This window comes from Stenotrophomonas sp. 62841_Sma (assembly GCF_056482945.1).
This window is the reverse complement of record NZ_CM151224.1, coordinates 367,501-423,348: the sequence shown is the minus strand read 5'-3', so window position 1 is coordinate 423,348 and position 55,848 is coordinate 367,501. Positions and strand designations below refer to the sequence as shown.

The 55,848-nt window shown below is 66.1% G+C and carries 50 protein-coding genes and 3 rRNA genes (2 of these 53 cut by a window edge); 19 read left to right on the top strand and 34 right to left on the bottom strand.

What is annotated here, in order from left to right; all coding sequences use genetic code 11:
• From ACZK5G_RS01920 to ACZK5G_RS01890, 7 genes are all read right to left on the bottom strand, one after another.
• Positions 1-729, bottom strand: partial view of an HAD family hydrolase gene (locus tag ACZK5G_RS01920; RefSeq protein ID WP_125895882.1) — the 5' portion only. 24 nt of this gene lie to the left of the window's left edge; 729 of the gene's 753 nt are visible here — the first part of the coding sequence; the start codon lies at positions 727-729; its stop codon lies beyond the left edge, outside the window.
• A gap of 95 nt (positions 730-824) precedes the next feature.
• Complete coding sequence (locus tag ACZK5G_RS01915; protein ID WP_004139214.1) at positions 825-1,235, bottom strand: EF-hand domain-containing protein; 411 nt, start codon at positions 1,233-1,235, stop codon at positions 825-827.
• Positions 1,236-1,467: 232 nt separating this feature from the next.
• Positions 1,468-1,839 carry a hypothetical protein gene (locus ACZK5G_RS01910; protein ID WP_032968343.1) on the bottom strand — a complete coding sequence of 124 codons (372 nt, stop codon included), beginning with the start codon at positions 1,837-1,839 and terminating at the stop codon, positions 1,468-1,470.
• Positions 1,840-2,049: 210 nt separating this feature from the next.
• Positions 2,050-2,763 carry a M15 family metallopeptidase gene (locus ACZK5G_RS01905; protein ID WP_164079975.1) on the bottom strand — a complete coding sequence of 238 codons (714 nt, stop codon included), beginning with the start codon at positions 2,761-2,763 and terminating at the stop codon, positions 2,050-2,052.
• Positions 2,696-4,249 (bottom strand): serine hydrolase domain-containing protein, encoded by a 1,554-nt coding sequence (locus ACZK5G_RS01900; RefSeq protein WP_478465139.1) that lies wholly within the window; start codon positions 4,247-4,249, stop codon positions 2,696-2,698. The genes ACZK5G_RS01905 and ACZK5G_RS01900 overlap by 68 nt, the downstream gene beginning before the upstream one ends.
• Before the next feature lie 55 nt (positions 4,250-4,304).
• Positions 4,305-7,328 (bottom strand): TonB-dependent receptor, encoded by a 3,024-nt coding sequence (locus ACZK5G_RS01895; RefSeq protein ID WP_478465138.1) that lies wholly within the window; start codon positions 7,326-7,328, stop codon positions 4,305-4,307.
• 51 nt (positions 7,329-7,379) lie between these two features.
• Positions 7,380-8,870 carry a transglutaminase-like domain-containing protein gene (locus tag ACZK5G_RS01890; RefSeq protein WP_478465137.1) on the bottom strand — a complete coding sequence of 497 codons (1,491 nt, stop codon included), beginning with the start codon at positions 8,868-8,870 and terminating at the stop codon, positions 7,380-7,382.
• Positions 8,871-9,002: 132 nt separating this feature from the next.
• On the opposite strand from ACZK5G_RS01890, the gene ACZK5G_RS01885 reads away from it, so the two are divergent.
• The 6 genes from ACZK5G_RS01885 to ACZK5G_RS01860 all read left to right on the top strand — a co-directional run bounded on the left by ACZK5G_RS01885 (position 9,003) and on the right by ACZK5G_RS01860 (position 15,499).
• A complete protein-coding gene (locus ACZK5G_RS01885; protein WP_478465135.1) occupies positions 9,003-10,439 on the top strand; it encodes a C40 family peptidase in 1,437 nt (478 codons plus the stop codon).
• Positions 10,440-11,534 (top strand): dipeptide epimerase, encoded by a 1,095-nt coding sequence (locus ACZK5G_RS01880; RefSeq protein WP_478465133.1) that lies wholly within the window; start codon positions 10,440-10,442, stop codon positions 11,532-11,534.
• A 601-nt stretch (positions 11,535-12,135) separates the two neighbouring features.
• Positions 12,136-12,984, top strand: a complete 849-nt coding sequence (locus ACZK5G_RS01875; RefSeq protein WP_478465131.1) for a MurR/RpiR family transcriptional regulator — start codon at positions 12,136-12,138, stop codon at positions 12,982-12,984.
• Positions 12,985-12,999: 15 nt separating this feature from the next.
• Positions 13,000-13,761 (top strand): L,D-transpeptidase family protein, encoded by a 762-nt coding sequence (locus ACZK5G_RS01870; RefSeq protein WP_478465130.1) that lies wholly within the window; start codon positions 13,000-13,002, stop codon positions 13,759-13,761.
• A complete protein-coding gene (locus tag ACZK5G_RS01865) occupies positions 13,758-15,059 on the top strand; it encodes an APC family permease (protein ID WP_121504728.1) in 1,302 nt (433 codons plus the stop codon). The genes ACZK5G_RS01870 and ACZK5G_RS01865 overlap by 4 nt, the downstream gene beginning before the upstream one ends.
• Before the next feature lie 110 nt (positions 15,060-15,169).
• Positions 15,170-15,499, top strand: coding sequence for a hypothetical protein (locus tag ACZK5G_RS01860; protein ID WP_478465128.1), 330 nt, complete (start codon positions 15,170-15,172; stop codon positions 15,497-15,499).
• Between the two features lie 52 nt (positions 15,500-15,551).
• Here the strand turns inward: ACZK5G_RS01860 and yiaA are convergent, their stop codons facing one another.
• On the bottom strand, positions 15,552-16,004 hold the full coding sequence (gene yiaA / locus ACZK5G_RS01855; RefSeq protein WP_478465127.1) for an inner membrane protein YiaA: 453 nt from the start codon (positions 16,002-16,004) through the stop codon (positions 15,552-15,554).
• A 170-nt stretch (positions 16,005-16,174) separates the two neighbouring features.
• Here yiaA and ACZK5G_RS01850 point away from each other — a divergent pair, with 170 nt between their 5' ends.
• Positions 16,175-17,341 carry a PQQ-dependent sugar dehydrogenase gene (locus ACZK5G_RS01850; RefSeq protein ID WP_478465126.1) on the top strand — a complete coding sequence of 389 codons (1,167 nt, stop codon included), beginning with the start codon at positions 16,175-16,177 and terminating at the stop codon, positions 17,339-17,341.
• A 70-nt stretch (positions 17,342-17,411) separates the two neighbouring features.
• Here the strand turns inward: ACZK5G_RS01850 and ACZK5G_RS01845 are convergent, their stop codons facing one another.
• From ACZK5G_RS01845 to folB, 4 genes are all read right to left on the bottom strand, one after another.
• A complete protein-coding gene (locus ACZK5G_RS01845) occupies positions 17,412-17,954 on the bottom strand; it encodes a hypothetical protein (RefSeq protein WP_121504725.1) in 543 nt (180 codons plus the stop codon).
• Positions 17,955-18,085: 131 nt separating this feature from the next.
• The gene (locus ACZK5G_RS01840; protein WP_478465125.1) at positions 18,086-20,260 is read right to left on the bottom strand and encodes a glycoside hydrolase family 3 N-terminal domain-containing protein; all 2,175 of its coding nucleotides are present in this window, start codon (positions 20,258-20,260) and stop codon (positions 18,086-18,088) included.
• A gap of 128 nt (positions 20,261-20,388) precedes the next feature.
• Positions 20,389-21,660, bottom strand: coding sequence for a mechanosensitive ion channel family protein (locus tag ACZK5G_RS01835; RefSeq protein ID WP_423164355.1), 1,272 nt, complete (start codon positions 21,658-21,660; stop codon positions 20,389-20,391).
• 62 nt (positions 21,661-21,722) lie between these two features.
• Positions 21,723-22,076, bottom strand: coding sequence for a dihydroneopterin aldolase (gene folB, locus ACZK5G_RS01830; protein WP_025878255.1), 354 nt, complete (start codon positions 22,074-22,076; stop codon positions 21,723-21,725).
• Positions 22,077-22,384: 308 nt separating this feature from the next.
• Here folB and ACZK5G_RS01825 point away from each other — a divergent pair, with 308 nt between their 5' ends.
• The gene (locus ACZK5G_RS01825; protein WP_478465124.1) at positions 22,385-23,095 is read left to right on the top strand and encodes a hypothetical protein; all 711 of its coding nucleotides are present in this window, start codon (positions 22,385-22,387) and stop codon (positions 23,093-23,095) included.
• Between the two features lie 66 nt (positions 23,096-23,161).
• Here ACZK5G_RS01825 and ACZK5G_RS01820 read toward each other — a convergent pair whose 3' ends face one another.
• A complete protein-coding gene (locus tag ACZK5G_RS01820) occupies positions 23,162-24,124 on the bottom strand; it encodes an IS110 family transposase (protein WP_132808894.1) in 963 nt (320 codons plus the stop codon).
• Positions 24,125-24,441: 317 nt separating this feature from the next.
• Positions 24,442-25,467, bottom strand: coding sequence for a tRNA (adenosine(37)-N6)-threonylcarbamoyltransferase complex transferase subunit TsaD (gene tsaD / locus ACZK5G_RS01815; protein ID WP_164079966.1), 1,026 nt, complete (start codon positions 25,465-25,467; stop codon positions 24,442-24,444).
• Between the two features lie 166 nt (positions 25,468-25,633).
• Between tsaD and rpsU the strand changes: the two genes are divergently transcribed.
• From rpsU to ACZK5G_RS01785, 6 genes are all read left to right on the top strand, one after another.
• Positions 25,634-25,849 carry a 30S ribosomal protein S21 gene (rpsU, locus tag ACZK5G_RS01810; RefSeq protein ID WP_002808376.1) on the top strand — a complete coding sequence of 72 codons (216 nt, stop codon included), beginning with the start codon at positions 25,634-25,636 and terminating at the stop codon, positions 25,847-25,849.
• 133 nt (positions 25,850-25,982) lie between these two features.
• Positions 25,983-26,426, top strand: coding sequence for a GatB/YqeY domain-containing protein (locus tag ACZK5G_RS01805; protein WP_004153909.1), 444 nt, complete (start codon positions 25,983-25,985; stop codon positions 26,424-26,426).
• A 103-nt stretch (positions 26,427-26,529) separates the two neighbouring features.
• Positions 26,530-27,474 (top strand): YihY/virulence factor BrkB family protein, encoded by a 945-nt coding sequence (locus tag ACZK5G_RS01800; RefSeq protein ID WP_050509858.1) that lies wholly within the window; start codon positions 26,530-26,532, stop codon positions 27,472-27,474.
• Between the two features lie 59 nt (positions 27,475-27,533).
• Positions 27,534-29,273: a DNA primase gene (gene dnaG, locus ACZK5G_RS01795; protein WP_478465123.1), complete on the top strand. Its 1,740-nt coding sequence runs from the start codon at positions 27,534-27,536 to the stop codon at positions 29,271-29,273.
• 28 nt (positions 29,274-29,301) lie between these two features.
• Positions 29,302-29,802, top strand: coding sequence for a protein tyrosine phosphatase family protein (locus tag ACZK5G_RS01790; protein WP_478465122.1), 501 nt, complete (start codon positions 29,302-29,304; stop codon positions 29,800-29,802).
• A 28-nt stretch (positions 29,803-29,830) separates the two neighbouring features.
• Positions 29,831-30,802, top strand: coding sequence for a bile acid:sodium symporter family protein (locus ACZK5G_RS01785; RefSeq protein ID WP_293796594.1), 972 nt, complete (start codon positions 29,831-29,833; stop codon positions 30,800-30,802).
• A 119-nt stretch (positions 30,803-30,921) separates the two neighbouring features.
• On the opposite strand, the gene ACZK5G_RS01780 is transcribed toward ACZK5G_RS01785, so the two are convergent.
• The 5 genes from ACZK5G_RS01780 to ACZK5G_RS01760 form a co-directional block, all read right to left on the bottom strand.
• Positions 30,922-31,743 (bottom strand): TraB/GumN family protein, encoded by an 822-nt coding sequence (locus ACZK5G_RS01780; RefSeq protein ID WP_478465120.1) that lies wholly within the window; start codon positions 31,741-31,743, stop codon positions 30,922-30,924.
• Positions 31,744-31,897: 154 nt separating this feature from the next.
• On the bottom strand, positions 31,898-32,791 hold the full coding sequence (cyoE, locus tag ACZK5G_RS01775; protein ID WP_478465119.1) for a heme o synthase: 894 nt from the start codon (positions 32,789-32,791) through the stop codon (positions 31,898-31,900).
• 4 nt (positions 32,792-32,795) lie between these two features.
• Positions 32,796-33,959 (bottom strand): COX15/CtaA family protein, encoded by a 1,164-nt coding sequence (locus tag ACZK5G_RS01770; RefSeq protein ID WP_049421194.1) that lies wholly within the window; start codon positions 33,957-33,959, stop codon positions 32,796-32,798.
• A gap of 10 nt (positions 33,960-33,969) precedes the next feature.
• Positions 33,970-34,539: a hypothetical protein gene (locus ACZK5G_RS01765; RefSeq protein ID WP_032129724.1), complete on the bottom strand. Its 570-nt coding sequence runs from the start codon at positions 34,537-34,539 to the stop codon at positions 33,970-33,972.
• Between the two features lie 109 nt (positions 34,540-34,648).
• Positions 34,649-35,365: an SURF1 family protein gene (locus ACZK5G_RS01760; protein ID WP_478465118.1), complete on the bottom strand. Its 717-nt coding sequence runs from the start codon at positions 35,363-35,365 to the stop codon at positions 34,649-34,651.
• A gap of 57 nt (positions 35,366-35,422) precedes the next feature.
• Here ACZK5G_RS01760 and ACZK5G_RS01755 point away from each other — a divergent pair, with 57 nt between their 5' ends.
• The gene (locus ACZK5G_RS01755) at positions 35,423-35,641 is read left to right on the top strand and encodes a twin transmembrane helix small protein (RefSeq protein ID WP_005412025.1); all 219 of its coding nucleotides are present in this window, start codon (positions 35,423-35,425) and stop codon (positions 35,639-35,641) included.
• A gap of 20 nt (positions 35,642-35,661) precedes the next feature.
• Here ACZK5G_RS01755 and ACZK5G_RS01750 read toward each other — a convergent pair whose 3' ends face one another.
• The 6 genes from ACZK5G_RS01750 to ACZK5G_RS01725 are packed head-to-tail and all read right to left on the bottom strand — an operon-like array spanning position 35,662 to position 40,501.
• The gene (locus ACZK5G_RS01750; protein WP_005412024.1) at positions 35,662-36,537 is read right to left on the bottom strand and encodes a cytochrome c oxidase subunit 3; all 876 of its coding nucleotides are present in this window, start codon (positions 36,535-36,537) and stop codon (positions 35,662-35,664) included.
• A 14-nt stretch (positions 36,538-36,551) separates the two neighbouring features.
• Entirely contained in the window at positions 36,552-37,142 is a 591-nt protein-coding gene (locus ACZK5G_RS01745; RefSeq protein ID WP_149909064.1) for a cytochrome c oxidase assembly protein, read from the bottom strand.
• On the bottom strand, positions 37,139-37,375 hold the full coding sequence (locus ACZK5G_RS01740; protein WP_285302888.1) for a hypothetical protein: 237 nt from the start codon (positions 37,373-37,375) through the stop codon (positions 37,139-37,141). Before ACZK5G_RS01740 ends, ACZK5G_RS01745 begins: the two co-directional genes overlap by 4 nt.
• A gap of 8 nt (positions 37,376-37,383) precedes the next feature.
• Complete coding sequence (gene ctaD / locus ACZK5G_RS01735; RefSeq protein WP_004153896.1) at positions 37,384-38,991, bottom strand: cytochrome c oxidase subunit I; 1,608 nt, start codon at positions 38,989-38,991, stop codon at positions 37,384-37,386.
• A 59-nt stretch (positions 38,992-39,050) separates the two neighbouring features.
• Entirely contained in the window at positions 39,051-40,013 is a 963-nt protein-coding gene (gene coxB / locus ACZK5G_RS01730; protein WP_478465116.1) for a cytochrome c oxidase subunit II, read from the bottom strand.
• A gap of 11 nt (positions 40,014-40,024) precedes the next feature.
• Positions 40,025-40,501 carry a DUF2244 domain-containing protein gene (locus tag ACZK5G_RS01725; RefSeq protein ID WP_004153894.1) on the bottom strand — a complete coding sequence of 159 codons (477 nt, stop codon included), beginning with the start codon at positions 40,499-40,501 and terminating at the stop codon, positions 40,025-40,027.
• A gap of 274 nt (positions 40,502-40,775) precedes the next feature.
• Between ACZK5G_RS01725 and putA the strand changes: the two genes are divergently transcribed.
• Positions 40,776-43,994, top strand: coding sequence for a bifunctional proline dehydrogenase/L-glutamate gamma-semialdehyde dehydrogenase PutA (putA, locus tag ACZK5G_RS01720; RefSeq protein ID WP_317218318.1), 3,219 nt, complete (start codon positions 40,776-40,778; stop codon positions 43,992-43,994).
• A 118-nt stretch (positions 43,995-44,112) separates the two neighbouring features.
• Here putA and ACZK5G_RS01715 read toward each other — a convergent pair whose 3' ends face one another.
• The 3 genes from ACZK5G_RS01715 to ACZK5G_RS01705 all read right to left on the bottom strand — a co-directional run bounded on the left by ACZK5G_RS01715 (position 44,113) and on the right by ACZK5G_RS01705 (position 47,264).
• Positions 44,113-45,186 (bottom strand): AAA family ATPase, encoded by a 1,074-nt coding sequence (locus ACZK5G_RS01715; protein WP_423174685.1) that lies wholly within the window; start codon positions 45,184-45,186, stop codon positions 44,113-44,115.
• Positions 45,173-45,772, bottom strand: a complete 600-nt coding sequence (gene pnuC / locus ACZK5G_RS01710; protein ID WP_478465114.1) for a nicotinamide riboside transporter PnuC — start codon at positions 45,770-45,772, stop codon at positions 45,173-45,175. The genes ACZK5G_RS01715 and pnuC overlap by 14 nt, the downstream gene beginning before the upstream one ends.
• Positions 45,773-45,914: 142 nt before the next feature.
• Positions 45,915-47,264 carry an outer membrane protein transport protein gene (locus ACZK5G_RS01705; protein ID WP_336686076.1) on the bottom strand — a complete coding sequence of 450 codons (1,350 nt, stop codon included), beginning with the start codon at positions 47,262-47,264 and terminating at the stop codon, positions 45,915-45,917.
• Positions 47,265-47,490: 226 nt separating this feature from the next.
• On the opposite strand from ACZK5G_RS01705, the gene ACZK5G_RS01700 reads away from it, so the two are divergent.
• The gene (locus tag ACZK5G_RS01700; RefSeq protein WP_019662230.1) at positions 47,491-48,183 is read left to right on the top strand and encodes a rhomboid family intramembrane serine protease; all 693 of its coding nucleotides are present in this window, start codon (positions 47,491-47,493) and stop codon (positions 48,181-48,183) included.
• A gap of 117 nt (positions 48,184-48,300) precedes the next feature.
• Here the strand turns inward: ACZK5G_RS01700 and ACZK5G_RS01695 are convergent, their stop codons facing one another.
• From ACZK5G_RS01695 to ACZK5G_RS01685, 3 genes are all read right to left on the bottom strand, one after another.
• Positions 48,301-48,711 (bottom strand): hypothetical protein, encoded by a 411-nt coding sequence (locus tag ACZK5G_RS01695; protein ID WP_032129716.1) that lies wholly within the window; start codon positions 48,709-48,711, stop codon positions 48,301-48,303.
• A gap of 80 nt (positions 48,712-48,791) precedes the next feature.
• Complete coding sequence (locus ACZK5G_RS01690; RefSeq protein ID WP_478465112.1) at positions 48,792-50,240, bottom strand: S41 family peptidase; 1,449 nt, start codon at positions 50,238-50,240, stop codon at positions 48,792-48,794.
• Between the two features lie 108 nt (positions 50,241-50,348).
• Positions 50,349-51,647: a murein hydrolase activator EnvC family protein gene (locus ACZK5G_RS01685; protein ID WP_100437697.1), complete on the bottom strand. Its 1,299-nt coding sequence runs from the start codon at positions 51,645-51,647 to the stop codon at positions 50,349-50,351.
• 95 nt (positions 51,648-51,742) lie between these two features.
• Between ACZK5G_RS01685 and ACZK5G_RS01680 the strand changes: the two genes are divergently transcribed.
• Together ACZK5G_RS01680 and ACZK5G_RS01675 are read left to right on the top strand one after the other, a co-directional pair.
• Positions 51,743-52,405, top strand: coding sequence for a DUF4097 family beta strand repeat-containing protein (locus ACZK5G_RS01680; RefSeq protein WP_032129713.1), 663 nt, complete (start codon positions 51,743-51,745; stop codon positions 52,403-52,405).
• An 86-nt stretch (positions 52,406-52,491) separates the two neighbouring features.
• A complete protein-coding gene (locus tag ACZK5G_RS01675) occupies positions 52,492-54,207 on the top strand; it encodes a M28 family metallopeptidase (protein WP_049421206.1) in 1,716 nt (571 codons plus the stop codon).
• A gap of 496 nt (positions 54,208-54,703) precedes the next feature.
• On the opposite strand, the gene rrf (ACZK5G_RS01670) is transcribed toward ACZK5G_RS01675, so the two are convergent.
• From rrf (ACZK5G_RS01670) to ACZK5G_RS01660, 3 genes are all read right to left on the bottom strand, one after another.
• A 5S ribosomal RNA gene (rrf, locus tag ACZK5G_RS01670) occupies positions 54,704-54,818 on the bottom strand.
• A 134-nt stretch (positions 54,819-54,952) separates the two neighbouring features.
• Positions 54,953-55,067, bottom strand: a 5S ribosomal RNA gene (gene rrf, locus ACZK5G_RS01665).
• A 127-nt stretch (positions 55,068-55,194) separates the two neighbouring features.
• Positions 55,195-55,848 (bottom strand): 23S ribosomal RNA (locus tag ACZK5G_RS01660); it runs 2,226 nt beyond the window's last position.

Sequence of the window (55,848 nt, the reverse complement as noted above, 5' to 3'; positions counted from 1 at the left end):
CTCGATCGCCGCCAGTGCGGCCGGCCAATCGTGGGCGGTGTCGGCGGTGACCATGCGCGGTTCGTCGTCGGCCACGCCGTGCTGGGTCTCGTGTGCCCAGGTCACTGCATACGGGGTATGCACGCCCCAGCCGCCCAGGGTCACCACCGGCTCGATGTCCGAGCGCAGTGAGTTGCCGACCATCACGAAGCGCTGCATCGGCAGGTCGAACTCGGCCAGCACACGGGCGTAGGTCTCCGGGTCCTTCTCGGAGACGATCTCGATGCGCGGGAACAACTCGGCCAGGTTGGCGACCTTGATCTTGGCTTCCTGGTGGAACAGGTCGCCCTTGGTGATCAGCACCACCGGGTAGTGCTCGGCGATGGCCGCCACCGCTTCGCGCACACCGTCGATCAGTTCGACCGGGTGGCGCAGGGTGTCGTGGCCGATCTCCAGGATGCGCTGGATGTCCTTGGCCTCGATGCGCTGGCCGGTGATGTCGATGGCCGCTTCGATCATCGACAGCGTCATGCTCTTCACGCCGTAACCGAAGGTGCCCAGGTGGCGCTGCTGCACTTCCAGCAGGTGGCGCGCGGTCTGCGTGTCATGCACGTCGACGTAGCGCGACAGCAGGTCAAGATAATCCTGCTCGGCCTTGCGGTAGTAGTCCTCGCTCTTCCACAGCGTATCGTCACCGTCAAAACCGACCAGGCCGATGGCGCGCGACGGCGCAGGCGTGGGGGTGTTCATCGCACAAGGATACAGGGGTGCTGGTGACGATAAAAACCCGGGCGGCCGCAGCCGCCCGGGTCCCCATGCACCGGTCTTCCCGAATCAGGCGTGGATCAGCGGCCCTGCGCCGCGCCGGCACCTGCACCAGCCTGCTGGGCGGCCACGTAGGCCTTGTACTCATCGGCGCTCAGCTCGCCGTCCTTGTTGGTATCGGCCTGGTCGAACACCTGGGCCAGGCCTGCGTTCACCTGCGCCTCGGTCTTGCTGATGGTGCCGTTGCCATCGGTATCGATGCTGGCCCAGGTCTGGCCACCGCCATTGGCCTGTGCCGAAGCCGCTGCGGCCGCGTTGGTCGCCTGGTCAGCCGCCTGCCCTGCCTGTGCCGCCGACTGCTGCGCCTGCGCGGCCTCGTTCTGTGCCTGCGCGGCCTGCTGCTTGGCCGACTGGGCCATCGCCGGAATGGCCAGCACGCTGCCGGCGGCGACGATCAGGGCGATCAGGGGCTTGCGGTTGCGAATAGTCATCAGGGGTGTCTCCTACCAATTGGGTGGTGTTGCGCGGCGTGTTGTCTCCGCACGGCACCTACCCTGCCACCGCTTTTCTGAATCGATTTTGCCCCGCGACCGGCGTCAACACGCACGATTAACCACTCACCTCCACGCATGCTTTAGCGCGGTGGTTAGCACGAAGTGAGTGGCTCATAAGCTGCGCATTCAGCGCTGCCTGATTTAACCGGCAGCGAACGAAAAACCTGCGTCAGTCGACGTTCTGAGCCGATGACCGCGAACTGAACACCACCCAGCCGAGGGCAACACCGGCGAGCGCACCGGCGATTTCCAGCACTACGCGGCTGCCGAGTTCGTTCGGATCGTGGATGGTGGCGAGGAAAAGGCGCGCATACAGGGGCGACTCCAGACGCACGATGCCCATGTAGAACAGCTTCCAGGCATCGATGCCGGCAGAGATGATCACGGCGATGACGCAGGACCAGCCGATCGCGTGGCCGACCGTCCAGTGCAGGAGCCGGCACAGCTGCGACCACAGGAAGTACACCAGCAGCCCGACCAGCAGGGCAATGGCGCCCGCTTCCAGGGTGCCGAGCAGGCCGAAGTGCAGGGGAAGGTTCATCGGGTGGGCAACGGTGGGATGGCGGCCAGTGTAAGGGATCTGCCTCGGACCCAATCCGGTAGCCCCGGTAGATCCACGCCATGCGTGGATGAATCCCCATCGAAATCGAATACTCCGATGATTGAACGAAGAGCATCCACGCATGGTGTGGATCTACCGTGTCGACCAAGGTCGACACCTACCAACAGCAGCGCCCCTCTGCCGATGTCCCTACCGCACGGGGACGTCGTATGCGGTGCCCGGGTCCGGTTCGGGCTGCAGGGTGTAGTGCCACCACTCCTGCGGATAGTTGACGAAACCACGGCGCGCCATCGCCTGCACCAGCTGCTTGCGGTTCGCCTGCTGCGCAGCGCTCAGCCCGCTCGTCTGCGTATGCGCGCGTGGCCCGAAGAAATCGAAGTCGGTACCCATGTCCATCGGCCTACATGCACCACTGCCGCAATCCAGCAGCCCCAGATCCACCGTGGCACCGCGACTGTGGCCGGAGCGCTCGGCGATGTAGCCGTCGGCCAGCAGCCGTGGCTTGTCCAGATCCGGGTACTGCAAAGCCTTGCGCGAGCGCTCGCGCGGATCGTTCACCCAGGCCATGAAGGCCTGCACCGAACGCACCGGCCGGTAGCAGTCGTAGAGGCGCAGGCCAAAGCCATCCGCGCGCAGGTCCTGTTCCACCTGTGCCAGTGCCTTCGCCACCGGCGCCAGCAGGTAACAGGACGGCGCCTCGTAACCCGGCACGCGCGCGCCGGTGAAGTTGTTGGCGCCGGCGTAGCGGATGTCCATCTCGATGCCTGGCGACAACGTGCGGATCTCCACGAATCCGGCGCTGGCGGCATCGGTGGCCGGCGAAACACGCGGCGGCTCAGCGGCGCTGGCGCTCGCTGCCAGGGCAGTCGCCAGTACGAGTGAAATGCAGGTCCTGGAAGTCATAGCTGAAGTCGATGTCCGGGTCGATGGCACGCAGGTCCAGTGTGGGCGGCGCACCGTCACCGGGCTGCAGCCAGGCCTGTGCGTCTTCGCCCAGCGTATCCCAGCGCAGCAGCCAACGCCCCTGCAACTGCAGCACCGTGGCCTGCAGCCGGGGCGACTTGTCCACGCTGAAGCGCAGGCCATCCGCGCCCGGGCACAGTGAGGCCGGGCCCAGCCACGGATCGCGGTAACGGCCCTGCCAGTGCGGCAGATCTGTGCGGCTCGTCTCCTGCGCCGCAACAGTGGACGGCCGCAAATGGCCGGTCGCCGCCCGCGTTGCCTGGTCTGCCCTCAGCTCGGCCAGGTACGCCATCGCCGGGCGCGCATCGTCGGGTGTGGTGAAGCGCTTCAGCGTGGCCTGCATCAGGGCCGTGCGCGCGTCCTCGCCTTCGCCATTGATCAGCATCACCGCGCCCACCTTGCGGTCGGGCAGCAGCGCCAGCGACGAGTACATGCCCGACAGCGTGCCGGTGTGCGCCACCTTCCACTGCCCGTCCATGTCCGACACACGCCACCCATAGCCATAGCCGTAGAAATGCGCGTTGTCCCAGCGCCGCTGGCGTTCACCCAACGGCATCGGCATGTGCAGGGTCCACAGCGTGCGCCGCTGCTCGCTGCCCAGCCAGTCCGGCACCAGCGCAGGATCCAGCAGCACCTGCATCCAGCGCGTCATGTCGCGCAGTGAACAGCGGATGCCGCCTGCCGCCATCGAGGTCAGGTTCGGGCTGATCGCACCGTCAGCGTTCACCACCTCATTGCGATCACGACGCCAGGCATGTGGCTGCGCGACGTTGCCTACGCGCTTCACCGACCAGGCCCCCACCTGGCAGCGCGTCATGCCGAGTGGTTCAAACACCTGCTCGCGCATCAACTGGTCGTACGATTTGCCACCCGCCGCAGCGGCCACTTCGCCGGCCACCACGTACATCAGGTTGTCGTAGGCATAGTGGCTGCGGAAGCTGCTGACCGGCTTCAAGTGCGCCAGTCCGGCAATGATGTCGGCGCGGGTGAACGTGTTCGGTTCCGGCCACAGCATCAGGTCGCCAGCGCCCAGGCCGAGACCGCTGTTGTGGATCAGCAGGTCGCGCACCTGCATCTGCCGGCCCACCCATGCGTCATGCATGCGGAAACCGGGCAGGTGCCGCTGCACTGGATCGTCCCAGCGCAGCTTGCCCTGTTGCACCAGCCTCGCCAGCAGCGCCGCGGTCATCGCCTTGCTGTTGGAGGCGATCTTGAACAGCGTGTCCTCGTCAATGCGGGCGCCATCGCCACGCGCGCCCTCGGCATGGCGATAGACAACCTGTCCGTTCTCGACCACCGCCATCGCCAGCCCGGGGAGATGCTCGGCCCGGACCACGGCGGCGACATCGGCATCGATGGATGCGGTATCGACCGCCGAAGGGGAGGGTGCGGCCAGTGCCGCCGCGAGGATCAGCAGATGATGCATGCACGCTTCCCTTCCAATGCCCGCGCCGCCCACACGGACGGCACGGGATGCAGCCTCAGAAATTCCAGGTCACCACCAACTGTGTATAGCGCGGAGCCTGCCAGCGCGTCCCGGTGGCGAACGTCGCCTCGCGGTACTGGCCGGGCTGCGCTTCATAGCGCTGGTGCACGTTGATGGTCTTCTGATTGTTGAACAGGTTGTAGACCGACAGCCGTGCGCTGAGGTCGATGCCTTCCACCGGCAAACGCCACGTCACATTGGCGCCCATGGTCCACGTCCATGGCAGGCGACCGAACGCGCCGCGCGGACTGTACTCGAACTGTCGCTGGTTGTATGGGCCGGAGCAGTTGGCCACGCACAGCCAACCGGTGCCACCGCCACTACCTTCACTGGAGGTACTGCCACCGGCGATGGAGTCGTTTGGCCACATCACGCCATACGCAGTGATCGGGCCACCGGACTGCACCTGCAACGTGGTGCCGAAGGACCATTGCTTGTTCAGTGCGTACGCAGCTCGCAGCTTGAACTGGTGGCGGAAGTCGTTGAACAGTACGCCGTAGCGCTCGTTGGTGGCGGGGTGGTCCCAGAACTGGACCATGCCGGTATCACCGTAGTTGGTATCGGAGTTCACTGGTCCTTCGAAGTTGCCTTCACTCTTCGACCACAGGTAGGACGCGTTGAACATCCACTTCTCGTCCCATGCACGGTCGATCTGGAACTCCAGCGCCTTGTAGGTACGCTTGGGCTTGGAGTAACCGATCACCTCGCCGCTGCCGCCCTTGCGATAGCCGCTGTTGGCGGTATCGATGGTGATCCAGCCTTCGTTGGCGCAGCCGATGCTCTTGTCGCCCCAGATTGTCAGGCTCTCGCCCGGATTGGCGATCGGCCACAGCGTGCTCGGGGTCGGGCCGCACGGGGTGTAGTTGATGCGGATGTCATCCAGCGCACGGGTCATCCGTCGATAGGTGGCGTTGACGCCCCAGGACCACGCCTGGTTGATCATGTTCTGGAAGCCCAGGATGTACTCGTCCTGGTAGACCGCCTTGAGATCGCGGTCCACGCTCTGGCGCAGGTCGGCACCGCCGGTGTTCATGCGGGTGTCGGTCGGCCCGATCTGCTGGCCGACGATCGGTGCCATGTACGGCGAGCCTGTCGGCGAGGTCTTCTGTTCCCAGCCATTGAGCACGTAATAGCTGTATTCGTCGGTGAGACCACCGGCGAAGTTCACGTTGATGTTGTTGGTAACCGGCAGGTAGTAGCGGCCGGCGTTGCCGAAGAGCTTGGTGCTGCCATCACCGCGCATGTCCCACGAGAAGCCCACACGCGGCGCGACCAGGTCGTCCATCTTGATGAACGCCTTGCCGGCGGCGGTGCGGTTTTCGAAACGGTCCCAGCGCACGCCGAGGTTGAGCATCAGGTTCGGAGTGATGTTCCAGATGTCTTCCACGTAGAAGGCATTGGCTTCAGTCTCGAACGTGCCTCCCGACTTGCGGTTGCGCGCACGCAGCATTTCGGTAACGCCTGCTGGCACGTAGGCATTGGCACCGTCCCAGACTTCATCGCTAGGTCGCGCTACGTAGGCCGTGTAGCTCAACTCGGTCGGACCGGGGTAGCGGGTGGACTGCTTTGTGGTCATCAACTCACGGTCGACACCGAAGCGCAGCAGGTGATCACCCAGCTGCCATTCGAAGTCCAGTCGCGCCACGTCACGAGTATCGTCACGCTCGGCCACTGCCGTACCGGTGGGGTGGCAGCCTGCGCGCAGGCCCTGCAGCTTGCCCAGGCGCGGGCCATAGGTGCTGTCGGTGAACACCGGGCTGCAGGCCTGATCCAGCGACGAATTGGTGAATGCACGCTGGTTGTTCTGGCCGACCATGGCGCGGGCGGTGAAGTTCTGGCCGAAGTGGCCGGTATAGGTGGCCGACCAGTTGCGCCCCCCAGTCTCGGTGACCGAATCACCGCCCCATGCACCGAGCTGGTCGGCGTTCCAGTTGTAACCATACGAGGCATTGGTGACGTCGCCTTCGTCGGAGAACGCCAGCAGCGCCAGGCTATGGTTGTCGTTGATGTTCCAGTCCAGCTTGGTACCCCAGAAGCCGTTGCCGGAATCGTTCTTGAACCAGGTACTGCCATCGGACGAGGTGTTGTGTCCTTTGTCACTGCGGTCTTCGTACATCGCGAACAGGAACAGCTTGTCCTTGATGATCGGGCCGGAGCCCCACACGTTGGTCTTCAGGAACGAGTTGTTGTCGCGGCTGCCATACGAATGCGGGGTTCCATCACGATGGAAGTGGTCGCCGCCGCTGGAGCGCCATGCACTGGGTTCAGCGGTGACTTCCACGCCGCCTTCGAACTCGTTGCTGCCCGAACGGGTCACCGCATTGATCACGCCACCGGTGGAGCGGCCGAACTCGACCGAGTATCCGCCGGTCTTGACCTGAAACTCCTTGAAGAAGGCGAACGGCGCGGTACTGAAGCCGCGACGGGTGTACATGTCGGTGACATTCAGGCCATTGATGAAGACGGCATTTTCAGCCACCGACGAGCCGGCGAAGGACAAGCCACCAAAGGACGAGTTGCCGCCGACCACGCCAGGCGCCATCAGTGCGACCGCAGACAGGTCCTGCGCCACAGGAAGGCGCGAGATTTCCTGTCGATTGATGTTGAAGGATGTTTCGGTGGAATAGACATCCACGCGATTGACCACGCGTGTGCCGACCACCTGCAGTGCATCGAGATTGGTGACGCCGCCGCCGCTTGCCAGATTGACCGTGGTGGTGCCGCCGATCGCGACGCTGACAGCAACCTGATCACCCAGCTTCTGGCCATCACGGCTGAGCTGCAACTGGTAGTCGCCCACCGGTAGCTGGCCAAGGCGATAGCTGCCATCGGCACCGACCGTGACAGAGCGGGTCAGGCCCGTGCTGTTGCTGACCACGGTCACCTGATCACCGGCGGTGGCACGGCCCGCCACCGCGCCGCTCACGTTCTGCGCCATTGCGGTGCCGGGCAGCATCACGCCCAGACACGCCCCAAGGGCGACGCACAACGCCGCCCGCTTGATGCTGTAAGCCTTCATCCCCTGCTCTCTCCTGCAAGAATTGAATGGTGTGGAATGCGATGTGTCGCGCTAGCGTTGCCCGGCTGGCAGTACCCGCCACTGGAAGTCGTAGCTCCATTGGTCGAAGTACAGGTTGCCGCCTGCCCACTCGGCCTCGCCGCGCTGCGAGTCGACCGTTTCCGAGCGGAAGTGCTGCTTGGCCGGCACGAAGCGCTGGCCGAAATCGTCGTTGAAGGCGATGCGGTAGCCGTCGAGGCCACCCAGGTAGAAATCGCGCAGGGCAGGCACGTCGCTGGCCAGCGCGCCGGTGGTCACATCCATCGGCAGCCAGCCATACGGCGCCAGGTAGACCTGCCCCCAGTCATGCAGGTTGTTGTAGCCGCTGCCATCGTCGGAGAACACCATGCCCGACTGCCAGCGCGCGGGAATGCCGTTCATGCGCAGCAGCGCGATCAGCAACAGCGTCTGCTGGCCGCAGTCGGCATGTCCGGCACGCAGCGCGTAATCGCTGATGTTGCTGATCGTGGAGTATTCGCGCGCACCGGCCCATGGAATGCGATCCACGGCAGCAAACAGCTTGCGCACCACTTCATACGGGCGGGTTTCCCCCTGCAGCACCTGGTCGGAGAACAGCTTCAGCGCCGGCGTGAATCGCACGTGCGGCGGCTGCTCGGCCAGGTAGGGTTTCAGTGCCGGATCGGCCGGTGTCGGCTGCACCTTGGCCGGATCGATCGCGGTATGCCGGGCCAGGATCGTGACCGCATAGCGGACCTCGAAGCGGGTCGGCTGCCCGGCCACCGCCTTGGCTTCCAGATAGGCCGTGCGCTGCAGGGTGCTGGCTGGCGCCACGCGCGCCTTGCCCGGGGTGCTGCCCAGCCACTGCACCTGTTCCTGCTGGCCCGGGATCTCGCGCGGGTATGGAATCCAGGCGCGTACGGTTTCACCCGCCGGGACGGCATCGGCTTTCACCGTGAGCGACTGGGTGAATTCAATGCGCTGCGGCAGTACCGACGCTTGGCCACTTTGTTCCGCTGCGGCAAGCACGCGCGCGTGGTGCGCGTTGAGCACCTCGTTCGGGCCCGGCGGCGACATCGGTGCATCCGCGCGGCGGCGTGCGCGTGCTTCATGGCTGAGCAGGAACAGGTTCGACGGTGCGCGCTTGAAATACCAACGCGTGCCATCGATGTCGAGATGCTCGATCAGGCCAAGCTGATCCCAGCGCGCGAATTCCTCGTCGGTCAGGTCCGGAATCCAGCGGCGCACGGCAGACTTGGCGGCGGTTTCGTCGAGGGAAAGATCCAGGCGGATGCGGCGCATGCGTTCTTCCTGGAACGCGATGTCGTCGAAACTGACGCCAGGCTCCGCCGCGTCCGCAGCCGACCAGGTGTTCAGTTCGCTGCCGGCTTCGGAGAACCGTCCCGCGTCGATCATCTGCACGACCCGCGCAAACTGGATGGCCGAGGGTGGCGGCTCCGCTCCCGCCGACCACGCCCACAGCAGCAGCGCGGCACACAGGCCGGCAGTGGCAGGCAGACGTGGTTTGCGAACGGCAGGATCCACAGCGACACTTCCCCAGCGCGGGTGGTAACGGCTGTGTAACACGGGCCGGGATGCCGGTCAATAATTTATTCTTGCTTTCGATGCCAAAAGGAATAAATATTCCAACAGGCATTCGAGGAGGGTGTGCAGCGCATGATCCTGGCTTCCCGCGAACGGCATCGGCATTGGCCACGCCGCTTGACCCTGGCCCTGTGCCTGCTGGCCGCACCGGCCTTTGCACAGGCGGCCCCGCCGCCCGACCCGGGCGCGCCGCTGCCCTATGTGATCGGCCTGCACGAGGCCTACCTCACCCCGCAGTACTGGACCGCGCGCCTGGACAACGCAGACGTGCCGATCCTGGACCGCAGCCAGATCGAGGCACAGAACGCGCGGATGCAGGCACAGGACAGCCACATCCAGGACATCGCCACACTGCCAGCCCAGCTGGATGCGGCGACGGTGCGTGCCAGCATCACCGCGCTGTCGAGCTGGCCCACCCGCACTCTGTACAACGACAAGGGCCAGGCCATTGCGACGGCACTGCGCAGCGCGACCGAAGCCAATCTGGGCCTGCAGTCCATTCCCGCGCAGACGACACCGCAATACGGGCTGGTGGTGAAGCGCGCCGCACTGCGCACCTTCCCCACCCGCGAGCGCGTCTTCAGCAGCGTCGGTGACACCGACATCGATCGCTTCCAGGAGTCGGCGCTGTTCCCCGGCGACAAGGTCGCGGTGGTCCACCGCAGTGCCGATGGCCGCTGGCTGTTCGTGCACAGCGAACGCTACAGCGCGTGGATCGAGACCGATGCCATCGCCAGCGGCGACAAAGCCACCGTGCTCGGCTACGGCGCGAAGGGGCCGTACCGGATCGTCACCGGCGCCACCGCGCAGACTGCCTACACCCCGGAAGAACCACGCGTCTCGCGCCTGCAGCTGGACATGGGCGTGCGGCTGCCGGTGCTGGCCGACTGGCCGGCGTCAGAGCCGGTGAACGGCCAGCAGGCGCACGCCGCGTGGGTGGTGCAGTTGCCGGTACGCGAAGCCGATGGCCGGTTGAAGCTGGTGCCGGCGCTGCTGCCGCGCTCGCAGGACACCGCCGCCGACTACCTGCCGCTGACCCCACGCCTGCTGCTGCAGCAGGCCTTCAAGTTCCTCGGCGAGCGCTACGGTTGGGGCCACGACTACGACACCCGCGACTGCAGCGGTTTCGTTTCCGAGATCTACCGCAGCTTCGGCGTGCTCCTACCGCGCAATACCAGCGCGCAGGCGGTCAGTCCGGCGCTGGACCGCGTACCGTTCACCGGCAAGGACGGCAAGGACGTGCGCGACCGCGCCGTCACCGATCTGCAGGTGGGCGATCTGGTCTACATCCCCGGCCACGTGATGATGGCCATCGGCCACGTCGACGGCCGCACATGGGTGATCCACGATACGGCGGGCGGCAGCTGGTTCGGTGCTGACGGCAAGCGTGTGCAGGCCCATCTCAATGGTGTTTCGGTCACCCCGCTGGAGCCGATGATGGCCAGCGACAGCGTCCGCTACATCGACCGCATCACCAACATCCAACGCCTGCGTGCCAAGACCCCCTGAATGAAGATCACTGCCATCGAACTGGGCATGCTGCGCGTGCCGCTGAAAACACCGTTCAAGACTGCCCTGCGCACGGTGGAAACCGTGGAAGACGTAGTGGTGCTGATCCGCACCGACACCGGCCACACCGGCTACGGCGAAGCGCCGGCCACGGCGGTGATCACCGGCGATACGCACGGCTCGATCATCGAAGCGATCCGTCACTTCATTGCGCCGCGCCTGATCGGCCAGGACGTGGCCAACCTCAATCGCCTGTGCGGTCTGGTGCAGACCGCGATGGAGCGCAACACCAGCGCCAAGGCGGCGATGGAGATCGCGCTGTACGACTTGTGGGCACAGCTGCATGGCGCGCCGCTGTACCAGATGCTGGGCGGCGGCGACCCGGTGATCACCACCGACATCACCATCAGCGTGGACTACATCGACAAGATGGTGGCCGATTCGCTGTCGGCGATCGAGCGCGGCTTCGAGTCGCTGAAGATCAAGGTCGGCAAGGACATCGGTCTGGACATCGAACGGGTCAAGGCGATCCACGCCGCCGTGGAAGGCCGCGCCCTGCTTCGCCTGGATGCCAACCAGGGCTGGACTGCCAAGCAGGCGGTGCATGCCATGCGCACGCTGGAAGAGGCCGGTGTGGTGCTGGAACTGCTGGAGCAGCCGGTAAAGGCGGCCGACATCAGTGGCCTGAAGTACGTGACCGACCGCGTCAACACGCCGGTGATGGCCGACGAAAGCGTGTTCAGCCCGAGCCAGGTGATGGACCTGATCCAGCAGCGCGCGGCCGACATCATCAACATCAAGCTGATGAAGACCGGCGGCCTGTCCAACGCGATCCGCATCGCCGACATCGCCGGTATCTACGGCGTGCCCTGCATGATCGGCTGCATGATCGAATCGAGCATCAGCGTGGCCGCGGCCGTGCACCTGGCGGTGGCCAAGAGCGATGTGATCACCAAGGTCGACCTCGACGGCCCCTCGCTGGGCCAGTTCGACCCGGTCAGTGGCGGTGTGCATTTCAACGAATCGGAGATCAGCATCAGCGACGTGCCGGGGCTGGGCATCACCGAAGTGCGCGGGCTGGAGATGCTGGGTTGATCTCTGCCTTGCGGCTGGCCTGGCGTACAACTGACTTTGGGTCGGACGTTACTTTTCTTTTCGCGAAAAGAAAAGTAACCAAAAGAAACGCTCCGCCGGCCGCGAGCCGACGTGCTGCGCACGTCGGTGCCCTGTGCTCCTCGGTCCGGCGAGGGACGGCGCGGAACTCGCTGCGCTCAGACACCCGCGCCTCTTCGCCCTCGCCGGACCTGCGGTGCTCGGCTCGCTACAAGGCGGACTCAACGTCCAAAGCAACAGCTGCACCCAGTAAATCCATGCCACGCGTGGATGCACCTGCTCTTGCTTCTGCCCTACCCCGCAACCCCTTCGCGGCTGGCACGCGCGCGATGTGTCCGAGGTCGGGCGGGTGGGGTTTGCAGGGGTGTCCGCGCCATGGGCCCGAGGCATGCCTCGGGCGGGTTGGGCAGGACGCCCAACCCCGGTCTTGCCGTTTGCGCAGGACAGCGCAAACGAGCAAGCGCGGCCAAGCCTCCATGGACGGATTCACGGCGTCCCCTGCAAACCCCACCCGCCCGACCCACTCCATGACACGCTCTACGCGACCAACCGCAATGCGCCTACACATGCCCGGACTCCCCGCATGCCGCCCCTGCTGAAGATCCGCTCCGAGCGCGGACAGATGTCGGCCATCGAGCGTCGCATCGCCGACTTCATTCTCGACAATGCCCACCTGTTGCGCGACTACTCGTCCCAACAGCTGGCCAGCGCGTTGGGCATCAGCCAGTCCAGCGTGGTGAAGTTCAGCCAGAAGCTCGGCTTCAAGGGCTACCCGGACCTGAAGTACTCGATCGGCCAGGATGTGGCTCGCGCCGGTGCCGACCCGCAGCAGGCGCCCAGCGAACCCGACAGCGGCGACGACTACCTGCGGTTGGGCGAGGCCCTGCGCCGCAGCAAGGCCCTGGCCGAGGAGGAAACCCGCCAGGCCAACCCGCGCGGGGAAATCGAGCGCATCGTGCAGCTGATCGACGGCGCGCCGAAGCTGTTCGTGTACGGCCTGGGTGATGACGGCCTGTACGCGCGTGAGTTCGCCATGCGATTGTCGCTGCTCGGCCTGCTGGTGGTGCCGCATACCGACCCGATCCTGATGCTGGCCAACCTGTCGGCGGCACGCCCGGGCGACGCGCTGTTGATGTTCTCCGAGTTCGGCAACCTGCCCCAGCTTTCGCAGCTGTCGCGGCAGTTCCAGGACATGGGTGGCAAGGTGATTTCCATCACCCGCCACACCGCCAACCCGCTGCGCGCGCATGCTGATGCAACGCTGGTGGTGTGTGCGCACGACCGCACGCCGCAGGTCGCGCAGCTGCTGTACCGTAGCGCCATGCACGCGCTGCTCGATTTCCTGTTCGTGCTGCTCTGCCACGCCAATCCGGATCGCCAGCAGCAGCTCGCGGTGAACCTGGAGCGGATCGACCACCTGCTGGATTCCTGACCGGAGCGCACGTTGATGAAATCGCTGGTCCGCCTTGCCACCACTGCCCTGCTGCTTTCTGCAGCGATGTCCGCCCACGCCGCGCCGCTCGATGGTGCACGCCAGCTGATCGTGGTTACCAGCGACAACTGGGACAGCACCCAGGGGCAGCTGCAGGCCTATGTACGCGACGGCAAGGGCTGGCACGCGCACGGGCAGGCCTTCCCGGTCGCGCTCGGCCGTACCGGCAGCGCGTGGGGCCTGGGCCTGCATCCGGCACAGGGCGAAGGCCCGCAGAAGCAGGAAGGCGATGGCCGCAGCCCGGCCGGCGTGTTCGCGCTCGGCAGCGCCTTCGGCTATGCCATCACCCGCCCCGGCACCGCGATGGCCTACCAGCCCATGCTTGAAAGCAGCTACTGCATGGATGTGCCCGGTTCACCGTTCTACAACCGCATCGTCGATGCGAGGAAGGTCGGCAGCGCCGCGGTCAAGGGCTCCACCGAGCCGATGCGGCTGGACCTTCACAACCAGGGCGACGTGCGCTACCAGGAAGGCTTCGTGATTGCCCACAACCCGGACAACCAGCCCGGCAAGGGCAGCTGCATCTTCGCCCATCTGTGGCGCGCGCCCGGTGAGGCCACGGCTGGCTGCACCGCCATGCCGCAGCCACGCATGCAGGCGCTGCTGGACTGGTTGCGCCCGCAGGATACGCCGCGCTTCGTGCTGCTGCCGCGCGCCGAGTACACGCGCCTGCAGGCCCAGTGGCAGCTGCCCGCACTGAGCGGAGACGCCCGTTGAGCGCGCAGGACGAACCGCAGCTGCAGCGCGCGGTCAGCCGCTGGCAGATCGTCGGCCTGTCGATCAACGATGTGATCGGCAGCGGCATCTACCTGCTGCCGGCCGCCACCGTCGCCCTGCTCGGCCCCTTCAGCCTGTGGGGCGTGGTCGCCGCCGGCATCGTCGTCGCGCTGCTGGTGCTCTGCTACGCGCAGGCCGCCAGTTACTTCGATGAACCCGGAGGCAGCTACCTGTATGCCCGCGAGGCGTTCGGCCGCTTCGCCGGTTTCGAGATCGGCTGGATGATCTGGCTGACCCGCATCAGCTCGGCGGCCGCATTGAGCAACGCGCTGGCCGATGCCGTAGCGCGCTTCTGGCCGTGGGCCGGCGCCGGCATGGGCCGCATCGCGGTGATCGTGGTGTCGCTGGGCTTCCTGACCGGCGTCAACATCATCGGCGTACGCTCGGCCGCGCGTACCGGCGTGGTGCTGGTGATCGGCAAGATGCTGCCGCTGCTGCTGTTCGTGGCCATCGGTGCGTTCTACATCGATCCGCAGCTGGCCTTCTCCGGCCAGCGCCCGGACCCGCATGACCTGCAGCGCATGGGCGAAGCCGCCTTGCTGCTGCTGTACGCCTACGCCGGCTTCGAGAACATTCCGGCAGCAGCGGGCGAGTACCGCAATCCGCGCCGCGATATTCCATTCGCCCTGATCACCATGATCATCACCGTCACCGTCATCTACGGCGCGGTGCAGGTGGTGGCGCAGGGCACGCTGGCCGGCCTGGCCAGCTCGGCCACACCGCTGGCCGATGCCGCCGCCGGCTTCGGTGGCGAGGCGCTGGCGCTGATCCTGACCATCGGCGCGACCATCTCCATCCTCGGCACCAACAGCAACACGATGATGATGGGCCCGCGCTTCCTGTTCGCGCTGGCGCGCGATGGCTACGGGCCGAAGATCCTGGCGCAGGTGCATCCGCGCTTCCATACGCCGGCCGCATCGATCCTGTGCCAGGGCCTGATCGCACTCGGCCTGGCGCTGTCCGGTTCGTTCGTGCAGCTGGCGCTGCTGTCGATGACCACGCGCCTGTTCGCCTACATCGGTACTGCCGCTGCAGTACTGGTGCTGGCCAAGCGCTATGCCGATCGCCCTGGTGCGTTGAAGCTGCCGGGCGGCCCACTGATTCCGGTATTGGCGCTGCTGCTATGTGTTGCCCTGTTCGCCAGTGCGAGCTGGCAGAACATTGCCGCTGCACTGGTCGCGTTTGCCATCGGCGCGGTGATCTACAAGCTGCCGCGCAAGGATGCCGACGCCGGGTGAGCGGAGCGCCGGGCCATGCCCGGCGGATTGATCTGGCGATCACGCTGCCGGACCGGGCCGTTAACCGCCTCGCAGGCACGATCAGGTTTCGTCCACAACGGAGCCCTTCCATGACCGAGTACCAGATTCCCGGCCGCGTACCGGACGACAGCACACCGCGCGATGCGGTCAGCAACTACTGGCGCGAGCGCTACACCGCCGAGCCGTACTACGACGACCAGCTGTTCTTCGAGGACTATGAGCCGGCCTACCGCATCGGCCACGCCGCACGTGCGCAGGACATGATCCGCGCCTACGAGGAAGTGGAACGCGAGCTGGAATCACGCTGGGCCAGCGAACGCGGCCGCAGCCGCCTGGACTGGGCGCAGGCACGCAGTGCCGTGCGCCGTGGCTGGGAGGAAGCGCAGCAGGTGGAACCGCGCCTGGCACGCGACCCCTGACGGACCCGATATGCGGCAACGCCGGGCCATGCCCGGCGCCACCATTGCTGCATCATTCCTGTTCCGGCAGCGGCGGCACGGCCGTGCTGCGCTTGCTCTCGCCGCCACCGGCGGCGATCAGGTCGCGGGTATTCTTCTGCACCGCCACCGCACCGAACAGCGACAGCGCGTAGGCCATGCCGTAGAAGCCCTTCTCGCTCAGCACCAGAGTGGCGTTCCACAGGCCAACCAGAAGCAGCAGCAGCGCCGACAGCAATGCAAACCAGCACAGCGCGTAGTACAGGCCACTGACCGGAATGCCCTCGACACGGTCGCGCACGCTCTTCTGCAGCGACACCGCTGCGAACAGGCCAAACAGGAGCAGGGTGAGGTAGTAGCCCTTCTCGTTCAGCGGCATCTCCGCATTGAACAGGCCTATCAGGTAGGCCACCGCGCCGAGCAGCAGGGCCACCCAGGAGGCGGCAATGAAGGCCGGCGAGGGTCGATGGATGATCGGTGCGTTCATTGCGGTTCCTTGCAGTCAGGCGGGCATGCTTTGCCCGGGCGAACCCACCCTAGACGATCCCGCCGCCGCCGCACAGGGGGAAACAGGACCTTCGGGCCAGGACCGTCACCGCCCCGGTGGTATACAAGGGAGAGCCTGGCCATCCGCATCCCCTTCCGCTGGAGATACCCATGACCCGCACGCCCCTGCTGCTCGTCCTCGGCCTGTTGCCGATCCTCGCCACCACGGCCTGCAGTGCCGCCGGCCCCGATGCCAGTGGGCAGAAAGCTGCCGCTGCCAGCACAGACGCTGCCGACCAGCGACCGTTCACCGCATCCGAAATCACTCGTTTCGACCAGCCGTGGGCAATGACCTTCCTGCCCGATGGCAGCCTGCTGGTCACCGAAAAGCGCGGCAAGCTGCAGCATCTGGACCTGGCCGGCGGCCAGAAACACGAGATCACCGGCGTTCCGAAGGTCGCCTACGGTGGCCAGGGTGGTTTCGGCGACATCATCCTGCACCCGGACTTCGCCCAGAATCATGTCGTTTACGTCAGCTACGCCGAGGAAGGCACGCTGGACACCCGCGGTGCCGCCGTCGCCCGGGCCACGCTGGCGCTGGACGCCAACGGTGGCGGTGAGCTGAAGGACCTGAAGGTGATCTGGCGGCAGAGCCCCAAGGTCAGTGGTGAGGGCCACTACGGCCACCGCCTCGTCTTCGGCCCGGACGGCAAGCTGTGGATCAGCTCCAGCGAGCGGCAGAAGTTCGATCCGGCCCAGGACATGGGCGGCAATCTCGGCAAGATCATCCGCCTCAACGACGACGGCAGCCTGCCCGCCGACAACCCGTTCGCCTCGCAGGGCGGCGTGGCCGCGCAGGTGTGGTCGCTGGGCCACCGCAACATCCTCGGCATGGCCTTCGATGCCAACGGCAAGCTGTGGGCGCACGAGATGGGCCCGGCCGGCGGCGACGAGCTGAACCTGATCGTGCGCGGCGCCAACTACGGCTACCCGATCGTCTCCAACGGCAACCACTACGACGGCCGCCCGATTCCCGACCACGATACCCGCCCGGAGTTCGCCGCCCCGAAGGTGACCTGGACGCCAGTCATCTCGCCGGCCGGCTTCGTGATCTACAGCGGCAACCTGTTCCCGCAGTGGAAGGGCAGCGGCTTCATCGGCGGCCTGTCGTCCACCTCGCTGGTGCGCGTGGCCTTCGATGGTGACAGCGCGCGCGAAGCCGAACGCTTCAACATGGGCGAGCGCATCCGCGAAGTGGAACAGGGCTCGGATGGCGCACTGTGGCTGCTGGAGGACGGCAACAAGGCGCGTCTGCTGAAGCTCACCCCGAAAACCTGACAGGATGGTAGTGCCGGCCGCTGGCCGGCACGTTTTCCCGCAACGGCCCCGCACGCGGGGCCGTCTGCGTTCATTGAATGGTGATGACCTTCACCTCGGTCTTCGTGCAGGCCTGGTCCAGGCACTGCCCGTTCAACCACACCTGGCCATCGCCGATCATCACACCCTGCTGATTGACGAAGACCTTGCCGAAGTCCTGTTCGGACACCGCCTTGACCACCGCCGGGGTGATGATCTTCTCGTAGTTGCGCTGGAACTCACCGGGGCCGGTGATCTTCCTTCCGTTAGCGATATTCAGCGGGAAGCGCACTTCCTCCACCACCGCAGCGCGATCACCGCCGACCACCGCGGTCTTGAACGCGTTGAACACCTTCTCGTACTGCGCGGCGTCGCCGAGCAGCGTCTCAATGCGTGCACGCGCGTCTTCCGCGGGCGCATCCGTCGGTGCGGCGCCGGCCGGCTCGGCAGCAGCCTTCGCCGGTTCAGCCGCAGGCGTTGCCGCAGCACTGGCCTCCATCGGCGGCGGTGCGTCCACCGCAGGCTCGGCCGGCGGTGCCGGCTGCGAACAGGCCGCCAGCAACAGGGCGGGAATCAACACAGCGATCGTGCGCATGCGCGGGCATCCATCGGTTCAAGAACACCGATGGTAGCGCCGCCCCAGTGAGGACAACAAAAAAGGGGACGGAGGGGATTAAGTCGTTAGTGGCACAAACGACTTAATCCCCTCCGTCCCCTTTTTCTCGATCAGGCCTTCAGCAGTTCGAACTGCACGGCTTCACCGGACGCCGACGAGGCGCAGACCCACAGGTCGAACTGGCCCGGCTCGGCACGCAGCACGCCGTCGCGGCCGGTGAACGCCAGCTGCTCGCGGGTCAGGGTGAACACCACTTCGGTCGACTCGCCCGGCTGCAGCGCCACTTTTCGGAAGTCCTTCAGTTCGCGCACCGGACGTACGCGGCTGGCCACGCGGTCGTGGATGTACAGCTGCACCACTTCCTCGCCGGCCACGTCGCCGCTGTTGGTCAGCGTGGTGGTGATGGTCAGGCTGTCGTCCCAGCCGAGCTGGCCCGCACTCAACTGCGGCACGCCATAGGCGAAGGTGGTGTAGCCGATGCCATGCCCGAACGGATACAGCGGCTCGTTCGGAATCTCGCGCCAGCGGGCCTTGAACTCCGACATGGTCGGCAGTTCCGGGCGGCCGGTGCGCGGGTGATTGTAGAAGTACGGCTGCTGGCCGGACACCTGCGGGAAGCTGACCGGCAGGCGGCCGGACGGACTGTAGTCACCGAACAGCACATCAGCCACCGCATGGCCGGTCTGCGTGCCCAGGTACCAGGTCACCGCCACGGCCTGTGCATTGCGCACCGCGCCCTGCAGGGCCAGCGCGCGACCATTGCGCAGCAGCACCACCAGCGGCTTGCCGGTCATCGCCACCGCTTCGGCCAGCGCCTGCTGTGCCGGCGGCAGGGTGATCTCCACGCGCGACTGCGCTTCGCCGCTGTAACGCTGCGGCTCGCCCAGCGCCAGCACCACCACGTCGGCGCGCAGCGCGGCGGCCACGGCCGCTTCGGTGCCACCGGGGATGGCCACTTCCAGTTCGCAGCCCGGCACGATTTCCAGCAGCGCGTCATCGCCGATGGCGGTGCGAACGCCGGTTTCCAGGTCCACGTAGCGCTGCTTGTCGCCAAACAGCGTCCAGCAGCCTTCGATGTTCTCGCGGTCCTGCACGAACGGGCCGATCAGTGCGATCTTCTGCCCGGTCTTCTGCAACGGCAGCACGTTGTCGCGGTTGTTCAGCAGCACGATCGAACGACGCGCCGCATCGCGCGACAGCGCGTCATGTGCGGCAATGTGCGAGGTATCGGCTTCGCGCGCCGGATCCAGCGAACGGTACGGGTCGTCGAACAGGCCGATGGTTTCCTTCAGCCACAGGATGCGGCGCACGCCTTCATCCAGCACCGCCATCGGCACCTCGCCGCTCTCGACCAGGCCCGGCAGGTGCTCGGCGTAGAAGCCGCTCTGCATGCTCAGGTCGAGGCCGGCGGTGAACGCCTTGGCGGTGGCATCGCGGTCGTCGGCGGCATAACCGTGCGCGACCAGTTCCATGTCGGCGGTGTAATCGGAGATCACCACGCCCGGGAACTTCCACTCACCGCGCAGGATGTCGGTCAGCAGTTCGGCGTTGGCGCTGGCCGGCACGCCGTTGATGTCGTTGAACGAGGACATCACGGTGATCGCGCCCGCATCGAAGGCGGCCTTGAACGGCGGCAGGTGCACGTCGCGCAGGGTCTGCGGCGAGATGTCCACCATGTTGTATTCCATGCCGGCCATCACCGCACCGTAGGCGGCGAAGTGCTTCGGCGTGGCCAGCAGCGAATCGGCAGCGCGCAGGTCGCTGCCCTGGAAGCCGCGCACGCGGGCGGCGGCGAACGCACACCCCAGCACCACGTCCTCACCGGCACCTTCGGCACCACGGCCCCAGCGCTGGTCGCGGGCGATGTCCACCGCCGGCGCATAGGTCCAGTGCAGGCCGGCAGCGGTGGCCTCGACGGCGGTGGCACGGGCGGTGCGCTCGGCCAGCTCCGGTTCGAAGCTGGCGGCCTCGCCCAGCGGGATCGGGAACACGGTACGCATGCCGTGGATGACGTCGGCGGCCAGGATCACCGGAATGCCCAGGCGGCTCTCTTCGGTGGCGACCTGCTGGATGCGGCGGCCCAGCTCGGCGCCCACACCATTGAACAGCGAGCCGACCTTGCCCTCGCGCACCTGCTGCAGCACCTGGTCGGCATTGCGCACGTTGGCTTCCGGGTTCACGTCCGGGGCGAACGGGCGGACCATGTCCGCGAAGACACCCAGCTGGCCGACCTTTTCCTCGACGGTCATCTGGGCAATGAGGGATTCGATGCGATCGGAGGCCACCGGCAGTCCTTGATGAAAACGTTTACAAGCCCGGCATTCTAGCGATCCCGGGCGATTTGGCGAGAGGTTTCTTCATTCAGTTTCAGCCACCAGCGGGGTCCGCATGGCCCCGCCGGGGGCACCGCAGCTTACTCCGAGCCGGCCAACTGGCGCTGCCCGGCCATCAACATGGCGTCGCTGGAGGCCTGGAACACGCGCAGGCCGAAGGCCGGCAGGATCGCCAGCAGGTGGTCGAAGATGTCCGACTGCACCGCCTCGTACTCGCCCCAGGCAGTGCTGCGGGTGAAGCAGTACAGCTCCAGCGGCAGGCCCTCGGTGGTCGGCTGCAGCTGCCGTACCAGCAGGGTCATGTCGGTATGGATGCCCGGGTGGTTGCGCAGGTAGCGCTCCACATAGGCCCGGAAGGTACCCAGGTTGGTCACCCGGCGGCTGTTGACCTCGGCCACGCCCTGTTCGCGCAGGCGCCCGTTCCACTGGCCAAGCTCCTGCTCCTTGGCCTGCAGGTAATCCCGCAGCAGCGCGAACTGGCCAAGGAAGGCCAGGTCGCCCTCGTCCAGGAAGCCGACACTGTGCTGGTCCAGATACAGCGCGCGCTTGATGCGGCGGCCACCGGCCTCCTGCATGCCGCGCCAGTTCTTGAACGACTCGGTCACCAGCTTCTTGGTCGGGATGGTGGTGATGGTCTTGTCGAAGTTCTGCACCGTGACGGTATGCAGCGCGATATCGATGACGTCACCATCGGCGTTCTGGCTGGGCATCTCGATCCAGTCGCCGATGCGCACACGGCCATCGCCACTGATCTGCACACTGGCCACCAGCGACAGGATGGTGTCCTGGAAGATCAGCATCAGCACCGCCGTGGCCGCGCCCAGGCCGGTGACCAGCGGGCCCAGCGCTACCCCCAGCAGGGTGGCGACGATGGACAGGCCGGCGGCCACGAACACCACGATCTTGACCACCTGCAGGTAGCCCTTGATCGGCTTGTTGCGCGCATCGGGCTTGCGCTCGTACAGGCTGTTGGCCGCGTCCAGCGCATGCGAGAACGCCATCGACACCGTCAGTACGGCCCACACGATGCACAGCTTGATGATGACCTTGACCAGGCCTTCCGGCAGATCCGGGATAAGGCTGATGCCCGAGGCGATCACCTGGCTGGGCACCACGTTGGACAGGCGCGAAATGACCCGCATCAAGTGGCTGCCGCGCCCGGACTCGGCGCCCGGCAGGCGCTGCAGCAGGCGCCGCAGGCCACGCACCAGGATGCGCTTGGTCACCCAGTTGGCCAGGCCCGCAGCGATCAGCAGGGCTGAGATCATCAACGCCAGGTAGGCGCCGGGATAGGGTTCCAGTGTGTTCTGCAGCTTTTCCAGCCACTGTACCGCCACCACCGCGTCCACCATCAGTTGTCTCCTTGCGTTGTCGTTGTTGTTGGGGGTGCCGGCCAGCGGCCGGCACTACCGGATCAGTCCCGCGAGCGCTCGATGATCACGCCCACCGCGCGCGCGCCACGCACCGCGCCCGGCTTGCTCAGTTTCAGGCGCAGCCACTTCACGTCGAATTCGTCCAGCACGATCTGTGCGCAGCGCTCGGCCAGGGTTTCCACCAGGCCGAATTCCGACTCGCGCACGAACTGCTCCAGGCGCTTGCTCACCGCCTTGTAGTTCAGGGTATGGGCGATGTCGTCGGAGGCCGCGGGACGACGGTTGTCAAAGCCCATTTCCAGGTCGAACACCAGGTCCTGGCGGATCCGTCGTTCCCAATCGTAGATACCGATCAGGGCGTCGATCGTCAGCCCCTCGATGAAAACCTTGTCCATTGCGCTTACCAGCCCGAATACAGGGGGCCATGGTAACGGCACGGCGGTGAGCCTGCCCGGAACGGGCGGTGGGTGGCCGACAGGAACGCGGCTCCAGAAAAGACAAAGGGCCCTGCTAGCGGGGCCCTTTGGTACCTCTCAACGTCCCCAGGGGAAGCTGGAATTCAGCCGCGAGTCCCGGAGCACACGCCGCAAGGTTAGGAGTGCCCCCCTGACCAGTCAATTGGCAAATGCGTCACGGCAGACGACCGGGTGAAAAACCGAGCCGATCCACGAAAGAACACTGACGATCATGATGCCGTTTTCTGATGTTCCTGCATCGTTCCCAGGGTCAAGGTGAAACCACGTTCCCTGGGAGTGAGTTGATGAAGGAAAGCAGGATCCTGCAGGCAGCTCTATCCAGGCAGAGATGGTCGACCTACGAGCGCATCGCTTCTCGTTGCGTAGCCGATCCAGCCACGCTCTATGCCTGGAACATGCAGATGTGTGCTGCTCTCCTGCCACCGTTGCACATCTGTGAAGTCGTGATCCGCAATGCAGCAGCTACGGCGCTGGTGCATCGCTATGGTCGATGCTGGCCCTGGCATCCAGCGCTGCTGCGCAGCCTTCCTGCCGAAGGCGCCCTTGCCTCGCTATGCGATGTCTGCGGCAGCGCCGGAGCTCCACGGGATGTACCGGAGGTCATCGCCAAACTGCGATTCGGCTTCTGGCAGCAATTGTTCGCTCGACGGTTCGAGCATTCGATCTGGGCCGGGACCATGGGCCTGGCGCTGCCACACGCACCCTCGGTGCCGCTGTCCGTCCTGCGTCGGTCCATCCATGCCGACCTCGACCGCATCCGCCTCCTGCGCAATCGGATCGCCCACCACGAACCCATCCTGGAACGCGACATCGGTGCCGACCTGGCGGCGATCGGACGGCTGATCCACGCCCGCTGCCCGCATACGCTGGGCTGGCTGCAGCGCCATGAGCGGGCGACAACGGTGTTGGCGGCGTCGCCGTTGGCAGGGCGTCCGTAATGTGTAGCCGGGCGTGGCCCGGCGCTACGGAGGCCTGCCTGTAGAGTCGAGATCCTATGTTCGTGGTCAAGCCTGCTGGAAGCAGGCTTGACCCACCTTCAGCATCGCCGGATCGAAGTCCCGGCCGCTTTTGAAGACACCCCAGGCGATCCTGGCCAGCTTTCTGGCCAGGATGTTGAAGACGGCGGTGCTGGGGTGACCGCGTTTTGACAGCTCGTCGTAGAGCGGTTGCCCCCGACGACACCGCTTGAGCCCCATGGCGGCCATGTAGAGCATCTGGCGCAGCACTGGCGCGCCCTGTTTGGACAGCCGACGCCGTCCCGTTCTGCCGCCAGACTCGTTGGGCCGGGGATCCAGGCCGGTGCAGGCGATCCACGCGTTGGCGTTGGCCAACGGCCAGCGCGTCATGTAGTAAATCAGGTGAGCGGCGACGGCGGGGCCGATACCAGGGATGGTCAACAGGCGCTTGTAGAGCGTGCCATGCTCTCCATCGCGACCCAAGCGCTGCAGTTCGCTTTCCAGCTCGGACAGCGTCCCAGCCAGAGCGCAGAACAGATCTGACAGCTCCCCGGGGGCACTTTTGCTTACCCCGAAGGATTGCTCCAGGCGCGCGCGTGTCTTTACCAGCGTCTGCCGCTTGCGCAGCAAATCGTGCATCTGCTGCTGCTCGTCGGTACGCGGTACGTATTCACGCAGGCGATCGTTCTCCTTCTTCACGTACCGGGCGATCGCTTCGGCGTCCATGGCGTCCGTCTTGCCACGCGAGCCCGTCGCCCGGCCGTAGTGCTTGATCAGACGTGGATTGATCACATAGACAACGTGGCCTGCCTGGCCAGCCATCCGAGCCAACAACTCGTAGTACCGCCCCGTCGCCTCCATGCCAATCCGGCATCGCTGGGGCAAGGTGTTGAGCCACTGGGCTATGCCGGCCCGGGTGTTGGCGATCCTGTCGCCGGCCTTGCGGTCGGCCACTGCCGGTACGAACTCCTTGGAGTCCACGTCCACGCCAATATCGAGAGAATCAGACATTTGTACGGCTCCCAGCTATCTTTAAGGGGCTGGGGTGGTACCGCACCGACGTTAGCTTGCCTACATCGACGATCCCCTTTGGGGGCCGTACGATCCTTTATCGACGTTCGTGTGCGGGATGGGGATCGCTCGACTCGTCTGTCGGCTAGTATCCGCAGATGCATGCTTGACGGTCCCTCCACCCTGGCTCCTACATACCGCGTAGGAGCCGGGAGGAACATACAAGCTTGCTCGACTGCTCTGTGTCCGTCATTGCGCCCAGTCGAGCAAGCTCGACTCTACAAACGCCGATCGAGCGGTTCGCGCGGCCGGGGGGCTCAGACCGCCGGCAGGGTCGCCATGTCCCAGCGCGGGGTCACATCCACCTTCGGCGGGCTGTACTGGCCGGCCTGCAGCCGCAGCGCGCCGGCGAAGGCGATCATCGCGCCGTTGTCGGTGCACAACGCCGGCCGCGGGAAACAGGCCCGTCCGCCGAGGCGCTCGGCCATCTGCTGCAGGCGGGCGCGCAGGCGCTTGTTGGCGCCGACGCCGCCAGCCACCACGATCACGTTGGTGCCGGCCGCTTCCAGCGCGCGCTCGCATTTGATCGACAAAGTCTCGACCACGGCGTCTTCGAAGCCCCGAGCGATGTCGGCGCGGGTCTGTTCGCTCTGGTCACTGTCGCGCCAGGCCATCAGGACCTGGGTCTTCAGGCCGGAGAAGCTGAAATCCAACCCCGGGCGGTCGGTCATCGGCCGCGCGAAGCGGTAGACACCCGGCGTGCCCTGCTCGGCCAGCCTGGCCAGCTGCGGGCCGCCCGGGTAGGGCAGGCCCATCATCTTGGCGGTCTTGTCGAAGGCCTCGCCGGCGGCGTCGTCCAGGGTTTCGCCCAGCAGGCGGTACTGGCCGATCGCGTCCACCGCCACCAGCTGGGTATGGCCACCGGACACCAGCAGCGCCACGAACGGCGCTTCCGGCGGGTCGTCCTCCATCAGCGGGGCCAGCAGGTGGCCTTCCATATGGTGTACGCCCACCGCCGGCACCTCCAGCGCCCAGGCCAGCGACCGCGCCACGCCCGCGCCGACCAGCAGTGCGCCGACCAGACCGGGACCGGCCGTATAGGCCACGCCGTCGATATCACCTACACCCAGGCCGGCGTCGGCCAGGGTCTGGCGTACCAGTGGCAGCAACTTGCGGACGTGGTCGCGGCTGGCCAGTTCGGGCACCACACCACCGTATTCGGCGTGCAGGGCGATCTGGCTGTAGACCGCATGGGCGCGCAGGGCCGCGCTGCCGGCCAGGTCGGTGTCATACACCGCTACGCCGGTCTCATCACAGGAAGATTCGATGCCAAGGACTCGCATGCCTGCTATTATGACGCCCCTGCCGCCCCCTCGGGGGACGTGCAGGTCTCACTGCTTTCGAACCTCTGGCCCGTATTCAGGGTTGGCCGCTTGCAGTTTGTCTATTCGCCGCTATAATGTGCGGCTCGCCGGGCGTGACCCGGTTCTACTGTGTCCCGGAGATTCCATGCCCAGCGTCAAAGTCCGCGAGAACGAGCCCTTCGAGTTTGCTCTTCGCCGCTTCAAGCGCACTTGCGAAAAGGCCGGTGTGCTGGCCGAAACCCGCAAGCGCGAGTTCTACGAAAAGCCGACCCAGGAGCGCAAGCGCAAGGCCGCCGCTGCTGTGAAGCGTCAGCTGCGCCGCTCGTCGCGCGACGTCACCAAGCGTCAGCGCCTGTACTGATCGGACGCATCTTCATTGCGATGGGCTTGCCTGTCGCGATGGAGCCGAAGCCGGCACGCGCGAGCGTCGCCGGCTTTTTGCGTTTCCGGGTTCGGGCATCCGCCCCGCCCCACCTACCACCACGAGGTTCCTCATGAGCATGAAGCAGCAGCTCACCGAAGACATGAAGGCCGCCATGAAGGCGGGCGAGAAGCACAAGCTGGGCGTGATCCGCCTGATCAACGCCGCCATCAAGCAGCGCGAAGTGGACGAGCGCATCGAGCTGGATGACACCGCCGTGATCGCCGTGCTCGACAAGATGGTCAAGCAGCGCAAGGACTCGGTCAGCCAGTTCGAAGCCGCCAACCGCGAGGACCTGGCCGAGATCGAGCGCGCCGAGATCGTGGTCATCGAAGCCTACCTGCCGGCCAAGATGGGCGAAGCCGAGATCGTCGCCGCGATCCAGGCCGCCATCGCCGAGACCGGCGCTTCCGGTCCGGCCGACATGGGCAAGCTGATGGGCGCATTGAAGCCCAAGCTCGCTGGCCAGGCCGACATGGGTCTGGTCTCCAAGCTGGTCAAGCAGCAGCTGGCGTAAGCCATTGCCGGGGTCGGATCCCTTTCGCATCGCGGAAGGGCTCTGACCCCATTGATGCACCCGCTTCACCGCACCTTCGACCCCCGGCTGCTACAACATCCCCATGGTCGAGCAATCGCACTCCCCCGCCGACACGCGTCCCCACGGCATTCCCGCACGGCTTCGCCACTACGCTGACCGCCTGCAGGACAGCTTCCCGATGGCCGTCGCCAAGCGCTTCGTCGAAATCGACGTGCTGACCCAGGCCGCCTCGGTCTCCTTCTACGCCCTGCTGTCGATGGCACCGCTGCTGGTGCTGCTGCTGTGGCTGACCGCCTCGCTGTACCCACCGGCACAACAGACGTTGATCAGCCAGATCGGTTCGGTGGCCGGCAGCAGCGTGGCCAGCGTCGCCGACACCGTGCTGCACAACGCCAACAGCCAGCCCAGCGTCGGTTCATTGGCCGGGCTGTGGAGCACGCTGCTGCTGTTCATCGGCGCCACCGCCGTGTTCGCCCAGCTGCAGAACGCGCTGAACCGGATCTTCCACACCAGCGGCCAGCGTCTGGAAGGCATCAAGGCCTGGCTGCGCAAACGCGTGTTCTCGTTCGGCGTGGTGCTGGCACTGGGCTTCCTGCTGATCCTGTCGATGACCGCCACCACCGCACTGCAGGTGGTGTTCGCGCAACTGCCCTCGGTACTGCCGGCAATCGGCTACCTGACCTCGCTGCTGCTGTACACGCTGGCCTTCGCCTTCCTCTACCACTACCTGCCGGACCGCCGCGTGGCCTGGCGCCAGGCCTTCATCGGCGGTGCCATCACCTCGGTGCTGTTCACCCTCGGCCGCTATGGCATCGGCGTCTACATCGCCACGGTGGCCCCGGGCAGCGCCTACGGTTCGATGGGCGCGCTGGTGATCTCGCTGGTCTGGATCTACTACGCCACCGCCGTGTTCTTCGTCGGTGCGCTGATGACCGCGGTGATCGACGAACGGCAGCATGCACGGGCGCAACTGGCCAGGGCCGGGGCCGATGCGGAACAGGCCAGCCCCGGCACCGCCAGCGAGTAAACTAGGGGAACCTGCCGCCCCTGCTGCGCGCCCTGCGGCCGCGCCCCGTTCTGTTGCCCATGGCCCGTATCCCCGACGCTTTCATCGACGATCTGCTCGCCCGCTCCGACATCGTCGAGGTGGTGGGCAGCCGCGTGCCGTTGAAGCGCCAGGGCAAGGAATACGCGGCGCGCTGCCCGTTCCATGATGAGCGCTCGGCCTCGTTCACGGTCTCGCCCACCAAGCAGTTCTATCACTGCTTCGGTTGTGGCGCGCACGGCACCGCGATCAGCTTCCTGATGAACTACGACCGCCTCGAATTCCTCGATGCGGTGGATGAACTGGCCAAGCGCGCAGGCATGGAAGTGCCGCGCAGCGAGAACCCGCGCAGCCCCCAGCAGCAGGACGACAGCCGCGAGCTGTACTCGGCGCTTGAGGCGGCCACGAAGTTTTTCCAGAGCAACCTGCAGGGCAGCGACAAGGCCCGGAGCTACCTGGATGGCCGCGGCGTGGATGAAGAGAACCGCGCGCGCTTCCAGATCGGCTACGCGCCGGATGGCTACAGCGGCCTGCGCGATGCGTTGGGCAAGGACGAGCGGCGGATGAAGCTGCTCGACCGCGCCGGCCTGTTCTCCAAGAACGATCGCGGTCACGTCTACGACAAGTTCCGCGACCGGGTGATGTTCCCGATCTTCGACCGCCGCGGCCGGGTGATCGCCTTCGGTGGCCGCGTGTTCGAAAAGGACGACGGCCCCAAGTACCTCAACTCGCCGGAAACCGCGCTGTTCCACAAGGGCCGCGAACTGTACGGACTGTGGCAGGTGCGCCAGGCCAACCAGAAGATCGAGCGGCTGATCGTGGTCGAGGGCTACATGGACGTGGTCTCGCTGTTCCAGTTCGGCGTCACCCAGGCGGTGGCGACGCTGGGCACGGCGACCACGCCGGACCATGCCGAGCTGCTGTTCCGCAACGCACCGGATGTGTTCTTCTGCTTCGATGGCGACGCCGCCGGCCGCCGCGCCGGCTGGAAGGCGCTGGAGTCGGTGCTGCCGCGCATGAAGGATGGCCGCCAGGCCTTCTTCCTGTTCCTGCCCGATGGCGAAGACCCGGACACCATCGTGCGCAAGGAAGGCGCCGAGGCCTTCAACGAACGCCTGAAACAGGCCACGCCGCTGTCGCAGTTCTTCTTCGACGAGCTCACCCGCGAAATCAACCTGGGCACGCTGGACGGCAAGGCGCGCCTGGCCGAGCGCGCAAAGCCGATGCTGGCGCAGATTCCCGACGGCGCCTTCGGCGACCTGATGAAGCAGCAGCTGGCGCAGCTGACCGGCCTTGGCGGCAATGCCCAGGCAGCGCGCGCACCGATGGCGCAACGCCAGCCCTCGCGAGCGATCCAGCCCGTGGCCAAGCGCAGCCTGGTACGCGGCGCGATCGCCGTACTGCTGCAGCAGCCGTCGCTGGCGCTGACGCTGGGCGGCAAGCACCACTTCCAGGGCCTGCGCCTGCCGGGCGTAGAGCTGCTGCTGGAGCTGCTGGACCTGGTCGAGCAACGTCCGGACATCAGCACCGGCGCACTGCTGGAGCACTTCGACGGGCGTGAGGAACAGGCGTCACTGCACACGCTGGCCGCGCAGACGATGCCCGGCGACGACGCGATGTGGACCCAGGAACTGCACGATGCCGTGGCCCAGCTGGAGAAACAGCTGCTGGTGCAACGTCTGGAGGAGTTGTTGGCAAAGCAGCGCCAGCAGGGTCTGGACGATACTGACAAATACGAACTGCGCGAGCTGCTGAAGGCGCGCGCCGGACTGCGCCTGTAGCGGGCAGAACGTTTTCACGGAGAGGACCATGCTGCTGCGCCTGACCTGCCTGCTGTTGTTGTCGCTCTGCCTGCCGCTGACGGCCCTGGCCGAAGACGCGCCCCTGAACGAAGTCCGCCCCGGCCTGTATGCCGGCGGCCAACCCAGCGCCACACAGCTGCAGGCCCTGGCCGCGCAGGGCGTGCGCACCGTGATCGACCTGCGCCAGCCCGACGAAGACCGCGGCTTCGATGAAACCCGCGTGGCCGAATCACTGGGTCTGCGCTACGTACGCATTCCGGTGGCCGGCGCCGAGGGGCTCGATGCCGCCAACGTACGCGCGGTGCACCAGGTCCTGCAGCAGAGCCAGGGGCCGGTGCTGCTGCATTGTGCATCCGGCAACCGCGCTGGCGCCGTGCTCGGCCTGGTCAATGCACGCTACGAACATGCCAGCCCGGAACAGGCCCTGCAGCTCGGCCAGCGTGCCGGCCTGAAGTCGCTGGAAGCCGCCACCCGCCAGCGCCTGGCCACGCCGGTCACCTCGCCCTGAACCCTCCGCACCAAGGACTCTGCCCACCATGACCCGCTGGTGGTCGCGCCTGCGACCGGACAATTTCACCCTCGCCCTGCTGTGCACCGTCGGCCTGGCCTCGCTGCTGCCGATGAAGGGCGCCGCCGCCATCGTCCTCGACGATGTCACCACCGTCGCCATCGCCGCGCTGTTCTTCCTGCATGGTGCGCGCCTGCCGCGCGAGTCGATCATCGGCGGCATGCTGCACTGGCGGCTGCACCTGACCATCCTGGCCTGCACCTTCATCCTGTTCCCGCTGCTGGGGCTGATGTTCAAGCCACTGTCGGGCTGGCTGCTGACCCCGGAGTTGTACCTGGGCGTGCTGTTCCTGTGCACCCTGCCCTCCACCGTGCAGTCGTCCATCGCGTTCACCTCGATGGCACGCGGCAACGTGCCTGCCGCGGTATGCAGCGCGTCGCTGTCGAGCATCCTCGGTGTGTTCCTGACGCCGCTGCTGCTGACCGCACTGGCCGGTACCTCCGGCGGCGTGCATGACCCGCTGCACGCGATCGGCGGCATCATGCTGCAGCTGCTGGTGCCGTTCGTGGCCGGCCATCTGCTGCGGCCGTGGATCGCCGGCTGGGTGGAGAAGCAGCGCGCGCTGCTGCGCTACACCGACCAGGCCACCATCCTGCTGGTGGTGTATTCGGCGTTCGGCGAAGCCGTCACCGAGGGTCTGTGGAGCAAAACGCCGCTGCTCTCGCTGCTGGCCGTGGCGGTCGTGGCCGCCGTGCTGCTCGGCATCGCCATGCCATTGATCACCTTCATCGCCCGTCGCCTGCGCTTCAACCGCGAGGACGAGATCGCCATCGTGTTCTGCGGCTCGAAGAAGAGCCTGGCCACCGGCGTGCCGATCGCCAAGGTGCTGTTCGCCGGTGGAAGCCTCGGCGCTATCGTGCTGCCGGTGATGATCTACCACCAGATCCAGCTGATCGTCTGCGGTGTGATCGCGCAGCGGTATGCGAAGCGCGCGCCCTGACCCGACGCGCGGGTTGCTGCGGGAGAAACATCCACGCGCGGCGTGGATCTACTGTAGAGCCGAGCCCATGCTCGGCTGATGCCCGTGATCCGGAGTAGATCCACGCCATGCGTGGATGATCACCAGTTCGAATCGCTGTCCAGCAGCCGCGCCACACTGAAGCGCGGCAGCCACACCCACAGGTCGTAACTACGGCCGGCGTCGGTATCCAGCCTGGGCGATGCACCTTCATGGCTGCCCAGCTGACGTGCTCCGCAGCGCTGAACGGCTGTACACCCCCAGCCTTCCCCACCACGCGCCTCGATACGCACGTTGTAAAGGTCCAGATCCTTCAGCAGTGCGGTCATTGGCGGGTACGCAATCATCTTCGGCTGCGCACGCATGCCATGCACGTTACCGGTCAGCACCAGCAGCCGCCCGTTCTTCGGCAGCGCCTGAGCACGTGACCGTACTTCTTCAGCCATCACCCGGTCACGCGCGCCGGTGCCGGCCATTTCGGCGGGAAGCACGCGGTCGAAGCCGAACACCTGCACGTCGCGCCCCTGGGTGCGCAGCACGCGTGCCGCTTCGATCAGCTCAAGCATGTCCTCGCTGCGACGGCCATCATGCATCCGGCTGCGGACGTTCCAGTACGTCGTGCCACGCAATGCAGCCCGCGCTTGGGCCGTGCCGGCAGACGCCATATAGGTCGCCAGCGCGGCGTTCTCGTCAGTCGGCAGCTCCAAAGCCAACCGCACCGGTGCGCCGTCGGCCGCGTAGGCCTCCACCAGCTCCCGTACCAGCAGCGGAGTCTCGCGGGTACCGTGGAACTCACCCAGCACCAGCAGGCGATGGTCACCGGCATGCTGGCGGATCTGCGCGGCGGTGTCGACGGCATGCGCACTGAGGGCCATGCCCAGCGCCAGCAGCAGCGCGGCAGTCCAGCGGAAGATCGAATGCATCCCTGCTCCCTCCTTTCCTTGCGGTCAGGAACAGCAATGGCGACGCCACTGGAAGAGATCAAGTGTAGAGCCGAGCCCACGCTCGGCTGCTTCTCCGATCAGCCCTCAGCCGAGCATGGCTCGGCTCTACATTGGACTGGCGCCTTGGATGAGGTCACAACCAGGGCAGGATCCAGTGGTCGACCAGCAGGAACGCAAACAGCGCCATCAGGTACACGATGGAGTAATAGAACATCTTCATCGAGAACAGTTCGTCCGGCGGGTCCAGCATGCGCCAGGCGTACCAGAGGAACACGGCGTTGAGCACGATCGCGCCGCCCAGGTAGAACGCACCGCTCATGCCCACCAGGTACGGCAGCAGGCAGACCAGCGCCAGCACCACCGAATACGCCATGATCTGCTTGCGGGTGTGCACCACGCCGTGGGTTACCGGCAGCATCGGGATCTCCGCTTTGGCGTAATCCTCGCGGCGGAAGATCGCCAGCGCCCAGAAGTGCGGCGGCGTCCAGATGAAGATGATCAGCACCAGCAGCGACGAGTACGCCCAGTCCGACGAGCCCTGCATGCCGGTCACCGCGGCCCAGCCCAGCATCGGCGGCATCGCGCCGGCCAGGCCACCGATGACGATGTTCTGCGAGGTCGCACGCTTGAGGTACACGGTGTAGATGACCGCGTAACCAATCAGCGAGGCAAAGGTCAGCACGGCGGTGATCAGGTTCACCCACAGCACCAGGATGACCATCGACAACACGATCAGCACGCCGGCGAACACCAGCACCTGCCACGGCTTGACCTTGCCCACCACCAGCGGACGCCACGATGTGCGCGCCATCTGCGCATCGATGTGCGCATCCAGCAGCTGGTTGATCGCCGCGGCGGCCGAAGCGGCCAGCCAGATACCGAGGAAGCCGAGCACGCCGGCGCGCACCTGCTCCCAGCTGGGCACGCCGGGGATGGCCAGGACCATGCCGACCAGGGCAGTGAAAACAATGAGGGCGACGACCTTGGGCTTGGTCAGGTCCCAGTACTGGCGGTAATTGGAAAACATGGAATCAGTCCGGGGCACGCAGGCGGGCCAGCAGGCTGACCAGCACGAACAACAGGGCAACGGCCACGCCGTTGTGGGCCACCGCCACTTCCAGCGGCAGCGCCAGCTTCACATTGAGGATGCCGAGGGTGACCTGCAGCACCAGCAGCGCGATCAACGCGCTGGCCCAGCCACGCATGCTCGGCAACCGGAACAGGCGCACGCCCAGCCACAGCAGGTAGAGGGCCACCACCACCGCGAACAGGCGGTGTGCCATCTGGATGGCGATGCGCGAGGCGCCATCCAGCACGCCGCCTTCGTAGTCCACGCCGATGCCACGCCACAGGGTGAAGCCTTCGACGAAGTTGTGCTGCGGCCACCACTGGTTGGCGCAGCGCGGGAAGTTGTCCAGCGAGGCGCTGCCACCGCCGCAGGCCAGCGCCGCGTAATTGGCGCTGACCCAGCCCCCCAGCGCGATCTGGGTGACCAGCACCGCTACGCCGATGCGCAGCAGCCACTTCAGCTTCGGCGCCTCGGCCAGCGTGATCGGCATGTGCGTCGCGCGCCAGGCCATCCACACCAGCAGGCCGAACATCAGCATGCCACCGAGCAGATGGCCCATCACTACGATGGGTTTGAGCAGCAGGGTCACCGTCCACATGCCCAGCAAGGCCTGGAAGATCACCACCGCCAGGGTCAGCAATGCAGCGCGCGCCAGGTCGATGTTGCTCCAGCGCAGCGCGGCGATCAGCAGGATCGCCTCACCGATCAACGCCAGCACGCTGGCCGTGCCATGCCAGCCCATCATGTACAGCGGTATGCCGGCGGCCACCAGCACGCAGGCGGTCACCACCGCCGTGCTTCCGAATCGCCGCTTGCGCGTGGCCAACAGGGCCAGGGTCAGGATCTCGATGCCCAGCGCGCCAGCCAGGAAGCGGTGCACCTGCTCACGCCAGGCCTTGTGGGTCTCCAGCGGGCGGATCTCCGCCGCCGGGTGGCCGATGGTCTCTTCCACGTGCTGCGGCCAGGTGGCCTGGCCATAGCAGGTCGGCCAGTCCGGGCAGCTCAGGCCGGCATCGGACAGGCGCACGAAGGCGCCGAACATGATCGTGCTCGCGGTCATGATCATGGCGAACCACGCCAGGCGGTGGAAATTGCGGTGCAGCGCCGGACGCGCGGAAAGGCTCATCAAACGGGACTCACTTCAGTTTCAGCAACGTGGCCATGTCCTTGCGCAGGCCACCCAGGTCGGTGCCCGGGGCATGACGCATGATCACGAAGCCGTTCGGATCGATCACGTAGACCGGCAGGCCAGCCGGATCGTCGACGCCGGGCAGGGCCGCGCGCAGTGCTGGCGACGGAGCCAGCGGCCGCAGCGCGGGCAGCGAGGCGATCGACGCCGGTGGCGTTCCCAGCCACAGGATTTCGACATTATCGGCGTTATGGCCGAACAGCTGCCACACCTTGCCCAGTCCCTGCGACAAAGTGACGCACTGCGCGTCGCAGGCACCGGCCGGCGCCACCAGCAGGCGCCAGGTACGGGCCTCGGGGTTCCAGGCGTAGGGCTGGCCGCTGGCCAGGGTCGGCGCCTGCTGGCGCAGGTCCACCGGCGGCTTCAGCAGCTGGCCGGCATTGCGGTGCCCGGTCGGTTGCCAGCCGGAGAAGCGCAGCACGGCGGCCAGTGCCATCGCACCGAAGAACACGGCAAACAGCAGCACCAGGGTCCGGCGGCCGGAGCCGCGCGCCTGCGGGGACGTAGCAGTGTTCATGCGGGGCATTTTCTCATGGTTGGGTAAGGGATGCGGGTGTGGTGCCCCGGTAGTGCCGGCCGCTGGCCGGCATCCAGGAATCCGAGGGGATGCCGGCCAGCGGCCGGCACTACCGGGCCACGGCACGTCTCCTGCGCCACTCCAGCACCAGCGCGACCACCAGCACGGTCAGGGCCAGGCCGAACCACTGCACGGCGTAGCCCAGGTGACGCTGCGGCGGCAGCGTGTTCGGCAGCAGGTCCAGATCGCGTTCGTCGCCGAACGGCAGTGCCGGGTCCAGGCGCAGGACGCGGTCGGGCAATACCGGTAGGCCAAGCGCCGCCGCCAGGCCTTCGTCGGGCAAACGGCTGGCCAGCCAACGCCCGGCCTCATCGGTTGCGGAGAATGCGGGACCCAGTGCCAGTCCCGCCGACGGCGGCGGCGCCAGCAGCCCGCGCACGGCCACTGGCGAAGGCGGCGCCGGCACATCCGGCAGCGTGCGATCCGGCGGCAGCGCACGCCAGCCGAGGTCGACCAGCAACACGCTGCCCTCGTCACTGCGGAACGGGCGGTAGATCTTCACGCCCGCGCGGCCGTGCCGGGTCTGGTTGTCCAGCAGCACCACGCCGGGAAGGAAGCGACCGTGATCGGCCACGCCATGCAACGCACCGGGCGCTGCGAGCGCCTGTGCCAACGACAGTACCTGCGCTGCGGCTGGACCTTGTGCATCCAACATTGCCTGTTTGGCATGCATGCGCTGCAGTTGCCACAGCCCCAATGCGCTGAAACCGGCCATCGCCAGCACCGCCAACAGCCAGCCGATCACGCGCGTGTGCTGGCGCATCATGACAAGTCCGCGCAAACGCGGTCAGATAGGCGCATCCACCCTGCCCTCGAGCCGCGCATGAGTGATTCGCTGAAGACCCTGCTGGTAATCGCGTTTCTGATCGTCATCGTCTGGAATCTGGGCGCCGGCCTGTATTACCTGCTGGTCGACCGCGGCCAGACCAAGCGCACGGTCAACGCACTGACCCGCCGCATCGCGGTGTCGGTGGCGTTGATCCTGCTGGTGATCGTGAGCATCTACATGGGCTGGATCAAACCGCACGGCATCGGCGGCTGAGGCCACCGATACGTGCGCGGTCAAAGCACGTAGACGAACATGAAGAGCATCAGCCACACCACGTCGACGAAGTGCCAGTACCACGCGGCGGCTTCGAAACCGAAATGGTTGTCGCGGGTGAAGTGCCCCTTGGCCGATCGCAGCCACATCACGATCAGCATGATCGTGCCCAGCAGCACGTGCGCGCCGTGGAAGCCGGTCAGCATGAAGAACGTTGAACCGTAGATGCCCGAACCGAGCGTCAGGTTCAGTTCCTTGTAGGCGTGGATGTACTCCTCCGCCTGCAGGGTCAGGAAGCCGAGGCCGAGCACCACGGTCAGGCCCAGCCAGATCAGCAGCTGGCGGCGGTTGCCCGCCTTCAGTGCGTGGTGGGCGATGGTCAGGGTCACGCCGGAGGTCAGCAGGATCAGCGTATTGATCAGCGGCAGGCCCCAGGCCGGAATGGTCTGGAACGCGCCACCGATCGCCGCCGGGCCATTGGTCGGCCATCCGGCGGAATAGCCCTGCCATAGCAGCTCGTTGGTCATCACCCCGCGGCCTTCGCCGCTGAGCCACGACAGGCCCAGGTTGCGGGTGTAGAACAGCGCGCCGAAGAACGCACCGAAGAACATCACTTCGGAGAAGATGAACCAGATCATCCCCATCCGGAACGAGCCATCGACCTGATGGTTGTAGTTGCCAGCCTGCGATTCGCGCACCACGTCGCTGAACCACCAGAACAGGGTCAGCACCAGCATCGCGATGCCGATGTAGAACGTCCAGCGTCCCCAGCTGGCATCGTTGAGCCAGCTGGCCACACCGACCATGGTCACCATCATCGCGATGGAACCCACGAACGGCCATTTACTCTGGGCCGGGACGAAGTACACGTTGGCGTCGGTCGGTGTCTGGGCCATGTCGGTATCCGGGGTCAGGGTGCGGCGTGCGCGCCTTCCGAGGTGGCGGCCGGAGCCAGCCGATCGGACAGCGCGTCATTGCGGTAGAAGGTGTAGGACAGGGTGATCGTCTTGATCTCCGGCGGCAGGTCCGGATCGACGATGAAGCGCACGGGCATGTCGCGCTTCTCGCCGGCCTGCAGCGTCTGCGCGGTGAAACAGAAGCACTCGGTCTTGCTGAAGAATCCCGACGCACGCGCCGGCGCCACCGAAGGCACCGCGCTGCCGACCACTGCCTGCTGGCTGTCATTGCGGGCGAAGTACAGCGCTTCGTTGAGTTCGCCGGGCACCACGTCCATGGTCAGCTGCTCGGGATGGAACGACCATGGCAGCCGTGAGTTGACCCCGCCATCGAATTCCACGCGCACGGTGCGCTTGCCGGCCGCCGCACCGGCACTCGCTTCGCCACCGGGACCGCGTTCCAGGCGCACGCCGAACACCTTCTCGCAGGCGATGCGGTACAGCGGTACCAGCGAGAACGTGAGCAGGAACACCGCCACCGCCACACCGATCAGGCGCGGCAGCCCGGCGCTGGGTGACGGTGTGCTGGCCGGCGCCTCGCTCATCGGCCGATCACCCCGCTGAGGATGAAACCGACGTAGACCAGCACGGCGATGGCGCCGACCCACATCGCCGTGCGCCTGGCGCGCTGGCGTTGCTGGTCGATGCTTCCACCCTGGTAGAGCCGACCGCTGGTCGGCTGCGCTTCGCTGTTGTAGAGCCGACCGTTGGTCGGCTGCTTTTCGTCAGTCGAGCATGGCTCGACTCTACCGATCGGGAGCGGGCTTTCGTTATGCATGCCCCACCTCAATGCGTGATGTCGTCATGCGCCAGATCCCCCGGGCGGATGGTCGGCGGCGTGGTGAACGTATGCGCCGGTGCCGGCGACGGCAGCGTCCACTCCAGGCCACGCGCACCTTCCCAGGAACGGGCCTCGGCCTTCTCGCCATTGCGCAGCGAGGACAGCAGGATCGCGGCCATCATGAACGGGGTGACAAACATGCCGAACGCGCCGATCGAGCTGATCAGGTTCCAGTCGGCGAAGGCCACGCTGTAATCGGGAATGCGGCGCGGCATGCCGGCCAGGCCGAGGAAGTGCTGCGGGAAGAACAGCAGGTTGACGAATACGATCGACCACCAGAAGTGCACCTTGGCCCACTTCTCGCTGTACATCCGCCCGGTCCACTTCGGCCACCAGTAGTACACCGCCGCGATCAGCGCGAACACCGCGCCGGTCACCAGCACGTAGTGGAAGTGCGCGACCACGAAGTAGGTGTCGTGGTACTGGAAGTCAGCCGCCACGATCGCCAGCATCAGGCCGGAGAAGCCACCGATGGTGAACAGGATGACGAACGCCACCGACCACAGCATCGGTGCCTCGAACGTCAGCGAGCCACGCCACATGGTGCTGACCCAGTTGAACACCTTCACCCCGGTCGGGATCGAGATCAGCATGGTGGCGAACATGAAGTAGATCTCGCCACCCAGCGGCATGCCCACGGTGAACATGTGGTGGGCCCAGACGATGAACGACAGGAACGCGATCGCGGCGGTGGCGTACACCATCGCCTGGTAGCCGAACAGCGGCTTGCGGCTGAAGGTCGGGATGATCTCGCTGACCACGCCGAAGGCGGGCAGGATCATGATGTAGACCTCGGGGTGCCCGAAGAACCAGAAGATGTGCTGGTACATCACCGGGTCACCGCCACCGGCGGCGTTGAAGAAGCTGGTGCCGAAGAACTTGTCGGTCAGCAGCATGGTCACCGCACCGGCCAGCACCGGCATCACCGCGATCAGCAGGAAGGCAGTGATGAGCCAGGCCCAGCAGAAGATCGGCATCTTCAGCAGGTCGATACCCGGCGCGCGCATGTTGAGCACGGTGGCGATGATGTTGATCGCGCCCATGATCGAACTGATGCCGGCCACATGGATGGCGAACACGCTGAAGGCGACGTTGTAGCCGCCCTGCAGCGACAGCGGCGGGTACAACGTCCAGCCGCCGGCCGGTGCACCGCCAGGGAGGAACAGGGTCAGCAGCAGCAGGCTGAAAGCCACCGGCAACAGCCAGAACGACCAGTTGTTCATGCGCGGCAGCGCCATGTCCGGCGCGCCGATCTGCAGCGGAATCATCCAGTTGGCGAGGCCGACGAAGGCCGGCATCACGCCACCGAAGATCATCACCAGCGCATGCACGGTGGTCATCTGGTTGAAGAACTCGGGCTTGACGAACTGCAGGCCCGGCTGTGCCAGCTCGGCGCGGATCACCACGCTCATCGCCGCACCGATGATGAACATGATGAAGCTGAAACCCAGGTACAGCGTGCCGATGTCCTTGTGGTTGGTCGAGAAGAACCAACGCTCGAAGAAACTCTGCTGGTGATGGTGATCGTCGTGCCCAACTGCCGAGTGCGCCATTGCAAAACACCTCTCAGAATCGGTTGTCACCACGGCCGCGAACGGCCGCGGGCTTTACATCACGCTCCGCTGGCCGCGGTGGCAGGCGCGCTGCCGGCTTCAGCAGCGGCAGGCGCTGCAGGTGCCTCTCCCGTCGGTGCAGTCGGTGCAGCCGGTTCGGCAGGTGCCGCCGGCGTTGTCGGCTCGGCGGGCGGCGCCGGCTTGCGCTGCGCCAGCCACTGCTTGAACTCTTCCTTGGACACCGCCTCGACCACGATCGGCATGAAGCCATGGTCCTTGCCGCACAGCTCGGCGCACTGGCCGCGGTAGACGCCGGGCTGCTCGATGCTGGTCCAGGCCTCATTGATGAAACCGGGGATGGCGTCCTGCTTCCAGCCCAGCGCCGGCACCCACCAGGCGTGGATCACGTCGTCGGAGGTGATGACGAAGCGCACCTTGGTATCGACCGGCAGCACCAGGCGGTTGTCGACATCCAGCAGGTAATGCGGGTGAGTCTCGCGGGTCGGCACGATGCCACTCTGCCGCACGCGATCGGACTCGCGGTCCAGGCGGCTGGTGAAGGTGACGTTCTCGCCGAGATATTCGTACTTCCACATCCACTGGTAGCCGGTGACCTTCACCGTCATCTCGGCATCGCGGGTGTCGTACATCTTGATCAGGTTGGCCGTGGCCGGCCATGCCATCACGATCAGGATGATCACCGGGATCACCGTCCAGATGATCTCGGCCTTGGTGTTGTGGCTGAAGGTGGCGGCGACCGCACCCTTGGATTTGCGGAACTTGAAGATGGCGTAGGCCATCGCCCCGAACACGATGACGCCGATCACCGTGCAGATGATCAACGAGAGATTGTTCGATTCCCAGGCCAGGCGCGAGGTCTGGGTCACCCCCTTGCCCATGTTCAGCTGCCACGGCTTGGGATCGGCCGCCTGGGCCCAGGCCAACGCCGGCATCAGTCCCCCGGCCACCATGGCGGCGACCGCTGCATCGCACTTCGTGCCCCACCTGCTGCTTTGCTTCATTGCCTAGACCCTTAGCGTCGTCGGTTGCCGCCATCGCTGGCGGCGAGCAAGCTTTCAAGTGTCTCTGCGAGCGTCTGACGTTCGGCCGGCGCGAGGAAACTCCCCACCTCCACCTGCCGGCCGCTGGATGCCAGCCGGACCCTCTCGTCGTCGGTGAGCAGGCGCACCCAGTGGGGGTGGGCCCGGAACACCGGCGATCCACCGGGTACGGGGATGACCTCCACGTACGCCGGCACTACCCGGATCTCCTCCTGCCGTTCACCACTGCGCCACAAGGCACGCAGTGCCGCCGCCAGCACCAGGCTGTACAGCAGCGCGAACAGGGGGGCGAATGCATTGCCGGCCAACCACCCGAGGGCGGACACCAGCCACATCGCACCCGACAACACGGTGAACAACAGGACGAACTGCCGGGCATCGAGCGCCCGTGGGGGACGCAGCCGCAGCTGCGTACCTGACCCATCCGGAGCTGGAAGCACCTCGATCATGTCGCAACCGCGTTCCTGCCGCGGGAAACGTCTCGATGGTAGCCCCGCCCTCTCGCCGGTAGCAAGGGTGCATTCACACTTTTTACCATGCTGCAACACAGCATGAGGTCGGCGGCACGAATGACGAATTCAGCACAAATTCTGCCGAGCTTGCTGAACACGCTGAATCCACCGCAGCTAGGGGCTATTAGCGCTTCACGAAGGTGGCTGATGGGCACTTCCGCAACCCGCAAAAATGATTAAAATCGCCAAGTTTTCCACTGGCCGGACCGGCATGAACGCACCTTCCTCCTCCCCTGCCGCCCACGACGCTCCGCGTCCCGGCGCGCTGCTGTCGCCGGAACTGCCGGCGCCCCCCAACCCGTTCCGCCAGGCCATCACCGATGGCTGGTTGAAGGACGAGGCCAGCCACGTTCGCGAGCTGCTGGCGCAGGCCCGCCTGCCCGCCGAAGAGCAGGCCAAGGTGCAGGCGCTGGCCGCCGACCTGGTCGGCCGCGTGCGCGTGCGTGCCAAGGACCAGGGCGCGATCGAAGCCTTCATGCGCCAGTACGACCTGGGCAGCGAGGAAGGCGTGCTGCTGATGTGCGTGGCCGAGGCGCTGCTGCGCATTCCGGACCAGGACACCGCCGACAAGCTGATCCGCGACAAGCTGGCCGATGCCGACTGGGAAAAGCACCTGGGCGGCAGCGACTCCGTGCTGGTCAACGCCTCCACCTGGGGCCTGATGCTGACCGGCAAGCTGGTGCAGATGAACGACGCCACCCGTGCCGATGCGCCCAGCGCGTTCAAGCGCCTAGTCGGCCGCGTCGGTGAGCCGGTGGTGCGCCTGGCCGTGCGCCAGGCGATGAAGATCATGGGCCACCAGTTCGTCATGGGCCGCACCATCAGCGAAGCGCTGTCGCGCTCGCACAAGGGCGACAACGCGAACTACCGCTACTCCTTCGACATGCTGGGCGAAGGCGCGCTGACCATGAAGGACGCGCTGCGCTACCTGGAAGACTACCGTCGTGCGATCCACGCCATCGGCGGCGACCACAAGGCACGCGGCGGCCGTCCGGACGGCGACGTCAACAACGCGCCGGGCATCTCGATCAAGCTGTCGGCGCTGTACCCGCGCTACGAGCACGCCAAGCGCGAGCGCGTGCTGAAGGACCTGGTGCCGGGCGTGCTGGAACTGGCACAACTGGCCAAGAGCTACGGCATCGGCTGCACCGTCGACGCCGAAGAGTCCGACCGCCTGGAACTGTCGCTGGACATCATCGAGCAGGTCTTCTCCGACGCCTCGCTGGCCGGCTGGGACGGCTTCGGCGTGGTCGTGCAGGCCTACCAGAAGCGCACGCCGTACACGATCGACCACCTGGCCGACATGGCCCGCCGCGCCGGTCGCCGCCTGCAGGTGCGCCTGGTCAAGGGCGCCTACTGGGACGCCGAGATCAAGCGCGCGCAGATCGAAGGCTACCCGGGCTACCCGGTGTTCACCCGCAAGCAGAACACCGATGTCTCCTACCTGGCCTGCGCCAAGCGCCTGTTCACGCATGCCGACGCGATCTACCCGATGTTCGCCACGCACAACGCGCACACCATCGCGGCCGTGCGCAGCATCGCCAATGGCGGCGTGTACGAGCACCAGAAGCTGCACGGCATGGGCGACGACCTGTACGCCGAAGTAGTGCCGGCCGATCGCTTGAACCTGCCCTGCCGCGTGTATGCGCCGGTCGGTTCGCATGAAGACCTGCTGCCGTACCTGGTGCGCCGCCTGCTGGAAAACGGCGCCAACTCCAGCTTCGTCAACCGCATCACCGACGAGCGCGTGCCGATCGCCGACCTGATCCGCGATCCGGTCGAGATGGTTGCTTCGTTCGAATCGATTCCGCATCCCAAGATCCCGCTGCCGGTTGACCTGCTGCGCAGCCAGAACCACGACAGGAAGAACTCCATGGGCGCCAACCTCGCCAACGACAACGAACTGCGCGCCCTCGCCGAGCAGATCAACGCTGCAGTGAAGCCGTGGCAGGCCGCCCCGCTGGTGCCGGGTGCGAACCCGGCCGGCGCCGCGCTGCCGGTGACCAATCCGGCCGACACCCGCGAAGTGGTCGGCCAGTGGCAGGCCGCCGATGCCGCCACCGTGCAGAAGGCCCTGGCCAATGCCGTGGCCGCGCAGCCGGCCTGGAACCGCACCCCGGCCGCCAGCCGCGCCGCCATCCTCGAGCACGCCGCCGACCAGCTGGAAGCGCGCATGCCGGAGTTCATGGCGCTGTGCGTGAAGGAAGCCGGCAAGAGCCTGCCCGACAGCATCGCCGAAGTGCGCGAAGCGGTGGACTTCCTGCGCTACTACGCCAAGCAGGCGCGCGAGCAGTTCAGCCACGCCGAGAAGCTGCCGAGCCCGACCGGTGAGTCCAACGAACTGCAGCTGCATGGTCGCGGCGTGTTCGTCTGCATCAGCCCGTGGAACTTCCCGCTGGCGATCTTCCTGGGCCAGGTCGCCGCTGCCCTGGCCGCCGGCAACAGCGTCATCGCCAAGCCGGCCGAGCAGACCAACCTGATTGGCTACTACGCGGTGAAGCTGCTGCACGACGCCGGCGTGCCGGCCGAGGTGGTGCAGTTCCTGCCGGGCGACGGTGCCACCGTCGGTGCCGCGCTCACTGCCGACCCGCGCGTGGCCGGCGTGGCCTTCACCGGCTCCACCGACACCGCCCGTGCGATCAACCGCGCGATGGCCGCGCGTGACGCCGCCATCGGCGTGCTGATTGCCGAGACCGGTGGCCAGAATGCCTTCATCGCCGACTCCTCGGCACTGCCGGAACAGCTGGTCAAGGACGCGATCGGTTCGGCCTTCACGTCCGCCGGCCAGCGTTGCTCGGCCGCGCGCGTGCTGTTCGTGCAGGACGACATCGCCGACAAGGTGATGACCATGCTGGCCGGTGCGATGAAGGAACTGAAGGTCGGCAACCCCGGCCTGCTGTCCACCGACGTCGGCCCGGTGATCGACGCCGACGCGCTGAAGATCCTGCAGGACCACGCCGAACGCATGGACCGCGAAGCGCGCCTGATTGCTGCCGCCGAGCTTTCTGCCGAAGCGGCCAATGGCACCTTCTTCGCACCGCGTGCGTACGAACTGAAGGATCTGGGCCAGCTGCACAAGGAAATCTTCGGGCCGGTCCTGCACGTGATCCGTTGGAAGGGCGACCAGCTCGACGCGGTGATCGACCAGATCAACGCCACCGGCTACGGCCTGACCCTGGGCGTGCATTCGCGCATTGACGAGACCGTCGACCGCATCAGCAACGGCGTCCACGTCGGCAACGTCTACGTCAACCGCAACCAGATCGGTGCGGTGGTCGGCGTGCAGCCGTTCGGCGGCCAGGGCCTGTCCGGCACCGGCCCGAAGGCCGGCGGCCCGCACTACCTGCTGCGCTTTGCCACCGAAAAGACGGTGACGGTGAACACCACCGCTGCCGGCGGCAACGCCTCGCTGCTGACCCTGGGCGACTGATCGCCCGATAGTTGCAGTGAACGAAAAACCCCGCGAAAGCGGGGTTTTTTGTGCTTTTTATTCCTGTAGAGCCGAGCCCACGCTCGGCCTGCATGGTGCAGCGGGCACTGGATCGGCTCTACAGTGGCGGGGTGACACTGAACCGGTTGTCCGCCCGCTTCGCCAGCTCGCCCTGCACGCGTACGATGCGCGTCTCCAGATCGCCTTCCAGCAGCACGTACTCGACACCCTCTGCCTGCAGCTGCGCCAGGTACCACGCATGCTGCTGCGACCGGAAGGCTTCGCCCACGCGCGTACCATCCTGGTCGAACGGAATATCCGGCGCGCACAGGAACAGCAGGTCGTAGCGTCGTCGTGCCGCCTGCCGCAGCGGCTCCGGCGCCGTGCCGAACATCCAGCCGCTGTACCCCAGCGTTACCCACGGCGTGGTATCGCAGAACAGCCAGCGATGCGCGCGCCGCGCGGCCTCGTCTTCGTGCTGTGGCTGTGTCATTGCAATGCGAAGCAGATCGTCCGGCGTCAGTTCTCCCCCCTGCTGCTCCCACAGGGTGCGGCCATACTCCGGCACCCAGGCGGTCTGCAGGCGCTCGGCCAGCACGCGCGCCAGCGTGGTCTTGCCGCTGGACTCGCCACCGATGAAGGCCACGCGCTGCACATGGTCGGCATACACCTGCGATGCGAGGCCATGGCGATGCGCATGCGGATCGGTGCGCAGCTGGGTGCCACAGGCCTGCCCGACGTCCAGCGCGCGCTCCAGCCGCTCATGGCGCACCGGTGTGCCGAAGTGCGTGGCCAACGCCTGCGCGAAGCCGTCTCCATAGTCCTCACCGGTGTACACCGCCTGCACCGGCCCACCGAACAGGTTCAGGCACAGCCAGGCGGTGAAGTCGCGCTGCACCTGTTCGTCATCACTGTCCTGCGGCAGCGCTCGCACTGGCAAGCCATGCTGCATGCACAATGCCGCCAGTCGCGCGTCGTCAAGCACTGCTACCGTCGCCTGCGGGAAACGCGCACGCAGCCAGCGCTCACGGCGCTCGGCGCTGTAGCCGGCAAAGCCCGGCTGCGACCAGCCGATCACCAGCAGCTGCTGGCAGCGCGTGGCGGCGAAGTCGATCAGTCGTTCATGGCCGAGGTGCAGCGGGCAGAACTTGCCCACCACCAGCCCCCGCGCAGCACGCTCAGGCAGCGGCATCGGCCGCCCTGGCCTCGTTGCGCATCAGGTGCCGCCAATGGCGCAAGGCCACCAGCGCGTTGATCCAGAAGCCCACGTACAGGATCGAGGTCAGGTGCAGGCCACGGCTGTAGTACAGCGGCACTGCAACGGTGTTCACCAGCAGCCACACCCACCACGATTCCAGCTTGCGCCGCATCATCAGGATCTGCGCGATCACGCTCAGCACCAGCACCGCCGAATCGATGTACGGCGCATAGGCATTGGTCAGGCGGGTCAGCATCCAGCCGTAGCCGAACGTGGCCACCACCGCCAGCGGCGCCAGCCAGGCCCATGCACGTGGTCGCAGCGAGGTGATCGGCAGCGGCGCACCATGGTCGCCGCGCAGCCACTGCCACCAGCCCAGCACGCTGATGGCGATGAAGAAGAACTGCAGCACCATGTCTGCGTACAGGTGCGAACGCTCGAACACGGCGGCGAACAATGTGCAGCCCACGATGCCCAGCCACCAGGTGTGCACGTTGTTGCGGCCGGCCAGCAGGATCGAGCCGGCGACGGCAATGTTGGCAGCCAGCTCCAGCTGGAAGTTCGGATCGGACAGGTTCATGGCGCTATTGTCGTGGATCCACGCCGTGGATGGCTGCGCTCTTCAGTAGATCCACGCCACGCGTGGATGGCCCGTGGCCACAGAAAAAGAAAGCCCCGCTTGCGCGGGGCCTTCCGAGTACTGCGTCAGGCCGAGGCCCGAATCAGAACTTGTACTGGAACGAAGCCGCCAGCACGTCGCCACGGACCTTGTACTTGCCCGACAGCGAGTTGCCCTGGTTGGCAGTGGTGGCACGCACGTTCACGTTCGGATCGCTGGTGAACAGGTGGGTGTAGCCAAAGTTGTACTCGGTGTTTGCCGACGGGGTCCAGCCCACGCCCAGCGACAGCCACTTGCGGCTGGTATCCGGCACGCGCACGTCGCGGTGTGCGTCGGTGGTCGGGGTCTGGTCCAGTGCAACACCACCGCGCAGGGTGACGGTGTCGCTCAGCTTGTAGTCGGCGCCCAGCGACACGAAGGTGGTGTCACGGTAGCCGAACTCCAGGACCGAGTCCGCCTGCGGCGACGCGTAGTCGACGGTGACGCTGTCAAAGGCGGTCGACCAGGCGGTACGGGTCACGTCGCCCATCACGGTCCAGCGGTCGTTGACCTTGTGGGTCACGCTCAGGGTGGCCGAGGCCGGCATGGTCACCGTGGCCTTGCCGCTGGTGTCCATGAACCAGCCGCGGGTACGCGGCGAGTTGGTCAGCAGCGAACGGGCGCGGTCGGCGTCGCGGAAGGTCGCATCACCACCGGTGATCTTGTGCTCGACCTTCGAACGGTAGCTCAGGCCGATGTGGGTGTTCTCGTCGATCGAGAACAGGCCACCGACGGTCCAGCCCACGGCATTGTTGTCACCCTCGATCTTCAGGGTGCCATCCGCGCTGCCCGGGGCAAAGTTCGGAACGCCTGCGCCGGCCAGGATGCTGCCGTAGTCGACGGCGTTGCTCAGCTCGATGGTCAGGTGCTCGACGAACACCGACGCGCCGAAGGACACGTACGGGTTGACGTCATACGACGCAGCGAAGCCGAGGTCGATGGCCTTCAGATCGGTCTTCAGGCCGCTGTAACGACCGACCCAACCGTTGTCGTATTCGGTCTTGAAGCCGAACGGTGCGGTCAGCGACACACCGAAGTGGGCCTTCTCGCCGATCGGCATGTGGAAGTACGCAGCCGGGACCGGAGCGATCATGCCGGCGTCGCCGCCGTCACCACCGGTCTGCGGGCGGCCTGCCGCATTGCGGCCCTGGCCCTTGAACTCGGCCTTGAAGCTGATGGCGCTCAGGTCGCCCTGGACCATGGTGCCTTCCAGCTGGCGCATGCCGGCCGGGTTGACGGCGATGATGGAGGCGTCGCCTTCGGCGCTGCCGGAACCGGCGAACGCGCGGCCGAGGCCCTTGGCGCTGTTTTCCTTCAGCTGGAAGGCAGCAGCGTTGGCGTCGGCGGCGGCCAGCGCACCGGCAACGCCGACGGCCAGCAGGGTCAGACGGGCAATGGTGGAAGCGGTTTGCATCGTAGTTCTCTCTCCGGTAAGCGGTGATGGTGCTCTGAGTGCGCCTGCGCCCGGCAGGCCCTGGGGCCCTTCGGAGCGCGCCGGATTCCCCTCCCGACATACGACGCCGTATGCGAGTATTACCCAGAGCTGTTAATGAAACAATAACAGCGCAGGCGCTTTTTTCGTCCCAGAAGCTGAACAGGACAATCCCCGCCGTAAGCGCCCGCACGCTAGGCTATTGCCCATGTTCGTCTCCCTCCCGTCGCGCAAGAAGGCGGCCCTGCGCTGGGCCACGCCCGTGCTGTTTGCGGCACTGTGGCTGGCGTTCCTGTGGTCGATCTCGCGTCCGGACGACGCCCGGGGCAGCCTCTGGCTGGACTGGGGCGCCCTGTCCACCGGCCTGACCCACCCCCTGGACTGGTGGGCGACCCTGCAGGACGGCAGCGTGCTGCGGCTGTTCACGGCCTTGTTCCTGCACGCGGACTGGTCACACCTGCTGGGCAACCTGGTGTTCCTGCTGATCTTCGGCCTGCCTGCTGAGCGGGTGCTGGGGCCGTGGCGGCTGCTGCTGCTGTTCCTGGTCGGCGGTGCCGTTTCCAATCTGGTGGCGATCTACACCATGGGCAGCCCGGACCAGATCATCATCGGTGCCAGCGGCGCGGTGTCCGCACTGATCGGCGCCTATCTGGCGCTGTTCCCGGGTGCCCGGCTGGGCGTGGTCATTCCGCTCGGCCTGTTCCTGGAGTTCGTGCGCGCCCCGGCCTACCTGCTGATCGGCGTCTGGGCCGCCCTGCAGGTGGTGTTCGCCCATATCGGCCCAAGCTTCGGCATGGTCGCCTGGTGGGCGCACATCGGCGGCTTCGTGTTCGGCGTGGTGTACGGGGTCTACGTGCGGGCGGCCATCGCCCGCCGCCTGCGCAAGCGCCACGGCTTCTGACCCCTGGTAGTGCCGGCCGCTGGCCGGCTCCATGCGCACCCGCTCGTTCGTGGCGTCGAGCGTGCTCGACTCCTTCATCGATATGGATCTGCTCCGTCCGCGATGACGCCGAATGCGTCACTCGCGACTGACCACCAACGTGTTGTGGTGGGTATCGAACAGCAGCGTAGCGCCGTCATCCAGCACCACGAAGTACTCAAAGAACGGCAACTCGCCGAGCAAAGGAATCAGTTCACTTGCCTGCAGAGTCCAGATCGGCCACGGCAATGCGCGCTCATCTGACGCTACCAGGCACATTTCACCGTTCACTTCCGCCAGCAGTTCAGCCAGGCAGGAAAGGCCTTCATCGCTGCTGTCGTATTGGATCGTCTGATCAGACGTCGCTTTGCCTGCCCACCAATAGACAAAGCGCGGATCGATTCCATGGCGGACCGCCAGGGATTCCAGCAAGGTGGCGGCCCGGTCAGGTGGCAGCGGATCACGACCAAGCAGTTGGCTGATCGTAGTCGCCAGGTTCGAATCGTCCATGGGCCGATTCTATCGGGCGACGCCTCGCTGCGCCGCCTTCCGGATGAACAGGGCGTCCCGGGCACGGCCCGGCGCTACCGTCAGGGCTTGGCCGAGGCCGGTGCGGGCTTTGCTTCCGGCTTGCTCTCCGCCTTCGGTTCGACCTTGGCCTCCGGCTTCGCGGCAGCGGCCTTCGCAGCCTTGGCCGCATCCACTTTCGCCGCTTCGGCCTTCAAGCGTGCAGCCACCGAACCCGGGGTCTTCAGCTCGGCCAGCGCGTCGTTGATCGGGCCATCGCCCGGCAGTACCGCACCGGCGTGATAGCCCTCGGTGCCCTCGTCGTCACCGCGCAGATGACCCGGCAGGGTCGCTTCGCTGTAATCGCTCAGGCTGGCCGGCAGTGCATCCTCGGCCGGCGTAGCGGCCGGCTTCAGTTCGACCTCCGGCACGATGCCCGTGGCCTGGATCGACTTGCCGCTGGGCGTGTAATAACGCGCGGTGGTCAGCTTCACCGAGTCACCGTTGTCCAGCGGCAGCACGGTCTGCACCGAGCCCTTGCCGAAGGTGCGGCTGCCAACCACGCGGGCGCGCTTGTTGTCGCGCAGTGCGCCGGCCAGCACTTCCGAGGCACTGGCCGAACCGGCGTCGACCAGCACCACCACCGGTGCGCCCTTCAGCAGATCGCCCGGCGTTGCATCGAAACGTGCATCGCTGATGCTGATGCGGCCGCGGGTACTGACGATGTTGCCCTTGTCGAGCAGGTCGTCGGCCACCTGCACGGCAGCAGTCAGCAGGCCACCCGGGTTGCTGCGCAGATCCAGCACCAGGCCCTTGAGCTGGCCACCGGACTGCTTCTGCAGCTGCTGCACGTGCTTCTGGAAGTCCGAACCGGTGTCGGCCTGGAAGGTGCTCAGGCGGATGTAGCCATAGCCCGGTTCCAGCAGGCGGCTGCGCACGCTGGTCACGCGGATGGTCTGGCGGGTGAGGCTGACATCGAACGGCTTGGGCTTGCCTTCGCGCACGATGGTCAGCACCACCTTGCTGCCGGCCGGTCCGCGCAGCGGTTCGCTGGCATCGATCGCGCTGATCGGCTTGCCGTCGATGGCGATGATCAGGTCACCGGCGAGGATGCCGGCCTTGGCCGCCGGCGTGTCGTCGATCGGCGAGATCACCTTCATGCTGGCGTTGTCCGGCTGCTGCTGCAGCTCCACGCCGATGCCTTCGTAGGCGCCGCTGGCCTGTTCGTCGAAGGCCTGCGCGTCTTCCTTGTTGAAGTAGGTGCTGTGCGGGTCGAGGTCGAGCAGCAGGCCACGCACCGCTGCCTGCATCAGCTTCTTGTCATCGACCGGATCGACGTAGGCGGCCCGCACTGCGTTGTAGACGGCCACGAAGCGGCGGATGTCCTCCAGCGGCACCTTCGAGGTCACCGCCTCCTCGCTGCTCGCTGCCTGCCCGCCGGTTTCCTGGCTCGGGGCGGGCGCGGTCTGCTGCGCCCAGGACAGCGCTGGCAACAGGGCCAGCAAGAGGGTGGCGGTACGGGCTGCGCGCATGGATCACTCCTGTCGACGGTGGCATGGTGCCCAAGGCACATGCACCGATTATGCGCGAAGCACAGCTAAATTCCCGTTGAATCCAGCCCGCACGTGGCGAGCGGGGATTCAGCGCCGCTGCAGCCAGCTGTCCGGATTCACCGGTTGCCCGCCACGACGCAGCTCGAAGTACAGCGCGGTGACCCCTTGGCCCCCCGAGTTGCCGACCTTGGCCACCGCATCGCCACGGCTGACCCGTGCACCGGCGTCCTTGAGCAGGGTGTCGTTGTGGGCGTACAGGCTCATGTAGCCATTGCCGTGGTCGACGATCAGGATCATGCCGTAGCCGGTCATCCAGTCGGAGAACACCACGGTACCGTCGGCCACGGCGGTGACGGTGCTGCCGGCCGGTGCGCCGATCAGCACGCCGCTGCTGGTACGCCCGTCAGGCAGCTTGCCGCCGTAGCGGGCCAGCAGGTTGCCGGACAACGGCCAGCCCAGGCCCCCCACCTTCGGCGCCGGTGCGGAAGCCACCGCCGGCGGAACCTTGGTGGGCGGTGGCGGCCGTCCCTGTGCCGCGGCCTGGCGTGCGGCACGTTCGGCAGCGGCCTTCTCCGCTGCCGCACGGCGCGCAGCCGCGCGACGCTCGGCCTCGGCACGGGCGGCGGCCGCACGCAGATTGGCCAGCAGTGTTTCCAGCGCCTTGGCGTCCTGGCCCAGCGCCTGTTCCTTCTCGCGCTGGTCCTTGAAGCGCTCGTCCAGCGAGGCCACGGTCTTTGCACGATCGCGGCGGTCGGCTTCCAGCGCCGCTGCCTGCTGCTTCTGGTCCTGCTGCGCCCCCTGCAGCTTCTGCTTGCGCTCGGCAATCTGCGCCTGCAGCGCTTCCAGTTCCTTCAGGTCGGCGGTCAGCGTGGTGATGCGCTGGGCCCGCTCACGCTGCAGGTAGCGGTGGTAGGCCAGGGCGCGATTGGCATCGGCCACCGTGTCCTGCGACAGCAGCAGCTTCAATGGTGCGTGGTTGCCCAGCTGGTAGGCCGCACGCAGCAGGCCGGCCAGCTCGCGATGCTGCTGGGCGAGGTTGACCTGCAGCGTGCTGCGGCGTTGTTCGGCCTCGGCCAGGGCGTGGCCCTGCTCGCGCAGCGCGGTTTCCGTCTGCGCAAGCGCGCGGCCGGTGCGGGCCACCTTCTCGTCGGCCTCACGCAGCTGCTGCGAGGCCTGGCCACGCTGGCCCTCGATCTGCCGGCGCTCCTGCGCCACGCCCTTCAGTTCACTGCGCAGTTTCTGCAGCTTGCGCTCGGTCTCGCGCGTGGTCTGCGCGGCCCCCGGCAGCGGCAACGCCAGTGCCAAGGCCAGCCCCAACAGCAGGCAGCGCCCGCCGCGAGCAGCGGCGATGTGATGTCGGCGTGATGGGAAGGCGTTGTTGCGCAAGGGCTTTCCAGTGACTTCAGGCAGTTGCAGGGGGTACCGGGGAATGGTGACATCTCCGCACGCGGCCTGCCAGCCGCACATCCATCGAGGTCCCCATGAAAGCTCTCTCCATTCCGCTGCTGTTGGGCGTACTGCTGGTCACCGGGCCAGTGGCAGCGCAGGAAAACATCAGCAAGGTCAACGGCAGCATCAGCGCCGAACCCGGCCAGCGCTACGGCAAGCTGGACACCGTCAACGGCGGCATCCGTGTCGGCGAAGGTGTCGAGACCGGCAGCATCGACACCGTCAACGGCGGGGTCAAGGTCGCCGATCGCGCGCGCACCGGCAAGATCGAAACGGTCAACGGCGGCGTACGCCTGGGCCGCGAAGTGATCGCCCACGGCAGCGTCAGCACCGTCAACGGCAGCATCTTCAGCGATCGCGGCAGCCAGATCGAAGGCGGCGTTGAAACCGTGAACGGTGGCATCGGGCTGGTCGAAAGCCGCGTCGGCAACGACGTGGAAACCGTCAACGGTGACATCACCGTGGGCATCGGTTCGCAGGTCAAGGGCGGTGTGCACGTGCGCAAGCCGAACTTCAGCGTCTCGCTGACCGCCAGCCGCAAGCCACGCGTGATCATCGGTCCGAATGCCGTGGTGGACGGCCCGTTGCAGTTCGAACGCGAGGTGGTGCTGTACGTGCACCGCACGGCCCGCATCGGCCCGGTCACCGGCGCCGAGCCGATCCCGTTCGACACCGAAACCGCTCCGGCGGACTGAGCACACCGCGCCCATCGGTTCGGTGATACTCGCTGTTACCGGTCGTACACGTGGTGCGGCCGCCCTTTGTTTTCCAGGAATCGACGATGCCCCGCAAACTCCTCCTGTGCCTGGCCGCTGCGGCCGCGCTCAGTGCCTGCAAAGGCGAAGACACTCCGGCGCCCGCGCCGGCCACCGACACCGCCGCTGCCAAGCCGGCGGCCCATGCGTTCTCGCCGGAGATCAACGCCGGCGACTTCGCCGAGATGGTCAAGACGCTGGCTTCGGATGAATTCGAAGGCCGCGCCCCGGGCAGCAAGGGCGAGGAACTGACGGTCAACTACATCCGCGACCAGATGCAGCGCATCGGCCTGCAGCCCGGCAACGGCGACAGCTGGTTCCAGGATGTGCCGATGACCGAGACCACGGCCGACGAATCGACCGTGCTGAAGATCACCCAGGGCGGCAAGACCACCGAGCTGAAGTTCGGCACCGACATGGTGGTGGGTACCCGTACCGGCCAGGCCGAGGTGAAGGTCGATGCCAGCGACCTGGTGTTCGTCGGCTACGGCGTCGACGCGCCGGAGCAGAAGTGGAACGACTACGCCGGCCAGGACTGGAAGGGCAAAACGGTCGTCATGTTCGTCAACGACCCGGGCTTCCATGTCGATGACGCGAAGCTGTTCGACGGCAAGCGCATGACCTATTACGGCCGCTGGACCTACAAGTTCGAGGAGGCTGCGCGCAAGGGCGCCGCTGCCGCGCTGATCGTGCACGACACCGCCGGCGCTTCCTATGGCTGGGATGTGGTGAAGAACTCCTGGGCAGGCCCGCAGTACGACCTGCCGGCCAAGGATGACCCGGAAGCCCGCATTCCGGTGCAGGGCTGGCTGAGTGCCGACGCTGCCAAGGCGCTGTTCGCCGGTGCCGGCCTGGACCTGGCGCAGGCCTACAAGGACGCCAGCAAGCGCGGCTTCAAGCCGGTGCCGCTGAAGGCCACCGCTGCGGTCGATCTGAAGAGCCAGATCGCGCAGAAGCAATCGCGCAACGTGGTGGGCGTACTGCCGGGCAGCAAGCGTGCCGACGAGGCCGTGCTGTACATGGCGCACTGGGATCACCTGGGCAAGCACGAGGGCGAGACCGGCGACAACATCTACAACGGCGCGGTCGACAACGCGACCGGCGTGGCCGGCATTCTCGAAGTGGCCGAAGCCATGGCCCACCAGGAGCCGAAGCCGGAACGTTCGGTGGTGTTCCTGGCGGTGACCCTGGAAGAATCCGGCCTGCTGGGTTCGAAGTACTATGTTGCCCATCCGACCTTCCCGCTGGACAAGATCGCCGGCGTGATCAACATCGATGCGATGTCGGTGGCTGGCCGTGCCAAGGACGTGACCGTCACCGGCTTTGGCAGCTCGGAGCTGGAAGACATCCTCAAGCCGCTGGCCGCGGCCCAGGACCGTACCCTGCACGGTGAGACCTCGGTGCAGAGCGGCTTCTACTTCCGTTCCGATCACTTCAACTTCGCCAAGGCCGGTGTGCCGGCCCTGTACGCCGATGGCGGCGAAGACCTGCGCGAGGGTGGCGTGGACGCGGGCCGCAAGGCTGCAGCCGACTACGGCGCCAACCGCTACCACGGCCCGAAGGATGAGTTCGATGCGGCCACTTGGAAGCTGGACGGCACCGTCGAAGACCTGCAGCTGATGTACGGCGTCGGCAAGGAACTGGCCGGTGGCGATCGTTGGCCGAACTGGTACGAAGGCAACCCGTTCAAGGCAGCCCGCGACGCGATGATGAAGGACAAGGCCCCGGCTGCGGCGAAGTAGCGTCGAGCTTGCTCGACTGAGTACTGAAGCAAGCCAAGGCGGCGCCCGCAAGGGCGCCGCTTTTTTGTGTGTGATCGCGCCCTGCAGTTGTAGATGCCAACCTTGGTTGGCGCCGTGGTTCCGTGCAGAGAGCATCCACGCATGGCGTGGATCTACTTGTAGTGCCGGCCGCTGGCCGGCAAACGATGGCTGTGTGGGCCAGCTGTTGGTAGCTGCCAACCTTGGTTGGCGCCGTGGTTCCTCACGGAGGGCGTCCACGCATGGCGTGGATCTACCGGTAGTGCCGGCCGCTGGCCGGCAATCACAGCGACGCGCACTGTCTGGACCTGCTGCCGGGGGTTGGCGCCGCTCTTCGCAGGGACAGCCATCCACGCATGGCGTGGATCTACCGGCCGGTGTGCAGCCACGGCAGTGCCGGCCAGCGGCCGGCACTACCCGCATTTCGCGCGCACAAAGAAAAACCCCGCTGCGTAAGCAGCGGGGTTTTGGGTGTAAACCCTGGCGATGACCTACTCTCGCATGGCTTGAGCCACACTACCATCGGCGCAGCTGCGTTTCACTTCCGAGTTCGGGATGGGATCGGGTGGTTCCACAGCGCTAATTTCACCAGGGAGACGGTTGCAGCAGCGCTTGCAGCGCCAGCTTCGCGATCTTGCCCTTGGGGCGGAAGGTACCCGGAAAATGCAGTGCCTTCACTTAATAAGAAAAACCCCGCTGCGTGAGCAGCGGGGTTTTTGGGTGTAAACCCTGGCGATGACCTACTCTCGCATGGCTTGAGCCACACTACCATCGGCGCAGCTGCGTTTCACTTCCGAGTTCGGGATGGGATCGGGTGGTTCCACAGCGCTAATTTCACCAGGGAGGCGGTTGGAGCGTCGCCATCCGATACAGCTGGATAAGGCGCCTGCCTCTCGTAGTTCTTGTGACGTAGCGTGCACTTGGATGCTCTTACGACGCTGTCGTAAAGCCAAGGCAACTTGAGGTTATATGGTCAAGCCTCTCGGATCATTAGTATCAGTTAGCTCAATACATTGCTGTACTTACACACCTGACCTATCAACCACGTAGTCTACATGGTTCCTTCAGGGGGCTTGTGCCCCGGGAGATCTCATCTTGAGGCGCGCTTCCCGCTTAGATGCTTTCAGCGGTTATCGCTTCCGAACATAGCTACCCGGCAATGCCACTGGCGTGACAACCGGAACACCAGAGGTTCGTCCACTCCGGTCCTCTCGTACTAGGAGCAGCCCCTCTCAAATCTCCAACGCCCATGGCAGATAGGGACCGAACTGTCTCACGACGTTCTGAACCCAGCTCGCGTACCACTTTAAATGGCGAACAGCCATACCCTTGGGACCGACTACAGCCCCAGGATGTGATGAGCCGACATCGAGGTGCCAAACACCGCCGTCGATATGAACTCTTGGGCGGTATCAGCCTGTTATCCCCGGAGTACCTTTTATCCGTTGAGCGATGGCCCTTCCATACAGAACCACCGGATCACTAAGTCCTAGTTTCCTACCTGCTTGATCCGTCGATCTTGCAGTCAAGCACGCTTATGCCTTTGCACACAGTGCGCGATGTCCGACCGCGCTGAGCGTACCTTCGAGCTCCTCCGTTACTCTTTAGGAGGAGACCGCCCCA

Excerpts from the sequence above, each read along its gene's own strand:
- ACZK5G_RS01780 (WP_478465120.1), bottom strand. The coding sequence starts at position 31,743 with ATGCATTCGATCTTCCGCTGGACTGCCGCGCTGCTGCTGGCGCTGGGC.
- ACZK5G_RS01900 (WP_478465139.1), bottom strand. The coding sequence starts at position 4,249 with ATGCATCATCTGCTGATCCTCGCGGCGGCACTGGCCGCACCCTCCCCT.
- ACZK5G_RS01715 (WP_423174685.1), bottom strand. The coding sequence starts at position 45,186 with ATGCCGCTGCCTGAGCGTGCTGCGCGGGGGCTGGTGGTGGGCAAGTTC.
- pnuC (WP_478465114.1), bottom strand. The coding sequence starts at position 45,772 with ATGAACCTGTCCGATCCGAACTTCCAGCTGGAGCTGGCTGCCAACATT.
- ACZK5G_RS01740 (WP_285302888.1), bottom strand. The coding sequence starts at position 37,375 with ATGCATAACGAAAGCCCGCTCCCGATCGGTAGAGTCGAGCCATGCTCG.
- coxB (WP_478465116.1), bottom strand. The coding sequence starts at position 40,013 with ATGAAGCAAAGCAGCAGGTGGGGCACGAAGTGCGATGCAGCGGTCGCC.
- ACZK5G_RS01885 (WP_478465135.1), top strand. The coding sequence starts at position 9,003 with ATGATCCTGGCTTCCCGCGAACGGCATCGGCATTGGCCACGCCGCTTG.
- ACZK5G_RS01755 (WP_005412025.1), top strand. The coding sequence starts at position 35,423 with ATGAGTGATTCGCTGAAGACCCTGCTGGTAATCGCGTTTCTGATCGTC.
- ACZK5G_RS01875 (WP_478465131.1), top strand. The coding sequence starts at position 12,136 with ATGCCGCCCCTGCTGAAGATCCGCTCCGAGCGCGGACAGATGTCGGCC.
- ACZK5G_RS01765 (WP_032129724.1), bottom strand. The coding sequence starts at position 34,539 with ATGAACACTGCTACGTCCCCGCAGGCGCGCGGCTCCGGCCGCCGGACC.
- ACZK5G_RS01785 (WP_293796594.1), top strand. The coding sequence starts at position 29,831 with ATGACCCGCTGGTGGTCGCGCCTGCGACCGGACAATTTCACCCTCGCC.
- ACZK5G_RS01860 (WP_478465128.1), top strand. The coding sequence starts at position 15,170 with ATGACCGAGTACCAGATTCCCGGCCGCGTACCGGACGACAGCACACCG.
- ACZK5G_RS01790 (WP_478465122.1), top strand. The coding sequence starts at position 29,302 with ATGCTGCTGCGCCTGACCTGCCTGCTGTTGTTGTCGCTCTGCCTGCCG.
- ACZK5G_RS01745 (WP_149909064.1), bottom strand. The coding sequence starts at position 37,142 with ATGAGCGAGGCGCCGGCCAGCACACCGTCACCCAGCGCCGGGCTGCCG.
- ACZK5G_RS01915 (WP_004139214.1), bottom strand. The coding sequence starts at position 1,235 with ATGACTATTCGCAACCGCAAGCCCCTGATCGCCCTGATCGTCGCCGCC.
- ACZK5G_RS01700 (WP_019662230.1), top strand. The coding sequence starts at position 47,491 with ATGTTCGTCTCCCTCCCGTCGCGCAAGAAGGCGGCCCTGCGCTGGGCC.
- putA (WP_317218318.1), top strand. The coding sequence starts at position 40,776 with ATGAACGCACCTTCCTCCTCCCCTGCCGCCCACGACGCTCCGCGTCCC.
- ACZK5G_RS01895 (WP_478465138.1), bottom strand. The coding sequence starts at position 7,328 with ATGAAGGCTTACAGCATCAAGCGGGCGGCGTTGTGCGTCGCCCTTGGG.
- ACZK5G_RS01725 (WP_004153894.1), bottom strand. The coding sequence starts at position 40,501 with ATGATCGAGGTGCTTCCAGCTCCGGATGGGTCAGGTACGCAGCTGCGG.
- ACZK5G_RS01825 (WP_478465124.1), top strand. The coding sequence starts at position 22,385 with ATGTTCCTGCATCGTTCCCAGGGTCAAGGTGAAACCACGTTCCCTGGG.
- ACZK5G_RS01835 (WP_423164355.1), bottom strand. The coding sequence starts at position 21,660 with ATGGTGGACGCGGTGGTGGCGGTACAGTGGCTGGAAAAGCTGCAGAAC.
- folB (WP_025878255.1), bottom strand. The coding sequence starts at position 22,076 with ATGGACAAGGTTTTCATCGAGGGGCTGACGATCGACGCCCTGATCGGT.
- dnaG (WP_478465123.1), top strand. The coding sequence starts at position 27,534 with ATGGCCCGTATCCCCGACGCTTTCATCGACGATCTGCTCGCCCGCTCC.
- ACZK5G_RS01675 (WP_049421206.1), top strand. The coding sequence starts at position 52,492 with ATGCCCCGCAAACTCCTCCTGTGCCTGGCCGCTGCGGCCGCGCTCAGT.
- ACZK5G_RS01905 (WP_164079975.1), bottom strand. The coding sequence starts at position 2,763 with ATGACTTCCAGGACCTGCATTTCACTCGTACTGGCGACTGCCCTGGCA.
- cyoE (WP_478465119.1), bottom strand. The coding sequence starts at position 32,791 with ATGTTTTCCAATTACCGCCAGTACTGGGACCTGACCAAGCCCAAGGTC.
- rpsU (WP_002808376.1), top strand. The coding sequence starts at position 25,634 with ATGCCCAGCGTCAAAGTCCGCGAGAACGAGCCCTTCGAGTTTGCTCTT.
- yiaA (WP_478465127.1), bottom strand. The coding sequence starts at position 16,004 with ATGAACGCACCGATCATCCATCGACCCTCGCCGGCCTTCATTGCCGCC.
- ctaD (WP_004153896.1), bottom strand. The coding sequence starts at position 38,991 with ATGGCGCACTCGGCAGTTGGGCACGACGATCACCATCACCAGCAGAGT.
- ACZK5G_RS01695 (WP_032129716.1), bottom strand. The coding sequence starts at position 48,711 with ATGGACGATTCGAACCTGGCGACTACGATCAGCCAACTGCTTGGTCGT.
- ACZK5G_RS01750 (WP_005412024.1), bottom strand. The coding sequence starts at position 36,537 with ATGGCCCAGACACCGACCGACGCCAACGTGTACTTCGTCCCGGCCCAG.
- ACZK5G_RS01820 (WP_132808894.1), bottom strand. The coding sequence starts at position 24,124 with ATGTCTGATTCTCTCGATATTGGCGTGGACGTGGACTCCAAGGAGTTC.
- ACZK5G_RS01805 (WP_004153909.1), top strand. The coding sequence starts at position 25,983 with ATGAGCATGAAGCAGCAGCTCACCGAAGACATGAAGGCCGCCATGAAG.
- ACZK5G_RS01690 (WP_478465112.1), bottom strand. The coding sequence starts at position 50,240 with ATGCGCGCAGCCCGTACCGCCACCCTCTTGCTGGCCCTGTTGCCAGCG.
- ACZK5G_RS01705 (WP_336686076.1), bottom strand. The coding sequence starts at position 47,264 with ATGCAAACCGCTTCCACCATTGCCCGTCTGACCCTGCTGGCCGTCGGC.
- ACZK5G_RS01880 (WP_478465133.1), top strand. The coding sequence starts at position 10,440 with ATGAAGATCACTGCCATCGAACTGGGCATGCTGCGCGTGCCGCTGAAA.
- ACZK5G_RS01770 (WP_049421194.1), bottom strand. The coding sequence starts at position 33,959 with ATGAGCCTTTCCGCGCGTCCGGCGCTGCACCGCAATTTCCACCGCCTG.
- ACZK5G_RS01910 (WP_032968343.1), bottom strand. The coding sequence starts at position 1,839 with ATGAACCTTCCCCTGCACTTCGGCCTGCTCGGCACCCTGGAAGCGGGC.
- ACZK5G_RS01680 (WP_032129713.1), top strand. The coding sequence starts at position 51,743 with ATGAAAGCTCTCTCCATTCCGCTGCTGTTGGGCGTACTGCTGGTCACC.
- ACZK5G_RS01800 (WP_050509858.1), top strand. The coding sequence starts at position 26,530 with ATGGTCGAGCAATCGCACTCCCCCGCCGACACGCGTCCCCACGGCATT.
- tsaD (WP_164079966.1), bottom strand. The coding sequence starts at position 25,467 with ATGCGAGTCCTTGGCATCGAATCTTCCTGTGATGAGACCGGCGTAGCG.
- ACZK5G_RS01760 (WP_478465118.1), bottom strand. The coding sequence starts at position 35,365 with ATGATGCGCCAGCACACGCGCGTGATCGGCTGGCTGTTGGCGGTGCTG.
- ACZK5G_RS01845 (WP_121504725.1), bottom strand. The coding sequence starts at position 17,954 with ATGCGCACGATCGCTGTGTTGATTCCCGCCCTGTTGCTGGCGGCCTGT.
- ACZK5G_RS01870 (WP_478465130.1), top strand. The coding sequence starts at position 13,000 with ATGAAATCGCTGGTCCGCCTTGCCACCACTGCCCTGCTGCTTTCTGCA.
- ACZK5G_RS01850 (WP_478465126.1), top strand. The coding sequence starts at position 16,175 with ATGACCCGCACGCCCCTGCTGCTCGTCCTCGGCCTGTTGCCGATCCTC.